Annotated in this window: 47 protein-coding genes (2 of these 47 cut by a window edge); 33 read left to right on the top strand and 14 right to left on the bottom strand. The window is 63.2% G+C overall.

Annotated features, from left to right (window positions below):
- The 6 genes from ACTJLC_RS14195 to ACTJLC_RS14170 all read left to right on the top strand — a co-directional run.
- Positions 1-932 carry the 3' portion of an ABC transporter permease gene (locus ACTJLC_RS14195; RefSeq protein ID WP_310124164.1) on the top strand. The gene continues 337 nt to the left of window position 1, outside the view, so 932 of the gene's 1,269 nt are visible here — the last part of the coding sequence; its start codon lies beyond the left edge, outside the window; it ends in the stop codon at positions 930-932.
- A gap of 16 nt (positions 933-948) precedes the next feature.
- Positions 949-1,788: an ABC transporter permease gene (locus ACTJLC_RS14190; protein WP_073431343.1), complete on the top strand. Its 840-nt coding sequence runs from the start codon at positions 949-951 to the stop codon at positions 1,786-1,788.
- Between the two features lie 151 nt (positions 1,789-1,939).
- Positions 1,940-3,016, top strand: a complete 1,077-nt coding sequence (locus ACTJLC_RS14185) for an OmpA family protein (protein ID WP_440844269.1) — start codon at positions 1,940-1,942, stop codon at positions 3,014-3,016.
- Between the two features lie 142 nt (positions 3,017-3,158).
- Positions 3,159-3,794: a response regulator transcription factor gene (locus tag ACTJLC_RS14180; protein ID WP_310130887.1), complete on the top strand. Its 636-nt coding sequence runs from the start codon at positions 3,159-3,161 to the stop codon at positions 3,792-3,794.
- Between the two features lie 11 nt (positions 3,795-3,805).
- Positions 3,806-5,524 (top strand): sensor histidine kinase, encoded by a 1,719-nt coding sequence (locus ACTJLC_RS14175; protein ID WP_235004931.1) that lies wholly within the window; start codon positions 3,806-3,808, stop codon positions 5,522-5,524.
- Positions 5,521-6,597, top strand: coding sequence for a hypothetical protein (locus tag ACTJLC_RS14170; RefSeq protein ID WP_310315650.1), 1,077 nt, complete (start codon positions 5,521-5,523; stop codon positions 6,595-6,597). Before ACTJLC_RS14175 ends, ACTJLC_RS14170 begins: the two co-directional genes overlap by 4 nt.
- Positions 6,598-6,747: 150 nt before the next feature.
- Here the strand turns inward: ACTJLC_RS14170 and acnA are convergent, their stop codons facing one another.
- The 6 genes from acnA to ACTJLC_RS14140 form a co-directional block, all read right to left on the bottom strand.
- The gene (acnA, locus tag ACTJLC_RS14165; RefSeq protein ID WP_083081779.1) at positions 6,748-9,465 is read right to left on the bottom strand and encodes an aconitate hydratase AcnA; all 2,718 of its coding nucleotides are present in this window, start codon (positions 9,463-9,465) and stop codon (positions 6,748-6,750) included.
- A 46-nt stretch (positions 9,466-9,511) separates the two neighbouring features.
- On the bottom strand, positions 9,512-10,963 hold the full coding sequence (locus ACTJLC_RS14160) for a bifunctional 2-methylcitrate dehydratase/aconitate hydratase (protein WP_083081777.1): 1,452 nt from the start codon (positions 10,961-10,963) through the stop codon (positions 9,512-9,514).
- A gap of 24 nt (positions 10,964-10,987) precedes the next feature.
- On the bottom strand, positions 10,988-11,497 hold the full coding sequence (locus ACTJLC_RS14155) for a hypothetical protein (RefSeq protein ID WP_073431349.1): 510 nt from the start codon (positions 11,495-11,497) through the stop codon (positions 10,988-10,990).
- A 103-nt stretch (positions 11,498-11,600) separates the two neighbouring features.
- Positions 11,601-12,788 carry a bifunctional 2-methylcitrate synthase/citrate synthase gene (gene prpC / locus ACTJLC_RS14150; protein WP_083081775.1) on the bottom strand — a complete coding sequence of 396 codons (1,188 nt, stop codon included), beginning with the start codon at positions 12,786-12,788 and terminating at the stop codon, positions 11,601-11,603.
- Positions 12,789-12,948: 160 nt separating this feature from the next.
- The gene (locus ACTJLC_RS14145) at positions 12,949-13,965 is read right to left on the bottom strand and encodes an HpcH/HpaI aldolase/citrate lyase family protein (protein WP_083081774.1); all 1,017 of its coding nucleotides are present in this window, start codon (positions 13,963-13,965) and stop codon (positions 12,949-12,951) included.
- A gap of 293 nt (positions 13,966-14,258) precedes the next feature.
- Positions 14,259-15,242: a malate dehydrogenase gene (locus ACTJLC_RS14140; RefSeq protein WP_073428566.1), complete on the bottom strand. Its 984-nt coding sequence runs from the start codon at positions 15,240-15,242 to the stop codon at positions 14,259-14,261.
- Positions 15,243-15,735: 493 nt separating this feature from the next.
- On the opposite strand from ACTJLC_RS14140, the gene ACTJLC_RS14135 reads away from it, so the two are divergent.
- The 7 genes from ACTJLC_RS14135 to gltA all read left to right on the top strand — a co-directional run bounded on the left by ACTJLC_RS14135 (position 15,736) and on the right by gltA (position 21,648).
- A complete protein-coding gene (locus ACTJLC_RS14135) occupies positions 15,736-16,539 on the top strand; it encodes a GntR family transcriptional regulator (protein WP_114164091.1) in 804 nt (267 codons plus the stop codon).
- A 156-nt stretch (positions 16,540-16,695) separates the two neighbouring features.
- Positions 16,696-17,109 carry a succinate dehydrogenase, cytochrome b556 subunit gene (gene sdhC, locus ACTJLC_RS14130; RefSeq protein ID WP_073428568.1) on the top strand — a complete coding sequence of 138 codons (414 nt, stop codon included), beginning with the start codon at positions 16,696-16,698 and terminating at the stop codon, positions 17,107-17,109.
- A 4-nt stretch (positions 17,110-17,113) separates the two neighbouring features.
- On the top strand, positions 17,114-17,482 hold the full coding sequence (gene sdhD / locus ACTJLC_RS14125) for a succinate dehydrogenase, hydrophobic membrane anchor protein (RefSeq protein ID WP_073428569.1): 369 nt from the start codon (positions 17,114-17,116) through the stop codon (positions 17,480-17,482).
- Positions 17,483-17,486: 4 nt separating this feature from the next.
- Positions 17,487-19,262: a succinate dehydrogenase flavoprotein subunit gene (gene sdhA, locus ACTJLC_RS14120; protein WP_073428570.1), complete on the top strand. Its 1,776-nt coding sequence runs from the start codon at positions 17,487-17,489 to the stop codon at positions 19,260-19,262.
- Between the two features lie 24 nt (positions 19,263-19,286).
- Positions 19,287-19,991 carry a succinate dehydrogenase iron-sulfur subunit gene (locus tag ACTJLC_RS14115; RefSeq protein ID WP_073428571.1) on the top strand — a complete coding sequence of 235 codons (705 nt, stop codon included), beginning with the start codon at positions 19,287-19,289 and terminating at the stop codon, positions 19,989-19,991.
- 1 nt (position 19,992) lies between these two features.
- The gene (locus ACTJLC_RS14110; protein WP_083081771.1) at positions 19,993-20,265 is read left to right on the top strand and encodes an FAD assembly factor SdhE; all 273 of its coding nucleotides are present in this window, start codon (positions 19,993-19,995) and stop codon (positions 20,263-20,265) included.
- 81 nt (positions 20,266-20,346) lie between these two features.
- The gene (gltA, locus tag ACTJLC_RS14105; RefSeq protein WP_073428573.1) at positions 20,347-21,648 is read left to right on the top strand and encodes a citrate synthase; all 1,302 of its coding nucleotides are present in this window, start codon (positions 20,347-20,349) and stop codon (positions 21,646-21,648) included.
- Positions 21,649-21,803: 155 nt separating this feature from the next.
- On the opposite strand, the gene ACTJLC_RS14100 is transcribed toward gltA, so the two are convergent.
- A complete protein-coding gene (locus ACTJLC_RS14100) occupies positions 21,804-22,853 on the bottom strand; it encodes an AraC family transcriptional regulator (protein WP_310130908.1) in 1,050 nt (349 codons plus the stop codon).
- 144 nt (positions 22,854-22,997) lie between these two features.
- Here ACTJLC_RS14100 and ACTJLC_RS14095 point away from each other — a divergent pair, with 144 nt between their 5' ends.
- The 18 genes from ACTJLC_RS14095 to ACTJLC_RS14010 all read left to right on the top strand — a co-directional run bounded on the left by ACTJLC_RS14095 (position 22,998) and on the right by ACTJLC_RS14010 (position 43,800).
- Positions 22,998-24,248: a DUF1479 domain-containing protein gene (locus ACTJLC_RS14095; RefSeq protein ID WP_310130911.1), complete on the top strand. Its 1,251-nt coding sequence runs from the start codon at positions 22,998-23,000 to the stop codon at positions 24,246-24,248.
- A 194-nt stretch (positions 24,249-24,442) separates the two neighbouring features.
- On the top strand, positions 24,443-25,852 hold the full coding sequence (gene leuC / locus ACTJLC_RS14090) for a 3-isopropylmalate dehydratase large subunit (protein ID WP_310130913.1): 1,410 nt from the start codon (positions 24,443-24,445) through the stop codon (positions 25,850-25,852).
- Positions 25,853-25,857: 5 nt separating this feature from the next.
- The gene (locus tag ACTJLC_RS14085) at positions 25,858-26,016 is read left to right on the top strand and encodes an entericidin A/B family lipoprotein (protein ID WP_073428576.1); all 159 of its coding nucleotides are present in this window, start codon (positions 25,858-25,860) and stop codon (positions 26,014-26,016) included.
- An 86-nt stretch (positions 26,017-26,102) separates the two neighbouring features.
- Entirely contained in the window at positions 26,103-26,756 is a 654-nt protein-coding gene (leuD, locus tag ACTJLC_RS14080; protein WP_114164095.1) for a 3-isopropylmalate dehydratase small subunit, read from the top strand.
- Positions 26,757-26,812: 56 nt separating this feature from the next.
- Complete coding sequence (gene leuB / locus ACTJLC_RS14075) at positions 26,813-27,880, top strand: 3-isopropylmalate dehydrogenase (protein ID WP_073428578.1); 1,068 nt, start codon at positions 26,813-26,815, stop codon at positions 27,878-27,880.
- A 371-nt stretch (positions 27,881-28,251) separates the two neighbouring features.
- Positions 28,252-29,373: an aspartate-semialdehyde dehydrogenase gene (gene asd / locus ACTJLC_RS14070; RefSeq protein WP_310130917.1), complete on the top strand. Its 1,122-nt coding sequence runs from the start codon at positions 28,252-28,254 to the stop codon at positions 29,371-29,373.
- A 138-nt stretch (positions 29,374-29,511) separates the two neighbouring features.
- Positions 29,512-32,064, top strand: coding sequence for a FimV/HubP family polar landmark protein (locus ACTJLC_RS14065; RefSeq protein WP_440844261.1), 2,553 nt, complete (start codon positions 29,512-29,514; stop codon positions 32,062-32,064).
- Positions 32,061-32,873, top strand: a complete 813-nt coding sequence (truA, locus tag ACTJLC_RS14060; RefSeq protein ID WP_310130923.1) for a tRNA pseudouridine(38-40) synthase TruA — start codon at positions 32,061-32,063, stop codon at positions 32,871-32,873. Before ACTJLC_RS14065 ends, truA begins: the two co-directional genes overlap by 4 nt.
- Entirely contained in the window at positions 32,870-33,568 is a 699-nt protein-coding gene (locus tag ACTJLC_RS14055; protein ID WP_310130925.1) for a phosphoribosylanthranilate isomerase, read from the top strand. The genes truA and ACTJLC_RS14055 overlap by 4 nt, the downstream gene beginning before the upstream one ends.
- A gap of 56 nt (positions 33,569-33,624) precedes the next feature.
- Positions 33,625-34,818 (top strand): tryptophan synthase subunit beta, encoded by a 1,194-nt coding sequence (gene trpB, locus ACTJLC_RS14050; protein ID WP_310130929.1) that lies wholly within the window; start codon positions 33,625-33,627, stop codon positions 34,816-34,818.
- Between the two features lie 11 nt (positions 34,819-34,829).
- A complete protein-coding gene (locus ACTJLC_RS14045) occupies positions 34,830-35,735 on the top strand; it encodes a DNA-methyltransferase (protein ID WP_310130931.1) in 906 nt (301 codons plus the stop codon).
- A 44-nt stretch (positions 35,736-35,779) separates the two neighbouring features.
- Positions 35,780-36,592 (top strand): tryptophan synthase subunit alpha, encoded by an 813-nt coding sequence (gene trpA / locus ACTJLC_RS14040; RefSeq protein WP_310130932.1) that lies wholly within the window; start codon positions 35,780-35,782, stop codon positions 36,590-36,592.
- 81 nt (positions 36,593-36,673) lie between these two features.
- The gene (gene accD, locus ACTJLC_RS14035; RefSeq protein WP_073428587.1) at positions 36,674-37,546 is read left to right on the top strand and encodes an acetyl-CoA carboxylase, carboxyltransferase subunit beta; all 873 of its coding nucleotides are present in this window, start codon (positions 36,674-36,676) and stop codon (positions 37,544-37,546) included.
- A 304-nt stretch (positions 37,547-37,850) separates the two neighbouring features.
- Positions 37,851-39,161: a bifunctional tetrahydrofolate synthase/dihydrofolate synthase gene (gene folC, locus ACTJLC_RS14030; RefSeq protein ID WP_310130933.1), complete on the top strand. Its 1,311-nt coding sequence runs from the start codon at positions 37,851-37,853 to the stop codon at positions 39,159-39,161.
- Positions 39,162-39,190: 29 nt separating this feature from the next.
- Entirely contained in the window at positions 39,191-40,111 is a 921-nt protein-coding gene (locus ACTJLC_RS14025; protein ID WP_310130934.1) for an SPOR domain-containing protein, read from the top strand.
- 7 nt (positions 40,112-40,118) lie between these two features.
- The gene (locus ACTJLC_RS14020) at positions 40,119-40,613 is read left to right on the top strand and encodes a CvpA family protein (protein WP_073428590.1); all 495 of its coding nucleotides are present in this window, start codon (positions 40,119-40,121) and stop codon (positions 40,611-40,613) included.
- Positions 40,614-40,759: 146 nt separating this feature from the next.
- Positions 40,760-42,310 (top strand): amidophosphoribosyltransferase, encoded by a 1,551-nt coding sequence (purF, locus tag ACTJLC_RS14015; protein WP_073428591.1) that lies wholly within the window; start codon positions 40,760-40,762, stop codon positions 42,308-42,310.
- 299 nt (positions 42,311-42,609) lie between these two features.
- Entirely contained in the window at positions 42,610-43,800 is a 1,191-nt protein-coding gene (locus ACTJLC_RS14010; protein WP_154874642.1) for an O-succinylhomoserine sulfhydrylase, read from the top strand.
- Between the two features lie 58 nt (positions 43,801-43,858).
- Here the strand turns inward: ACTJLC_RS14010 and ACTJLC_RS14005 are convergent, their stop codons facing one another.
- The gene (locus tag ACTJLC_RS14005; RefSeq protein WP_310130938.1) at positions 43,859-44,644 is read right to left on the bottom strand and encodes an AraC family transcriptional regulator; all 786 of its coding nucleotides are present in this window, start codon (positions 44,642-44,644) and stop codon (positions 43,859-43,861) included.
- A 45-nt stretch (positions 44,645-44,689) separates the two neighbouring features.
- Positions 44,690-45,031: an FKBP-type peptidyl-prolyl cis-trans isomerase gene (locus tag ACTJLC_RS14000; RefSeq protein ID WP_027803023.1), complete on the bottom strand. Its 342-nt coding sequence runs from the start codon at positions 45,029-45,031 to the stop codon at positions 44,690-44,692.
- 185 nt (positions 45,032-45,216) lie between these two features.
- Here ACTJLC_RS14000 and ACTJLC_RS13995 point away from each other — a divergent pair, with 185 nt between their 5' ends.
- Together ACTJLC_RS13995 and ACTJLC_RS13990 are read left to right on the top strand one after the other, a co-directional pair.
- Positions 45,217-46,023: a sensor histidine kinase gene (locus ACTJLC_RS13995; RefSeq protein WP_310130940.1), complete on the top strand. Its 807-nt coding sequence runs from the start codon at positions 45,217-45,219 to the stop codon at positions 46,021-46,023.
- A 96-nt stretch (positions 46,024-46,119) separates the two neighbouring features.
- Positions 46,120-47,463 carry a hemolysin family protein gene (locus tag ACTJLC_RS13990; protein WP_083081751.1) on the top strand — a complete coding sequence of 448 codons (1,344 nt, stop codon included), beginning with the start codon at positions 46,120-46,122 and terminating at the stop codon, positions 47,461-47,463.
- Positions 47,464-47,487: 24 nt separating this feature from the next.
- Here ACTJLC_RS13990 and treY read toward each other — a convergent pair whose 3' ends face one another.
- The 5 genes from treY to glgB all read right to left on the bottom strand — a co-directional run.
- Positions 47,488-50,346, bottom strand: a complete 2,859-nt coding sequence (gene treY, locus ACTJLC_RS13985) for a malto-oligosyltrehalose synthase (RefSeq protein WP_310130942.1) — start codon at positions 50,344-50,346, stop codon at positions 47,488-47,490.
- Positions 50,343-52,559 (bottom strand): 4-alpha-glucanotransferase, encoded by a 2,217-nt coding sequence (malQ, locus tag ACTJLC_RS13980; protein WP_310130945.1) that lies wholly within the window; start codon positions 52,557-52,559, stop codon positions 50,343-50,345. Before malQ ends, treY begins: the two co-directional genes overlap by 4 nt.
- Positions 52,556-54,475, bottom strand: coding sequence for a malto-oligosyltrehalose trehalohydrolase (gene treZ, locus ACTJLC_RS13975; RefSeq protein ID WP_310130947.1), 1,920 nt, complete (start codon positions 54,473-54,475; stop codon positions 52,556-52,558). The genes malQ and treZ overlap by 4 nt, the downstream gene beginning before the upstream one ends.
- 135 nt (positions 54,476-54,610) lie before the next feature.
- A complete protein-coding gene (glgX, locus tag ACTJLC_RS13970) occupies positions 54,611-56,830 on the bottom strand; it encodes a glycogen debranching protein GlgX (protein WP_073428598.1) in 2,220 nt (739 codons plus the stop codon).
- Positions 56,831-56,928: 98 nt separating this feature from the next.
- Positions 56,929-57,671, bottom strand: the end of a protein-coding gene (gene glgB, locus ACTJLC_RS13965) for a 1,4-alpha-glucan branching protein GlgB (protein WP_310130949.1). Its footprint extends 1,468 nt past the window's final position; only the last 743 of its 2,211 coding nucleotides appear in the window; its start codon lies beyond the right edge, outside the window; it ends in the stop codon at positions 56,929-56,931.

The raw sequence follows: 57,671 nt of genomic DNA, 5'->3' as shown, positions 1-57,671 counted from the left end.
AGATTCCCGGCTATCGCTCGCTGGTTGCAAAATCCGCGCGCGCCATGCCGTTCGTCGACGATAACAGCCAGCCGTTGAAACTGACGCCCGGCCAGATTCATGCGAAATTCGTCGAACTGGACGAGCGCTGGAACGATATCGCGTACTGGCAGGCCATCGCAAAGAATGCCAGTGTGTATTCGCCGTTCTATTTACTCGCTTCGCTGGACCATAAGCAGGACGCGTTCGGTCACATCATCCCGACCGATCCCGATCAGCAGATTTATCTCGCCGTGTTCAGCCGCACCTTTGTGATCGGCGCGGCCGTGACTTTTTTTGCGCTGCTGCTGGGCTATCCGCTCGCGTACTGGATCTCGACGCTCTCCGAGCGCCGCGCGAACCTGGTGATGATTCTCGTGCTGATTCCGTTCTGGACGTCGATCCTCGTGCGCGTCGCGGCATGGATCGTGATCCTGCAAAGCGAAGGGCTGGTGAATAAAGCGCTGATCGGCAGCGGGCTGCTGCACGATCCGCTTTCGCTGCTGTTCAACCGCACCGGCGTGTACATCTCGATGACGCACATTCTGCTGCCGTTCATGATCCTGCCGCTGTACAGCGTGATGAAATCGATCCCGCCGACCTATCAGCGCGCTGCGATCTCGCTCGGCAGCCATCCGTTCGCCGCGTTCTGGCGCGTGTACGTGCCGCAGACTTATCCGGGCATCGGCGCGGGCGCGCTGCTGGTGTTCATCCTGGCGATCGGCTACTACATCACGCCGGCCTTGCTCGGCGGACCGAACGATCAGATGGTCAGCTATTACGTCGCGTACTTCACCAACGTGACGATCAACTGGGGCATGGCGTGCGCGCTAGGCGGCTTGCTGCTCGCCGCGACACTCGTGCTGTACGTGATTTACGGGCGCTTCACGCGTTCTTCACTGAGCCTCGGCTGAACCGGAGCCTACTGCGATGAAACTTGCCAAGCCCCTGTTCGCGCCGCATACGTCGTGGGTCGAGCGCGTGTGGTATTTCGCACTGCGCGCGCTTGCCGTGCTGACGCTGCTGTATCTCATTCTGCCCGTGTTGGCGATCGTGCCGCTGTCGTTCTCGTCGAGCACGTTTCTGGTGTATCCGATTCCGGGTTGGTCGCTGCGCTGGTATCAAAACCTGGTGGCGTCCGATGAATGGCGCATGGCCGCCAAGAACAGTTTTATCGTGGCGCCGTCCGCGACGGTGGTCGCGACCGTGCTCGGCACGCTGGCCGCGATCGGGCTGACCAAGGCGAACTTTCGTGGTAAGGCGCTGCTAATGGCCGTCCTGATCTCGCCGATGATCGTGCCCGTGGTGGTGGTCGGTGTCGGCATGTATCTGTTCTTTGCGCCGCTCGGGTTGGCGAACACGTATGTTGGCCTGATTCTGGCGCATGCCTCGCTCGGCGTGCCTTTTGTCGTAACCACGGTGGCGGCGACCTTGCAGGGATTCAATTACAACCTCGTGCGCGCCAGTTTGTCGCTGGGTGCCAATCCGCTCACGACGTTTTTCCGCATCACGTTGCCCGTGATCGCGCCGGGCGTGATTTCGGGCGCGCTGTTCGCTTTCGCGACGTCATTCGATGAAGTGGTCGTGACGCTGTTCCTCGCGGGCGCTGACCAGACGACATTGCCGCGGCAAATGTTCACCGGTATCCGCGAGAACATCAGCCCGACCATCGCTGCGCTTGCGACGATTCTGATCGTGTTTTCTACTTGCCTTTTGCTGGCGCTCGAGTGGCTGCGCGGAAGAAATGCGGCGCGGGCGGTGAAAGCGTGAACATCGGCTTGCATGGATGACCGTCAGTCGAGTAGCAAGCCTAACCGGCAAATTTCCGATGTCATTCTAAGAATGTTCCCATTCCTCCTGCGTCCGCGTCTGTTCATACTCTGGACCTTCTTCCAGAAGACGCGCTCGACGCAGAAAGTCAATGAAACTCCAGCTATCGATGCTTGTATGCGCGCTGGCCCTGGCGGGCTGTGCGGATCACGCCGCGCGCGAACGACTAGGCATCACGGACGCCACGGTGCTCAAAACGGGAATCGGCGCCTCGCAGGATGAAGCCGCGGGCGCGGCCAACAGCCAGTGGGTCACTACCTACGCACCGATCGTCAGCAGCAGTGCCGCGCTAGCATCGTTGCAAAAGCGGCTCGATGAGGTGCCCGCCGACAAGAACAGTTATTTTCACGCCAAGGCACAGTGTTGGCTTAACGCCGGCCAGCAGACTCGGCAGAATCGCGATCATTGGGGTTTCGTCGAGGAAGCGATCGGCCAGGCGGCAATGATCACGATGAGCCTCGAGAACGACACGCCGTTATCCGCGGCTAATCCGACGCTGCGCACGGTGTCCACGGTGCGTCCCGATCTGTGGAAGATCGTCAACACCATCAAGGCAGATCCTGTTCTTGCTCAATGTCCGCGGGCGCAGCAGCCGCTCGCGTGCGCTGAAGTCGGCTTGATGCAAGCCGGGCATGACGCGTGGATACGCAGTTTTTCAAAGGCCGAGAAGCGCTTGCCGGAAGTTCAGGATAACTTGCGCAAATCCGCCGAGACCGCGTTGCAATGCAAACAGGCAATGCAGACGTCAGCGGCCGCACCGGCCCTGGGTGAGCAGTCTGCAAGCGCGCCACGGATCATCACGCTGCGCGCCGACTCTCTCTTCCGTTTCAATGGCGGCGACGATGCCGCCATCCTACCTGCGGGCAAGCGGCAGCTAGATGCGGTGGCGGACGGTCTGAAGAACGCTCCCGCCTTGCGTGAGCTGACGATCACCGGCTACACCGACCGTCTTGGCGCCAAGGCATACAACCAGAGCTTGTCCTTGAAACGTGCTCAGACCGTTCAGAAGTATCTGCGAGCCCGCGGCGTGACTTTGCCCATGACTGCCCGAGGTCAAGGCAGTACGAACCAACTGGCCGACTGCCGACAAACAAAGCGCGACGAATTACTGCGATGCCTTGCACCGAATCGCCGCGTCGAGATAGAAATCGTGGTCGGAGCTTCCTAACGTACGCTTGCGTCGCGTGACGATGCGAACCTTTTCAGGCGGGTCGATATCCTGGTTTGCTTGCGGCAAATACCGATGCGCCTTTAGCTTGTCAAAAGCACGAATCAGCCTGGCAAGCGATGTTTTAAGAGGAAACAAATAGATGTCAACTGTTCTCGTTATCGACGATCATCCTGCATTCCGAATGGTCATCAAGATGCAGCTCACGCAGCTGCTTGGCATTGAAAAGGTGATCGAGGCCGACAACGGACAGGCCGCAGTCGAACTGGCGCGGCAATTCACGCCGAAACTCGCCATACTCGATCTCGACATTCCGCGCATCAGCGGGCTCGACGTAATTCCACGCCTTAAACTCGTTCATCCGTCGATCCGCTTGCTGGTCCTGTCAGGACATGATCCGGCGACGTTCGCGCCGCGGGCGATGCGCTCCGGCGTCCACGGTTTCGTCTGCAAATCGCAGGAGATGAAGGAAATCATGCGCGGCGTCGAGGCGGTGCTGGCCGGCTATACGGTCTTTCCCGTCACAGCGAACGGTGCGGGTGTCTCGCCTTCGTGCCGCACGGAAGGCGAAGAGGAGAGGATTGCGCTACTGTCGGACAAGGAACTCGTGATTCTGCAGATGCTGTCGAAAGGCATGTCGAACAAGGCGATTGGCGATGCGTTGTTTATCAGCGACAAGACTGTGAGCACCTACAAAAGCCGCATCCAGGAAAAACTGGGGCTGTCGTCGTTAGCGGCGCTGATCGAGTTTGCCTCGTTGCACCGGCTGATCGACTAGGTTTGCGGGCCATGAACAAAATAAGCCTGCCGGGTTTTTCGGCGGGTGCGCCTTGTCGCACGTCGCGCTTCCTACACGGCCTTTCACGCTGCGACGGTGGCAATGCGTGGTCGATTTTGACCCGTTTCGCGACGATATTTGCATGGCTGTGCGCATCGGCATTGCTGCCGTGCATGTTTTCGACGCGCGTCAACGCCGCACTGTCCGTCGACGGTGCACCGCCCTCCATGCGCGTCCATGCGCCGCGTCCGGCGCAAGCGCTGGCCGCTCACGACGCTCAGCCGCACCCCGGGCGAGCGGCCCTTGCTCACCTTTCACATGAGGACGCCGCTGCCGGGACGCCTTTGGTACTCGCTTCGAGTAACAGTGATAGTGGGAATGCCTCGCCTAGCCAACTGGAGTGGACCGAACACGCAACCTCGGTCGGAAAGCGAACGTGGCAATTGACACTCGCGGCGCTGGCGTTCGCCGTACTGGCTGGCGCGTGTTTGTCGCGAGCCGCGCTAACGCGCATTGCCAAGAACAACAAACGGATTGTCAGCGAGTGGGCCCGCCGATGCGAAGCAATCGAGGCGCGGGAGCGGGCTACCCGCACCGCAGCTTCCCAGCAGGCGAGCGCTGACCTAATGCGGGAGCGGCACAGATTCCTGGGCGTGATGCGTTTCTATATCGAAGCGCCATTGAGCGCGGTTGCGGATTTATTCGAGCCGCTTCAAGTGATAACCAAGCCGTCCGCACAATCCGCACAGTTGCAGGCGATTCAATCCGCGATGCGCATCTGGCGCCAAACCCTTCGTGATCTGTTCGACAATTCACCTCTGGAATCGCGCGCTTTCGTTCTCGACGAAAGCGCGACGAACGTGCGCGAGTTCATCAAGAGCGTGATCACGCTCCTTACACCATCGACTACGCATCAAGGCGTGCACTTGAGCGCGAGCGTCGACCAAACGGTGGCGGCGGTGATTATCGTCGACGGCACCCGTCTCGGTCAGATCCTTTTCCATTTGCTGAACCGTGCGATCCAGTCGGGCATGCACAAAGAGATTGCGCTTGTGGTGCGGGCCGACTCATTGAATCTGGGTTCGCAGCGCATTTTTTTCAGCATAAGGGTCGGCGGCGGCAAGCTTGGCGGTACTGATGCTGATGAATCGCGCGCGAGCGAAGGTTTCGGTGACGCAGATGCTTCCCTGCCGCTTTGCCAGTTGCTCGCTCAGCGCATGCGAGGTGAACTTTCCGTCGCGAGCGGCGCGGAGGCTGGCGTTTTCGCGAGTTTCAATGCGCCGTTCGCCGTCGAGCAATGGGAATCGGAGCGAGAGGCAGATGGCAATATACCGTTGCCTGCGACGTGCAATGCCGTGCATGCCGATGCCGCTTCAACAGTTGCTTCCCATGAACCTTTCGAGCGTCGGTATCTGACCGCGCTGTCAGAAGAAGGTGTCGATCTGCCCTCGTTTCTGGATGGCTGGCGTCGTGCAATGAATGACGACCTCACACGCCTCGCCACATTGCGTCGCCCGGAAGACGATGAGCTCCTGCCTGCCTTGCTGCACCGATTGAGCGGCGCCGTCGGTCTGGTCGGCGCGCGTGGTTTGATGGAAGCGCTGCGGCGCGCTAGCGCCTCGCCGCGGGAACGCAACGCCGGCGCGATCGACGCGCTCGCGGAACGCACCCGAACCCTTGTCATGCAACTCGGCGCAGTGCATGACCCACAACGGAGCACCGTACGATGAACAGACCGCTGGCCTTGATCGAAGGCGATCTGGCGCTTCCCAGCGCGCGGTCACTCGCGGGCTTGCCGCCGCCTTACGGCTCGGGCCGTCGGCCGGTACAGGCGCGGCGAGAGCCGCAGCCTGCGGCGCTCACCGCGGCGCAACGGGCGATCCAGGACGCCGTGCAACGTGCGGAGCCATTGGCATCCCGTGGCCGGCTTCCGTCAGACGCGAAGTATATTTTTCTCTATAAGGCGCCACAGCGACGCGACTATTCCTATAGTTTCGACGCGCAGTTGGCCGAAGCCAGGCGTTATCTCGATGCGGGTAAGCAGCGCTCGTCTTCGTCTCGTGCAGATCATATGGCCGGCGCGGCGATCTTCGTGAGTTGCAGCATTGCGCTGGCGTGGCTGTTGATCACAAGTGCGACGCCCGACGCCGATAGCGCGACCACGCTGGCCGCGACGCTGGATCCCGTCACGAGGGCCGACGTGCGGCATTCCGAAGGTGCTGTCAAGCTGACGCAACCGGTGGTTGAAACAGCGTCGACAAGTGCGGAGCGCGCGCCCGCAGCGGCCAGCTCGGTGCCGACGACAGCGTTGGCAAGCTCCACTGCGGCCGCCATGGCGCCTGCAACTCGCGCGAAGAACGATTCCGTTGCCGCGAAGGCAGTACCGCCAGCCAAGCCAGCACAATTGGTGCGGGCTGACGCGCCGCGTGTGAAGCAGCCACTCGTCGCACGCGCGACGACACATGGCACGACGACGAATCGTCTTGCAAAGGTCGATCGCAAAGCCGCAATCGCGCGCTTGAGCGAGACGCAAGTCGACAAGCGCCTTGCATTGACCCGATCCGCTCGTCCGGCCAGCCAGCCTTCGATCTCGCAGCAACCCGAGTGGATTGCGCGAGCGTCGGCTAACCACGATTCCGCCGAACAGGCGGCCCTGCTCGAGTGGGCGAAGCAGCAGCGCGCGAAGGTTACAACGCGGGCGTCGACGCCAGTGCCGGGCAACACGGACTGGAACGCCCGCATGACTCAGCGCAGGATCACCGACAACCCCGACGCTTTTCGGTCAGACTTCGGTCCAAAGTAGTCGCCGCATTCAACGGCCGGTTGTCCGCGGTTGCTATTTCGAGCAACGAAAAAAAAGCCCGGCCATTTGGCCGGGCTTCTAAAGTCGGCTGCATCCTCCACAGAATGCAGCCCCTGCAAAACAGCAAAGCCGTTTGCGCTACCGCCGAAGTTAGGCAGCCAGCAGCGAGCGCAGTACGAACGGCAGAATTCCACCGTGCTTGTAGTAATCGACTTCGATCGGCGTGTCGATACGCAGCAGCACCGGAACGCGCTTTTCCTTGCCGTCCTTGCCGCGAATCACCAGCGTCACTTCCTGTTGCGGCTTGAAGTCCGCGCCCAGGCCTTCGATGTCGTACGTTTCCTCGCCGGTGATGCCGAGCGATTGCACGCTATCCGAGCCCTTGAACTGCAGCGGCAGAACGCCCATGCCGACCAGGTTCGAACGGTGGATCCGCTCGAAGCTGCGTGCGACCACGGCCTTCACGCCTAGCAGTTGCGTACCCTTCGCAGCCCAGTCACGTGACGAACCCGTGCCGTACTCTTCGCCTGCGAATACGATGGTCGGCGTGCCGGCGTCGATGTACTTCATCGCTGCGTCGTAAATCGACAGCTGTTCGCCACTCGGCTGGTGAATCGTCAGGCCGCCTTCCACACGCGAGCCGTCTGCCTTCGCCGGGATCATCAGGTTCTTGATCCGGACGTTTGCGAACGTGCCGCGCATCATCACGTCGTGGTTGCCGCGGCGGGAGCCGTAGCTGTTGAAGTCGGCCTTCTGCACGCCGTTTTCCTTCAGCCACTTGCCTGCCGGCGAGTCTTCCTTGATCGAGCCAGCCGGGCTGATGTGGTCGGTCGTGACCGAGTCACCGAAAATGCCCAATGCGCGCGCGTTCTTCACGGCTGCGATGCTGTCGGCCGGCGTCATCGAGAAATCGTTGCCAAAGAACGGCGGCTCGGCGATGTAGGTCGACTTCGGCCAATCGTAGACCTGGCCTTCTTCGCCTTCGATCTTGCTCCACAGGTCGCCCTTCTTGGTCAGCGACGAGTAGTTCTTGCGGAACGCGTCCGCATCCAGCGCGAACTTGAGCAGTGCGTTGACTTCTTCGCTGGTCGGCCAGATGTCGCCCAGGTAGATGTCCTTGCCGTTCTTGCCCTTGCCGACCGGTTCGGTCATCAGGTCGCGCGTGATGTTGCCGGCGATCGCATAAGCGACAACCAGCGGCGGCGAGGCCAGGAAGTTCGCGCGGATGTTCGGGTGAATACGCGCTTCGAAGTTACGGTTGCCCGACAGAACCGCTGCCGCGACGATGTCGTTCTTCGTGATCGCTTCGTTCAGTTCCGGCGTCAGGTCGCCTGCATTACCGATACAGGTCGTGCAGCCGTAAGCGGCAAGCGTGAAACCGAGCTTGTCGAGGTACGGCAGCAAGCCGGTCTTCGTCAGATATTCGGTGACGATGCGCGATCCCGGCGCAAGCGAGGTCTTGATGTGCGGCGCGACCGTCAGGCCCGCTTCCACCGCTTTCTTCGCCAGCAGGCCGGCGGCCAGCAGCACGCTCGGGTTCGACGTGTTCGTGCACGACGTGATCGCGGCGATCAGCACGTCGCCGTTCTTCACGTTCACGCCGTTGCTCGTCGTGTATTGCGCGTCCAGATCGGCTTCCTTCTTCGCAAAGCCGTTTTCCGCCACTGGCTTCGAGAACAGGTCGCTGAAGGTCGACTTCACGTGACCGATTTCGATGCGGTCTTGCGGGCGCTTCGGGCCTGCCAGCGACGGAGCCACCGTGCCGAGATCCAGCGTAACGACCTTGGTGTAGTCGATATCGCCGTCCTTTGGAATACCGAACAGGTTTTGCGCCTTGAAGTAGTTCTCGAAGGCCGAGATTTCCGCGTCTGTGCGGCCCGTGCCCTTGAAGTAGTCGATGGTTTTTTCGTCGACCGGGAAGAAGCCCATGGTTGCGCCGTATTCCGGCGCCATGTTGCCGATCGTGGCGCGGTCCGGCAGCGACAGCGAGCGCGTGCCTTCGCCGAAGAACTCGACGAACTTGCCGACCACCTTTTCCTTGCGCAGCAGTTCGGTGATGGTAAGCACCAGGTCGGTCGCCGTCACGCCTTCGCGCAGCTTGCCCTTCAGGTTCACGCCGACCACGTCCGGCGTCAGGAAGTACACCGGTTGACCGAGCATGCCGGCTTCAGCTTCGATACCGCCCACGCCCCAGCCCACCACGCCGATGCCGTTGATCATCGTGGTATGGCTGTCGGTGCCGACCAGCGAATCCGGGTAGTACACGGTATCCGCGCCTTCGGCCTTCTTGTGCACGCCGCGTGCGAGATATTCCAGGTTCACCTGGTGAACGATGCCGACGCCCGGCGGCACGACCTTGAACGTGTCGAAGGCCTGCATGCCCCACTTCATGAACTGGTAGCGCTCGTTGTTGCGCTGGAATTCCAGCTTCATGTTCAGGTCGAGCGCGTTCTTTTCGCGGAAGTGATCGATCTGCACCGAGTGGTCCACCACGAGATCGACCGGGACCAGCGGCTCGATCGACTTGGGGTTCTTGCCGACGCGTTGCGCGACACCGCGCATTGCAGCGATGTCGGCGAGCAGCGGCACGCCGGTAAAGTCCTGCAGCACGACGCGCGACACCACGAACGGGATTTCGTCGACGCGCGCGGCGCTCGGCTTCCAGTTCGCGAGTTGCGTGATGTGTTCTTCGGCGATCTTCTTGCCGTCGTAGTTACGCAGCACCGATTCCAGCACGATACGGATCGAGACCGGCAGACGCTCGATCTTGATGTTCAATGCCTTGCCGAGTTGCGGCAGGGAGTAGAACTTGCCTTTGCCGGAACCGCTGTCGAATTCCTTGAGCGTTTTGTGGAGGTTGTGGGCCATGGTGTTTTCCTTGGTTTGATCGCGGAACTACAGTACTTAACTTTGACTAGATGATGTACAGATCGACGTACTCATGAACCGGCATGGCTTCGAGCCTTGCCTGATCCAGCGATACGTCGAGAATCGCCAGTTGTTGCTTGACCGGAAAGCGGCGCGCGAGGTTGGTCCTGAACTTCTCGACCAGCAACGGAATTCCGTCTTCGCGACGACGCTTGTGACCGATCGGGTATTCGACCACGACTTCGTCGAACTTCGATCCGTCGTTGAATTCGACCGTCAGTGCATTGGCAATCGAACGCTTCTCGGGATCGTGGTAATCCTGCGTGAACCGCGCGTCTTCGACGCATTCCATCCTGGCGCGCAGCACATCGATACGCGCGTCCTGCGCGATCGAATCTTCGTAATCCGCAGCCGTCAAACGGCCGTGGATCAGCGGCACGGCGATCATGTACTGGATGCAATGATCGCGGTCGGCCGGATTGTTCAATGGACCCTTCTTGTCGATGATGCGGATCGCGGCCTCGTGAGTGCGGATCGTGATCTTCCTGATATCTTCCACGCGCCTGCCTTGGGCGGCGAGTTGCGCATGCAGCGTCATCGCGGCTTCCACCGCGGTTTGCGCGTGGAACTCAGCGGGGAACGAGATCTTGAACAGCACGTTTTCCATGACGTAAGAGCCATACGGGCGCTGGAATCTGAACGCATTGCCCTTGAAGAGCACGTCGTAAAAGCCCCACGTTTTGGCCGTCAGCACCGACGGATAGCCCATCTCGCCGGTCTTCGACATCAGCGCGAGACGCACGGCGCGCGACGTCGCATCGCCCGCGGCCCACGATTTGCGCGAACCGGTGTTCGGCGCGTGACGGTAGGTGCGCAGCGGGTGTCCATCGACAAATGCCTGCGATACCGCGTTGATCAACTCGTCGCGGCTTAGGCCGATCATCTGGCCGACCACGGCGGTCGAGGCCAGCTTCACCAGCAGCACATGGTCGAGCCCGACCTTGTTGAAGGAGTTTTCGAGCGCGATACAGCCTTGAATTTCGTGCGCCTTGATCATGGCGACCAAAACGTCTTTCATCGTCAGCGGCGCTTTGCCTGCTGCGACGGCACTGCGCGAGAGCCAGTCGGCCGTGGCCAGGATTCCGCCGAGGTTATCGGATGGATGGCCCCATTCGGCCGCAAGCCACGTGTCGTTGAAGTCCAGCCAGCGGATCATCGCGCCGATGTTGAAGGCGGCCTGAACCGGGTCCAGCTGGAACGACGTGCCCGGCACCTTCGCGCCGTTGGGGACGATCGTGCCCGGCACGATCGGTCCCATCAGCTTGGTGCAAGCCGGGTAGGTGAGCGCCTCGAGTCCGCAGCCAAGCGTATCGATCAGGCAGTGACGCGCGGTTTCCAGCGCGAGCGTGCCGCCGATCTGTTCATTCCGCACGTAATCGACGATATCGACCAGGACTCTGTCCGGGGCGGGTCGCACGTTGGAAATGGGAGCGGACATCGAGGCCTTTCCTGGTGAGGAAAATTAGTTGCTGGTCTTGTCGATCGCGTTCGATTGCGTCGGAGCCGGCGCGCCTTCCAGCATCGCCGCCGTCTTGCATTCGTCGGCGAGGCGCGAGCTGTCCTTATCCGAGAACAACATGGCTTTGGTCGGGATCACGATCAGATCCATACCCGACGCAGCATCGTGGAAACGGTCCGCGCCCGTGGTGGTCGTTGCGCGCGGCAAGTTGTAGTTCTTGTTCGCCCAGTGAACCGTGACGATCTGGTCACGCTTCATGTCGCCCTTGAGCTGGAAGGCCAGACCTTCGTTGCACGACCACTTTTCCGCGCCTTCCGGAATCGGGTCGATCTTCGCTTCCTTCGCGGGATTCGGCTTGCGCTTGATCAGGCGCTTGGGTTGCGGCTTTTTCGGCGTGGCTTTCGTGGCAGCGGGCTTCGTGGTCGTCGCCGTTTGCGCAGCGGCGTCAGTCGCGACGGTCAACACCGTCGTGGACAGGGCGCCAATCACGGCGGCGATCATCAGCTTTTTCATGGAGAAAACCTTTCTATCTAATTTCAGTTGAACGGTGCGGGCTACCGGTCCAGGCCGACCGCAAGGGTTGAACTGCACGCGCTTTGGAAGCGCACAGCGACCGCTATTTTCTCCTATTTAGCGGCACGAACTTCAAATTCTCAGGTCCCGTGTAATTCGCGCTCGGACGGATGATCTTGTTGTCGATGCGCTGCTCGATGATGTGCGCGCTCCAGCCTGCCGTGCGCGAGATCACGAAGAGCGGCGTGAACATCGCCGTCGGCACGCCCATCATGTGGTACGAAACCGCGCTGAACCAGTCGAGATTTGGAAACATCTTTTTCACTTCAGCCATCACTGTTTCAAGTCGCTCCGCGATGCTGAACAGCTTGGTGTTGCCCGCTTCCTTCGAGAGCTTCCGCGCGACTTCCTTGATCACCTTGTTGCGCGGATCGGAGATCGTGTACACCGGGTGGCCGAAACCGATCACCACTTCCTTGTTTTCCGCGCGACGGCGGATGTCCGCCTCGGCGTCGTCCGGCGTCGGGTAGCGCGACTGGATCTCGAACGCGGCTTCGTTCGCGCCGCCGTGCTTCGGGCCGCGCAGCGCGCCGATCGCGCCGGTGATCGCCGAATAGATGTCCGAGCCCGTGCCCGCGATCACGCGGCCGGTGAAGGTCGACGCGTTGAATTCATGCTCGGCGTACAGGTTCAGCGATACATGCATCGCGTCGACCCACGACTTCGACGGCGCGACGCCGTGCAGCAGATGCAGGAAGTGGCCGCCGATCGAATCGTCGTCGGTTTCGACCTCGATGCGCCTGCCGTTGTGCGAGTAGTGATACCAGTAGAGCAGCATCGAGCCGAGCGAGGCCATCAGTTTGTCGGCGATGTCGCGCGCGCCCGGCAGGTTGTGATCGTCCTTTTCCGGGAGCACGGTGCCGAGCACTGAGACGCCCGTGCGCATCACGTCCATCGGATGCGCGGCGGCGGGAATCCATTCGAGCGCGGCCTTCACGTTCGCGGGCAGGCCGCGCAGCGCCTTGAGCTTCGTCTTGTAGGCGCCCAGTTCGGCCTGGGTCGGCAGTTTTTCGTGGACCAGCAGATACGCGATCTCCTCGAATTCGCACGCGCCGGCGAGGTCGAGAATGTCGTAGCCCCGATAGTGCAGGTCGTTGCCGGTCTTGCCGACCGTGCACAGCGCCGTATTCCCCGCGGTCACGCCGGACAGCGCCACGGACTTTTTCGGTTTGAAGCCGCCTTGGGCTTCGTTCCCGCCTTGTGCGCCGGCGGTTTGCGTCGTATCGCTCATCTCCCGCTGTCTCCTTGGTGCCTCTGTGCCGCTTGCGGTCGTCGTGCAGCGTGGGTGCCTGCTTTGCGCCGCGGCAGGTCATGCCATGATCCGGCCGAATCGCAGTGCATATGGGCGCCGTTGAACGCTGCGGCGCCGGCTGTCGCATTGGTCATCGCCTTCATGAAGCGGTTTGCACGTTAGCGCCCACTTTCGCAAAGAGCGGCGCGGCGTCTTGCGGAACGGCGCGACCAGTGGATTGCGCTCGGCGAAGCACGGACCAGTAGTAGCGGTAGCTGGCGCGGTCGTGCAGCGTGTCGTGATGGCGCGTCGGTCCCCAATGCGCGGACTGCGCGGCCAGCAGGATTTCGGTTGCGGTGGCGATTTCTTCGTCGCGCGGTGCGAACGCGGCTACGATCGCCTCGATCTGCGCCGGGTGGATGCTCCACATGCGCGTGTAACCGAACTCGCTGCGGGCGCGTGCGGCGTCGTTGGCGACCACGCCCATGTCACGCACTTCGGTGCTGACGTTGTGCGATGGCACCTTGCCGTACGCATGGCAGGCTGCCGAGATTTCCAGCTTCGCGCGTCGCACCAGCGGATGATCGAACTGGCCGGGCGAGCGCATCGCGGTATCGGGAATTGCGCCGTCGTGCGCGGAGACGAAGTCCATCAGGCCGAAGCTCAGTGCTTCCACGCCTGGTAGCGCGGCCAGATCGAACACACGCATGAGCGCGCCGTGGGTCTCGACCAGTAATTGCACTGGCACCGGCTGGGCGATGCCGAGTTCGCGTCGCGTCGCCTCGATGAACGCGACCATCTCGGCGGCGTCGGGCAGGTTGCGGATCTTCGGCAGGGTGATGTAAGCAGGTGCTCGTCTCGCTGCACGCAGAATGAGGCGGACGTCGTCGCGCCAGTGCGCGTGATCGAAGTCGTGAATGCGCACGCCGACCCGGCCGAAGCGGTCATGCTCGCTGCCCAGCAGGGAAGCGACCAGCTCAGCGTGTTCCGCCTCCCGGCCGACCTGCGCGCCGTCCTCGCAATCGAGCGTGATGTCGAACACCGGGCCCAGTTGTTGCTGCAACGCGAGCGATTTCAGCATCAGCTTTTCGCTGCCGGCGTAGTGATCGCAGGCAGGCAGCACAGCGGGCGGCACTTCGCCGTCAAACAGCACTTCGGCGGGTGTGAGGGCGCGCATCTTCGGCGTCAGGGTTTGGGGTGGTCGTGTTTAGGGAATCTGATTCGGGCGCGCTCTGCTGACGCTCATTGCGCAGCCGCGCAAAACGCGCTCGGATCAGATGCGAATAGCTGCATTCGCACGTAAAAAACCGGAACTCACGCGCTGAGGCGACGCCCGGGAGCGCCCCCGGACATGGCGTTTCGCGGTGCGCCGCCGAGGGGATCTCCATGCTCAAGAGGATCCCAGCAGAGCGAAAAACTTCGGGCGGCCCAGCGTTTTCTCACGAGTTCCGGTTTGCCTGCATCAGGCGCTTAGCCGAGCAGATGCTGAACGCCTTCGCGCTCTTCCAGCAGTTCCTGCAGCGTGCCGTCCATCTTTTCGCGCGAGAACGCGTCGATTGCCAGGCCTTCGACGCGCTTGTACTCGCCGTTTTCGCACGTGACCGGCACACCGTAGATGATGTCTTCGGGAATGCCGTACGAGCCGTCCGACGGGATGCCCATCGTGACCCACTTGCCGTTTGTGCCGAGCACCCAGTCGCGGACGTGGTCGATTGCAGCGTTAGCCGCCGACGCCGCCGATGACAGGCCGCGCGCTTCGATGATTGCCGCGCCGCGCTTGCCGACAGTCGGGATGAACGTGTTGCGGTTCCATTCGTCGTCGTTGATCAGCTTGGTCAGGTCTTGGCCTTCCGCGGTGGCGAAACGGAAGTCCGGGTACATGGTCGGCGAGTGGTTGCCCCACACAGCCAGCTTTTCGATCGAAGCGACCGGCTTGCCCGACTTGGCCGCCAGTTGCGACAGCGCGCGGTTGTGGTCCAGACGCAGCATGGCGGTGAAATTCTTCTTCGGCAGATCCGGCGCCGACTTCATGGCGATGTAGGCGTTCGTGTTGGCCGGGTTGCCGACCACCAGCACTTTCACGTCGCGGCTGGCGACTTCGTTCAGCGCCTTGCCTTGGACGGTAAAAATCTCGGCGTTGGCCGAGAGCAGGTCCTTGCGTTCCATGCCTTTCGAACGCGGACGCGCGCCGACCAGCAGGGCTACGTCGGCGTCCTTGAATGCAACCTTCGGATCGTCGGTGATCACGACGCCCGACAGCAGCGGGAATGCGCAATCATCCAGTTCCATCACGACGCCTTTCACGGCGCCTTGCGCTTGCGGCAGATCGAGCAGTTGCAGGACAACCGGCTGGTCCTTGCCGAGCAGGTCGCCATTGGCGATGCGGAACAGCAGGGAGTAAGCGATTTGACCTGCGGCGCCGGTGACGGCAACGCGCTTTGCGGGCTTAGCCATTGAGAAATCTCCAGGACGATGCGTTAGACGCTAGGGAAAACGCCATTCTATATGGGCGTTCAGCGAAGCGTTGTGAAACACGGCGGAATTCACTACTCGCGGACAGCCCCGAAATGCCGAGGCCGTGCGGCGCGCTGCGGCAAGACCGCCATGCCGGAAACCTTACTCACGAGCAGGGGGTGGATAGGGGTAGCGCCGGATAGCCGCTGCACGGTGCGGGCTCCTGCAAACAGCGCGTTTCGGCAAACGTCTGGCCAACGAATGGCGGCGAATCGAAACCGGGACTGCGTGGGAACAGCATGGTGCAGAGTGACTGCCGGTGCGCTACGGCGCGGCCTGAAAAGAGGCGCCGAAAAACCCGCAAACCCTTGCTCGGAAGGGAGTGTAGGAGTCGTCAGACACAAAGTCAACATTATCTTATGTCTTATATAAGACATATCTATTGCGGGGAAAACCCTAGACGTGGCCCAGCCCTTTATGATGAAATGCGCGCATGAATTCGAACCCGGCGAACACCACGAATCCGAATGGCTCCAGCGCCACGGGAGAGGGTGTATCCGCTGCCGTGCCCGCCGCTGCGTCGCCCACCTTCAGCCCGTTGTATCAGCAGATCAAGGGCTTGATTACGCAGAGCCTCGAAAGTGGCGAATGGAAACCCGGCGAGATCATTCCTAGTGAAGTCGAATTGGCGGCCAGATACAAGGTCAGCCAGGGAACGGTGCGCAAAGCGATCGACGAACTCGCTGCCGACAACCTGCTGGTGCGCCGCCAAGGCAAGGGGACGTTTGTCGCAACGCACAACGAAGACCGCGCCCAGTTTCGCTTCCTTAGATTGCTGGCCGATGACGGCGCGGAACATCCGCACGTCAGCCGCCTGCTGGAATGCCGGCGTTTGCGAGCATCGGCGGATATCGCCCGGCAGCTCGATCTGAAACCCGCCGATCCCGTGGTGCTGATCAAGCGTTTGCTGCAGTTCGATGGCGAAGTCACCGTACTCGACGAAATCTGGCTGCCCGGCGCGGTATTTCGCGGACTCACACTTGAGCGGCTGTCGGAGTACAAGGGCCCGCTCTACGCGATGTTCGAAACGGAATTCGGCACGCGCATGATCCGCGCAACGGAAAAAATCCGCGCGGTGGCGGCCGAGCCAACGGTTGCGGATCTCCTGCGCGTGCCTGCCGGCTTCCCGCTGCTGTCGGTCGAACGAGTGTCGTACACGTATGGGGATCGGCCGGTGGAAGTGCGGCGAGGTTGGTATGTCACAACCGGGTATTACTATCAGAACGACCTGAGCTGAGTCGGGCTGAACGAGGCGCGGCGTCCCACACGCACGCCTGTTTGAAGGCACCTTTATCGCGCACGCTGTAACGGACCTGTCGTGGTTTTCGCTGCAGCGCGATATAAAAAGGCGCTAAAATCGCGGATTAGTGTGACTACATAGTAGGGGTCTAGCATGGCTGAAGCCGTAAAAAAACCGAGGCCGGAGTTCCGGAACATCGGTATCGGACAGATATTGACGGCATACCGTCTCCCGCTAGCGGGGCGAGTTTCAATCTTGCATCGCTTAAGCGGTGGTCTGCTTTTTGTTTTTCTTCCGTTCCTGCTGTACCTCTTCGATCAAAGCCTGACTTCCGAACTGAGTTTCGAGGTCTTCAAAGGTTTCCTCTCCAACGTCATCGTCAAGCTCATCACGCTCGTTCTTGCGTGGGCCTTCCTGTTTCACTTCTGCGCGGGCGTCCGTCACCTCGTGATGGACACGCACCGCGCGGTCACGAAGGAAGGCGGCAAGCAAACCTCCATCGTCGTTCTCGTCGTGTCGTCGCTTCTTACGATTGCATTCGCGGCAAAACTGTTCGGAGTTTTTTAAAAAAATGGCAGCTAATAACCGAATCGGTCCAAAGCGTCTCGTCGTCGGCGCACATTACGGTCTGCGCGACTGGCTCGCCCAGCGCATTACCGCCTGCGTGATGGCGATCTACACGGTGATCCTGCTCGCATGGTTCTTCGGCGCGCGCGATTTCTCGTACGAAGGCTGGGCCTCGATCTTCGCCACGCAATGGATGAAGCTCGCCACGTTTGTCACGCTGCTCTCGCTGTTCTATCACGCGTGGGTCGGTATCCGCGACATCTGGATGGACTATGTGAAGCCCGTGGGCACGCGCCTGTTCCTTCAGGCGCTGACGATCGTCTGGCTGCTCGCATGTGCGGGCTACGCTGCGCAGATTCTCTGGAGAGTGTAAAAGAATGGCTGCAATCAAAAATTCTCTGCCGCGTCGCAAGTTTGACGTGGTTATCGTCGGCGCGGGCGGCTCGGGAATGCGTGCTTCGCTGCAACTGGCGCGCGCCGGTCTGTCGGTCTGCGTGCTGTCCAAGGTGTTCCCCACGCGCTCACACACGGTTGCTGCTCAAGGCGGCATCGGCGCCTCGCTCGGCAACATGAGCGAAGACAACTGGCACTATCACTTCTACGACACGATCAAGGGCTCCGACTGGCTCGGCGACCAGGACGCGATCGAGTTCATGTGCCGCGAGGCACCGAACGCAGTCTACGAACTCGAACACTTCGGCATGCCGTTCGACCGTAACGCCGACGGCACGATTTACCAACGCCCGTTCGGCGGCCACACCGCGAACTACGGCGAAAAGCCGGTGCAACGCGCTTGCGCGGCTGCTGACCGTACCGGTCACGCGCTGCTGCACACGCTGTATCAGCAGAACGTGGCGGCCAAGACGCAGTTCTTCGTCGAATGGATGGCGCTGGACCTGATCCGCGACGCCGAGGGCGACGTGCTCGGCGTGACCGCGCTGGAAATGGAAACCGGCGACGTCTACATTCTCGAAGGCAAGACCACGCTGTTCGCCACGGGCGGCGCGGGCCGGATCTTCGCGGCATCCACGAATGCGTTCATCAACACCGGTGACGGCCTGGGCATGGCCGCGCGTTCGGGCATCGCGCTGCAAGACATGGAATTCTGGCAATTCCACCCCACCGGCGTGGCCGGCGCGGGCGTGCTGATTACCGAAGGCGTGCGCGGCGAAGGCGGCATTCTGCGCAACTCGAACGGCGAGCGTTTCATGGAGCGCTACGCGCCCACGCTGAAGGATCTGGCGCCGCGCGATTTCGTCTCGCGTTCGATGGACCAGGAAATCAAGGAAGGCCGTGGCGTCGGTCCGAACAAGGACCACGTGCTGCTCGACCTGTCGCACATCGGCGCGGAGACGATCATGAAGCGTCTGCCGTCGATCCGCGAAATCGCGCTGAAGTTCGCGAACGTCGACTGCATCAAAGAGCCGATTCCGGTCGTGCCGACCATTCACTATCAGATGGGCGGCATTCCGACGAATATTCACGGCCAGGTCGTGGGCACGTCGAAGGGGCACGAAGAGCCGGTGAACGGTTTCTACGCAGTGGGCGAATGCTCGTGCGTGTCGGTGCACGGCGCGAACCGTCTCGGCACGAACTCGCTGCTCGACCTCGTGGTGTTCGGCCGCGCCGCCGGTAACCACATCGTCAAGCACGTGAAGGAAATCAAGGAGCACAAGCCGCTGCCGGCCGACGCCGCCGATTTCGCGCTGTCGCGCCTCGACAAGCTCGAGAAGTCGTCGTCGGGCGAGTACACGCAAAACGTCGCGAACGACATTCGCGCGACCATGCAGAAGCACGCCGGCGTGTTCCGTACTTCGGCATTGCTGTCCGAAGGCGTTGAACGCATCCGCGAAGTGGCTGAGCGGGTCGACAGCATCCACCTGAAAGACAAGTCGAAGGTGTTCAACACGGCACGTGTGGAAGCGCTGGAAGTGGCGAACCTGATCGAAGTGGCGCGCGCCACGATGGTCTCCGCCGAAGCGCGCAAGGAAAGCCGCGGCGCCCACGCGCAAAACGACTTCGAACATCGCGACGACGAAAACTGGCTGCGCCATACGCTGTGGTTCAGTGAAGGCGATCGCCTCGACTACAAGCCGGTTCACATGCAACCGCTGACGGTCGAATCGGTTCCGCCGAAAGCGCGGACCTTCTAAGGCACAAGTCAAAGGAATTCAGAAATGGCTAAGCGTACATTTGAAATCTACCGCTACGATCCGGACAAGGATGCAGCGCCGCGCATGCAGTCGTACGACATCGAAATCGACTCGCACGAACGCATGCTGCTCGACGCGCTCGTCAAGCTGAAGGCTATGGACGAAACGCTGTCGTTTCGCCGTTCGTGCCGTGAAGGCGTGTGCGGTTCGGACGCAATGAACATCAACGGCAAGAACGGCCTGGCGTGCCTCACGAACCTGAACGACCTGCCGCAAAAAATCGTGCTGCGTCCGCTGCCGGGCTTGCCGGTCGTGCGCGACCTGATCTGCGACTTCACGCAGTTCTTCAACCAGTATCACTCGATCAAGCCGTACCTGATCAACGATACGCCGCCGCCAGAAAAGGAACGTCTGCAGTCGCCCGAAGAGCGCGACGAACTCGACGGCCTGTACGAATGTATCCTGTGCGCTAGCTGCTCGACCTCGTGCCCGAGCTTCTGGTGGAACCCGGATAAGTTCGTCGGTCCGGCCGGCCTGTTGCAAGCCTATCGTTTCATCGCGGACAGCCGCGACGAAGCGACGGGTGAACGCCTCGACAACCTGGAAGATCCGTACCGTCTGTTCCGTTGCCATACCATCATGAATTGCGTCGACGTTTGCCCGAAGGGCCTTAACCCGACCAAGGCGATTGGCAAGATCAAGGAATTGATGGTTCGCCGCGCTGTCTGAGATGGACGAATCATCACATCAGTCCGACCCTCTTCGCCGTGCGCGCCTTCGCTGGCGCGCACGGCGGGGCTTGCTGGAAAACGATCTGATCTTTGAGCGTTTCTTCAGCCGATATGAGCATGACCTCAGCGACGCCGACGTAGGCGCACTCACCCGCCTGCTAGAGCTGAGCGATAACGACCTGATGGACTTGCTGCTCGCGCGCAAGGAACCTGAGGGCGACCTTGCCGACCCGGATGTGATCCGGGTGCTGGAGCTGCTGCGCAACGCCTAACCGGCTTGAGCGCCGCTTGTCCGTTGTTCCAGGCGTGCAATTATCGAAACCCTGTTTCCATACTTCGATTGAGGATGTGCTATGACCCCGTCAGATGTTAAAGCCACGCTATCGTTCAGCGACAATTCGCCGAGCGTTGAAATGCCGATCTACAAGGGCACTCTCGGCCCGGACGTGATCGACATCCGGAAACTGTACGGCCAGACCGGCAAATTTACGTACGACCCGGGCTTCATGTCGACGGCGGCCTGCAACTCGGCGATCACGTACATCGACGGCGACAAGGGCGAACTGCTGTACCGCGGCTACCCGATCGACAACCTCGCGGAAAACGCCGACTTCCTCGAAACCTGCTACCTGCTGCTGAAGGGCGAACTGCCGAACGAACAGCAAAAAGCGGAGTTCGTGAAGACCGTTACGAATCACACGATGGTGCATGAGCAAATGCACTTCTTCTTCCGCGGTTTCCGGCGCGACGCACACCCGATGGCGATTCTCGTCGCGGCCGTCGGCGCGCTGTCGGCGTTCTACCACGACTCGCTCGACATCAACAATCCGCGTCACCGTGACGTGTCGGCCATTCGCATGATCGCGAAGCTGCCCACGCTGGTCGCGATGGCGTACAAGTACAGCATCGGCCAGCCGTTTGCGTACCCGAGGAACAACCTCTCGTACAGCGCGAACTTCATGCACATGATGTTCTCGAACCCGTGCGAAGACTACAAGGTCAACGACGTGCTGGTGCGCGCGCTCGACCGTATCCTGATCCTTCACGCAGACCACGAGCAGAACGCATCCACCTCGACCGTGCGTCTCGCCGGTTCGTCGGGCGCCAATCCGTTCGCGTGTATCGCGGCCGGTATCGCTTGTCTGTGGGGCCCGGCGCACGGCGGCGCGAACGAAGCCGCGCTGAACATGCTGGAAGAAATCGGCTCGGTCGACAACATTCCTGAGTTCATCAAGCAGGTGAAGGACAAGAACTCGGGCGTGAAGCTGATGGGCTTCGGTCACCGCGTCTACAAGAACTACGATCCGCGCGCGAAGCTGATGCGCGAAACGTGCCACGAAGTGCTGAACGAACTCGGCCTGCACGACGACCCGCTGTTCAAGCTGGCCATGGCGCTGGAAAAAATCGCGCTGGAAGACGAATACTTCGTGTCGCGCAAGCTGTACCCGAACGTCGATTTCTACTCGGGCATCGTGCAGCGCGCACTGGGTATTCCGACGTCGATGTTCACGTGTATCTTCGCGATGGCGCGTACCGTCGGCTGGATTGCACAGTGGAATGAAATGATCGCCGATCCGGAACAGAAGATTGGCCGTCCGCGTCAGCTGTTCATTGGCGATACGCAGCGTGAGGCGAAGCCGATTGCGCAGCGTTAAGCGGTCGCGTCACCGCGCGGCACGCACGCTGTGAAGCCTGCGAGCCGCGCGGCTGCAAGTGGTAAGAAAAACGCCTCAACGGAGCTTCCTTTGAGGCGTTTTGCTTCTGTCCTGAGCGGTGGCCGACGTGGATCAACCTTGCAGAGAACGGCGCATCAAGCGGCCGAACGTGCTTTACGTCGCGAACCGTTAGCTTTCGTACGCTCCAGTGACGGCGAGCGCACCCCAAGCGCTTGCGGTTCCGCTGAGATTTGCGGCGCATGCCCATAGGTTTCGAAGAAGCGCCGGTACGCACTCGGCGTCGTGCCTCGCGCCGAAAGAAACTGTCGATTGAAATTCGCCAGGTTCGGAAACCCGGCCTTGGTGGCGATTAGCGCGATGGGCCAGCTTGTGTCGGTCAATTGCCGCGTTGCGTAACCGATGCGCAGCCGGTTCAGATAACGTCCCACGCTTTCGCCGACGTGCCGCACGAAGTAACGGTGCAGCGAGCGCTCCGAGAGATTGGCTGCCTCGCATAATTCGGCGATACGCAACCGTTCGTGGAAGCGTCGATCGAGCAGATCCAGTACGCGATTCAGCCGTTCCGCTTCTGACGAGCTGCCGCCGGCAGAGGCCGTGGGCACCAGATCAGCCTGTTGAGCGGTTTGCTCCGGTTGCGCGCCGCTGCCCCGTTGTTGTCGTCCGTTCCGCCCATGCGCAGCCGGTGACGCCAACGGCTCCGACTTTGCGTCGGCGAGACAGGCGAGCACGTCCAACGCGGCACCCAGCCGCACACGCGGCGACTCATTCAGCAACGCACCCAACTGCGCGCGCATGAGCGCCGCGGCTTCGGGCGCAAACCGCAATCCTGGCGCGCCGCGTCTCAGCAGCGTACGCAATGACGCAAACTCCGGACAACAATCCGCCACCCGTCGCGCCCAGTCGCCGCTGAACCATATGACAACCGCCACTTGCGTCTCGCGCGCATCGATAGGCTCCGTCGACGCCCACGTGTGCGGCATATCCGGCGGCACGAGCACGAGATCGTCGCCGCTGTAATCAGCGCTGTGATCGCCGACGAAACGACGGCCGCGGCTATTCATCGTCAGCGTGAGTTCGTACTCGGGATGGTGATGCCATTCGAACGGGATCTGCGCGAGCTGCCGGTGGTAGACGCGAATCGAACAGCCGTCCGGGATGGTGACGCGTTCGTACTGAGGTTTCACGGGACGCAACCTGGCCGCGCGTGGGGTAAGCGGCGAATGTCCAAATTGTATCGATAATTGGCCGGATGAGATGCATGCTGGGCGCCAAAGATGCCTAATCTGGACGCACCCCATCCCGACAAAACCGATGCAAGGAGACAGGCCATGCCGCTCGTGATCGACAATCTTCCCGACGCGATCCGCGCTACGAAGCGCGCGCTGCAAACGGCGTTACCGAACCACAGGCAGGTGTTCGACGAAGTCGATAGCGCGATCAGGCAGCAAGTCGACGCCATCCGTCGCGAGCACGACCAAGGGCGTGACGCGATTCCCGTTTTCGACTATTCGGCGATCGTTTCCGGCGACGTCGACCAGGCCGCCATCGCCCGCATCAAGACGCGGGGCGCATGCGTCGTGCGACGCGTGTTCGATCCGCGGCAGGCAAGCGACTGGAACGACGAAATCGCCGACTACGTGCAGCGCAACAAGCTCGACGACAAGCTCGCGCACCGCGCCGAAGACAAATACTTCGGCAACCTGTCGTCGAGCAAGCCGCAGATCTATGGCGTCTACTGGTCGAGGCCGCAGACGCTGGCGCGTCAATCGCAGCAACTCACCAACACGCGCGTGTTCCTGAACCGCCTCTGGACGTCGGAGAGCGAAGGAAGGCAGCACTTCGATCCCGAGCGCATACCGGTCTACGCCGACCGGATTCGTCGCCGGCCGCCCGGATCGGAATCGCTGGGTTTGTCGCCGCACGTGGATGGCGGCTCCGTCGAGCGCTGGCTCGATCCGAATTTCCGCAAGGTGTATCGGCACGTGCTGTCGGGCAACTGGCGCGCGTACGATCCGTTCGACGCCGCATTCCGTCCCGACGTGCAGGAGATTCCCTCGCCGGCGGTCTGCTCGATGTTCCGCACGTTCCAGGGCTGGACCGCGCTGACGCCGCAAGGGCCCGGCGACGGCACGCTGCAATTGATCCCGATCGCCAACGCGATGGCCTACGTGATCCTGCGCGCGCTGCAAGACGACGTGCCCGACGACGGGCTCTGCGGCGCCCAACCGGCCCGCGCGCTGTCGATCCAACCGGCGTGGCACAGCCTGCTGCTTGAAGCGGTCACGCCGATTCCGCACATGCAGGCCGGAGACGCCGTGTTCTGGCATAGCGACGTCGTGCATTCCGTGGAAGACGCGCACCGCGGCAACGGCTACAGCAACGTGATGTACATCTCGTCCGCGCCCTGGTGCGCGAAAAACGAGGCATATCTCAAGCGCCAGTTGCCGAGCTTCCTGCGCGGCGAGAGCCCGCCGGATTTTCCGGCCGATCACTTCGAAACCGACTTCATTGGACGCGCGGAAGAAAGCGACCTGACTCCGCTGGGACGTGCGCAACTCGGTTTCGATCTCGTGCGCTAAGCGTTCGCACGCACGGGGTGGCGCGTGGGGCGCCCCCCGCACCCTTGCCGGGTAACACCAATACAGGTATCGACACTACCACCCAACTCACTGTTTTTTATCGGTTTTTTCGATGACGTGGGGCGCAATGCGAGCCGCTGCATGGCATAATCGACCGACACGGTCAGTCCGCAGTCACTACTACCCCGCATACCATGGCACAGACTCTCTACGACAAATTGTGGAACACACACGTGGTCCACACGGAAGAAGACGGTACGACGATTCTTTATATCGACCGTCACCTGCTGCACGAAGTGACCAGCCCACAGGCGTTCGAGGGCCTGAAGCTGGCTGAGCGTCCGGTGTGGCGCATCAGCGCGAATCTGGCGGTGTCGGACCACAACGTCCCCACCACGGATCGCAGCCACGGCATCGCCGATCCGGTTTCCAGGCTGCAAGTCGACACGCTCGATTCGAACTGCGACGCCTACGGCATCACGCAGTTCAAGATGAACGACCTGCGCCAAGGCATCGTGCACATCATCGGGCCGGAGCAGGGCGCTACCTTGCCGGGTATGACGATCGTCTGCGGCGACTCGCACACGTCCACGCACGGCGCGTTCGGCGCGCTCGCGCATGGCATCGGCACCTCGGAAGTCGAGCATGTGCTCGCCACGCAAACGCTCTTGCAGAAGAAGAGCAAGAACATGCTGGTCAAGGTGGAAGGCACGTTGCCGCGCGGCTGTACCGCGAAAGACATCGTGCTCGCGATCATCGGCAAGATCGGCACGGCGGGCGGCACCGGCTACGCGATCGAATTCGGCGGTTCGACGATTCGCGCGTTGTCCATGGAAGGCCGCATGACGGTCTGCAACATGGCGATCGAGGCGGGCGCGCGCGCTGGCATGGTCGCAGTGGACGACACCACCATCGAATATTTGAAAGGCCGCCCGTTCTCGCCGGAAGGCGTCGAGTGGGATCACGCGGTCGAATACTGGAAGCAGTTCAAGTCGGACGAAGGCGCGCAGTTCGATCGCGTGGTCGAGCTGAACGCTGCCGAAATCGTGCCGCAAGTCACGTGGGGCACGTCGCCGGAAATGGTCACGGCAGTAGACGGCCGCGTGCCGGACCCGGAACGCGAGAAGGACCCGGTCAAGCGCGACGCCATGGAGCGCGCGCTGAAATACATGGCGCTCGAACCGAATGCGCCGATCGAGTCGATCAAGCCGGATAAAATCTTCATTGGGTCGTGCACCAACGCGCGCATTGAAGACATTCGCGCCGCCGCTTACGTCGTCAAGAAGCTCGGTCGCCGCGTTGCGCCGAACATCCGCCTCGCCATGGTCGTGCCGGGTTCGGGTCTGGTGAAGGCGCAAGCGGAGCGGGAAGGGCTGGACAAGGTCTTTACCGACGCCGGTTTCGAATGGCGCGAGCCGGGTTGCTCGATGTGTCTCGCGATGAACGCCGACCGGTTGGATCCGGGCGAGCGTTGCGCGTCCACGTCGAATCGTAATTTCGAAGGTCGTCAGGGCGCCGGTGGCCGTACCCACCTCGTGAGCCCTTCAATGGCCGCAGCCGCGGCCATTGAAGGGCATTTCGTCGATATTCGCAAGCTTGGATAAAACGCATCATGAAGAACATGAATCGCATCACTCTACTGCGCCGCTTCGCGCTCGGTACGCTGGCTGGGTTGCTGCTCGGTCTGACGGGCTGCAACACGGTGCACGGATTCGGCGAGGACATGTCGCACCTCGGCAATTCGATCAGCAACCACGCTGACAAATAAGCGGTTTTTGATTTTTGCCGGCGATGCGCCGAGCGGTTCGACAGCCGCCACGCGCATCGCCCGGTCTTGAAACAGGCGCAAGCGTCATGGATAAATTCATCGTACACACCGGCGTCGTGGCGCCGCTCGATCGTGAGAACGTCGACACGGACGCGATCATTCCGAAGCAATTCCTGAAGTCGATCAAGCGCACCGGTTTCGGGCCGAACGCGTTCGACGAATGGCGTTACCTCGACCACGGCGAGCCGGGTCAGGACAATTCGAAGCGCCCGCTGAATCCGGATTTCGTGCTGAATCAGCCGCGTTATCAAGGCGCGTCGGTGTTGCTGGCGCGCAAGAATTTCGGCTGCGGCAGCTCGCGTGAACACGCGCCGTGGGCGCTGCAGCAATACGGTTTCCGCGCGATCATCGCGCCGAGCTTCGCCGATATCTTCTACAACAACTGCTTCAAGAACGGTCTGTTGCCGATCGTGTTGACCGAACAGCAAGTCGATCACCTGTTCAACGAAACGTACGCGTTCAACGGCTTCAAGCTGACCATCGATCTGGAAGCGCAAGTGGTGCGCACCTCGGACGGCGGCGCGGAGTATCCGTTCGAAGTCGCGGGCTTTCGCAAGTACTGCCTGCTGAACGGTTTCGACGATATCGGCCTGACGCTGCGTCACGCGGACAAGATTCGCCAGTTCGAAGCGGAGCGTATTGCGAAGCAGCCTTGGCTGGCTCATCGCATTGTCGGTTAAAGCGCCGCTCGCTGATTCGCGCTTGAACGTCCCAAGAAAATCATCAAGGAATTCGCATGAAGATCGCAGTGTTGCCGGGTGACGGCATCGGCCCCGAAATCGTCAAGGAGGCCGTCAAGGTCCTGAACGTACTCGGCGAAAAGTTCGAACTCGAAGAAGCGCCGGTCGGCGGCGCGGGCTACGAAGCGAAGGGCCACCCGCTGCCCGATTCAACGCTGGCGCTGGCGAAGGAAGCCGACGCGATTCTGTTCGGCGCCGTCGGCGACTGGAAGTACGACAAGCTCGAACGCGCGCTGCGCCCCGAACAGGCGATTCTCGGTCTGCGCAAGCATCTGCAACTGTTCGCGAACTTCCGCCCGGCGATCTGCTATCCGCAACTCACCGGCGCTTCGTCGTTGAAGGAAGAGATCGTTTCGGGTCTGGATATCCTGATCGTGCGTGAACTGAACGGCGACATCTACTTCGGCGCGCCGCGCGGCGTGCGTGAAGCGCCGGATGGTCTCTTTGCCGGCTCGAAGGAAGGCTTCGACACGATGCGCTATTCGGAGCCCGAAGTGCGCCGCATCGCGCACGTCGCGTTTCAGGCGGCGCAAAAGCGCGGCAGGAAGCTGACCTCGGTGGACAAGGCCAACGTGCTCGAAACGTCGCAATTCTGGAAAGACGTGATGATCGACGTGTCGAAGGAATACGCCGACGTCGAGTTGTCGCATATGTATGTCGACAATGCCGCGATGCAGTTGGTGAAGGCGCCCAAGTCGTTCGACGTGATCGTCACCGGCAACATGTTCGGCGACATTCTTTCGGACGAAGCGGCGATGCTCACGGGCTCGATCGGCATGCTGCCGTCGGCGTCGCTGGACAAGAACAACAAGGGCTTGTACGAACCGTCGCACGGTTCGGCGCCCGACATCGCCGGCAAGGGCGTGGCCAATCCGCTGGCGACGATCCTCTCGGCCGCCATGATGCTGCGCTATTCGCTGAACAAGGCGGAGCAGGCGGACCGCATCGAAACCGCGGTGAAAAAGGTGCTCGAACAGGGCTATCGCACCGGCGATATTCTCACGCCGGGTTGCAAGCAGGTCGGCACAGTGGCAATGGGCGATGCGGTGGTTGCCGCGCTGTAAACAATGTCGCCGGTCTGAAGCAATAGTCGGATTGTCAAACGGGCTGTCAAGCAACCTTTAAAGCGTGAATCCGCCTCGAAATGGGTGGAATCGCGCGCAATTCGGACGATAGCGGCGACTGGCGTCGCCAAATTTCGGTTTTCGTGTATATTGTAGCGATGGCGCGGATCTCTCAAATCTCCTCGATTTCGACCATTCACGGTCAAACCCACGGCAAAACGGCCCGTGTGGTTGAGCTCGCCATTACTACCAAAACGATTACCCCGAAAACGATCACGAAACGCTGATCGTCCGTCGTGCCCGCTCATCTTCCCCGCGCGGTCACTGCGGGCAAAGATGCGGGGAAGTCTCCACTCGAAGGGTATGAAGTCATGAACGTAGGTCTCGTAGGTTGGCGCGGCATGGTCGGCAGCGTCCTGATGCAGCGTATGCAGCAGGAAGGCGATTTCGACTTGGTCGAACCGGTGTTTTTCAGCACCAGCAATGCGGGCGGCAACGCGCCGTCGTTCGCCAAAAACGAGACCAAGCTCAAAGATGCGACAAGCATCGAAGACCTGAAGAAGTGTGAAGCGATCATCTCCTGTCAGGGCGGCGATTACACGAACGAAGTGTTCCCCAAGCTGCGTGCGGCGGGCTGGAATGGCTACTGGATCGACGCGGCTTCGTCGCTGCGCATGAAGGATGACGCGGTCATCATTCTCGATCCAGTCAATCTCGACGTAATCAAAAATGCACTGGTCAAGGGCCAGAAGAATTTCATCGGCGGCAACTGCACGGTCAGCCTGATGCTGATGGCGCTGGGCGGCCTGTTCCGCGAAAACCTCGTCGACTGGATGACGGCCATGACGTATCAGGCCGCTTCGGGCGCGGGCGCGCAGAACATGCGCGAACTGCTGCAGCAAATGGGCACGCTCTACGGTGCGGCCAAGGAAGATCTGGCGGATCCGTCGTCGGCGATTCTCGACATCGACCGTCGCGTGCTGAGCGCGATGAACAGCGACCGCATGCCGACCGACAACTTCGGCGTGCCGCTCGCCGGTTCGCTGATTCCGTGGATCGACAAGGATCTCGGCAACGGCATGTCGAAGGAAGAGTGGAAGGGCGGCGCGGAAACCAACAAGATTCTCGGCAAGCCGGCCATGGGCACGCCGGGCTCGATGCCCGTAGACGGCCTGTGCGTGCGGATTGGCGCGATGCGCTGCCACTCGCAGGCGCTCACCATCAAGCTGAACAAGGATGTGCCGCTGGACGAAGTGAACAGCATCCTCGCCTCGGGCAACGACTGGGTCAAGGTCGTGCCGAACGAACGTGAAGCATCCATGCGCGATCTGTCGCCCGCAGTGGTGACGGGCACGCTGACCGTGCCGGTCGGCCGCGTGCGCAAACTGGCGATGGGCGGCGAATACCTGTCGGCCTTCACGGTCGGTGACCAGTTGCTGTGGGGCGCAGCCGAACCATTGCGTCGTATGCTTCGCATTGTGCTCGACAAGTAAAGTAAACTACGCGCTCACGACGCGTAGAAAACTCAAGAAGCGTCGCGCTTGCGCGGCGCTTTTTCATTGTGTGCTCCGATTATCTTGTCTCCTTCCAACCGCAAAAAAGGGCTGCGCGCTGACGCGCCAGGAGTCCCGATGAATCTTCGACTCTCTTCCCTTCGGGCTATGTTCATTCATCGAGTTACAGGCCGATTGACGGGTCGATTGGCGGCTGCCGTCGTTTTGGCGCTTGCGCTGACTGGTGGTGGCGTCAGCGGCGCAATCGCGGCGCCCGTCGAGGCGGCGAGCGCGCCGGACGCCGCTTCAGTTTCCTATGCGGCCGGCGGCCAATATACGGTGAAGCCCGGACAGTCGTTGAACGACGTCGCGATCGCCGTCACCCAGTCTCGCGACCGGGCGACGCTCGCACGCGCGACGCGCGCGTTGTTCGACGCGAATCCGGGCGCTTTCATGGGTCATGACCCGAGCCGGATGCGCGTGGGTGCGGTGTTGACCGTGCCGGCACTGGATGCGTCGGGTGCGCTGGCGGCTTCTGCGGCGGCTGCGGGCTCTGGCGCGTCGGCGACCACGGCGGCGTCGGCCGCTTCGGCTCCCGCGGCCGCGGCTGCTTCGGCGCCGAATGCAGCGGTGGCGGTCGGGGCGGCGAGCGGCGCTTCGCAGGTCAATGCGGCTGCGGCGCCGGCCGCGCCCGCGGTTTCGGGAGCGGGCAGTGCGGCGAGCGAGGCAAGCCCGACGACGCCGGGCGGCGCGGCGGTGAGCGGAGCCGCGTCGTCGGCGCCGCTCGCAGGTTCGCAGACGGCGGCGTCGGCCGCCGGCGGCGCGCATGTCTGGTCCGGATCGATCCAGCCCTCGGCCAGCGAGGCTGCCGAAGGCGCATCGGCAGCCATCGCAGGGGCCGCCCCGGTGGCGTCAGCCGTGCAATCCGCATCGCAGCCTCGCGCGCAGGTGTCCAGCCTGCAGCAATTGCTGGCGTTGAAAAACCGCGTGTTGATGGAGTTGCAAAAGCATGGCATCGGTGGCGCGCCGGCGGCCACGGGCACTGCGTCGACGAGCGGCGCGCAGCCGGCGGCTGGCGCTTCAGCCGCCGCGGTTGTGTCGGGCCACGGCGGCGCGGCGATCCCGGCATCGAACGAAGCCGGCATGTCACAAACGAGTTTGAGCGTGGCGGCAGCGATTGGCGCTGCGCTGGTCGTGCTGCTGGGAGCCTTGCGTCTGCGGCGGGCTAAGCGCGAGCGGCTTGCCGCGGCGGAAGCTGCGTCGGCGGATGCCGAAGCCGCGGCGCCGGCATCGGCGAAAAGCGCGGATTTGCATCAGGTCGAGTCGGCCCATGAGCCGACTCCGGTACGTGAGGCGTCGGATGTAAGCGACGACGACGCGGTGCGGCAGGCGGCGGCGCTTGCCGCCGCTGAACGCGAAGCCGCCGAGGGCGAGGCGGCGGCGCGCGAGATGGCGGAGCGGATCGCAGCGGAGCGCGAGGCGGAAATTCTCCGGGCGGCCTCGAGGGAGGCGGCGGCACGCGAAGCTGCTGAGCGGGCGGAGGCAGAGCGCCTTGCGGCGGAGGCGGCGTCGGTGGAACAAGCAGCGGCGGCGGAACGTGCGTTGGCGGAGCAGGCGGCGGCAGAGCGTGTTGCGGCGGAGAAGGCAGCGGCGGAACAAGCGGCGGGAGAGCAGGCGGCCGCGGAGCGTGCTGAGGCGGAACGTGCTGAGGCGGAGCGTGCTGAGGCGGAGCGTGCTGAGGCGGAGCGTGCTGAGGCGGAGCGTGCTGAGGCGGAACGTGCTGAGGCGGAACGTGCTGAGGCGGAACGTGCTGAGGCAGAGCGTGCGGCAGCAGAACACGTAGCAGCAGAACACGCAGCAGCAGAACACGTCGCAACTGACGAACCCACACCGGGCGCGCCAGCTACAACGCAGGATGCAGATGCACGGTTGACGAGCGAACCGCACGAGCCTCTGAACGTACAGTCACAGGCGACCGGCTTCGCGAAGCAACACGTCGAGCCGCATACGACTTCGCCGTCCGGCGAGCCATACAGCGAGACCTCAGCGCCTCCTCTGCCTGAGAGCGCCCCGCCAGCGCATCAGGAAACAGCGCACATCGAACCCCCCTATCAACCGTCCGACGAGCAGCCACCGTCGACGCAAACAGCGACGCCAGGCGGCACGCCGGCGTTCGAGCCCGCGCCCGTGTCGCAAGCTCAGCCCGCGCCCGCCATGCCGACCGAATTCCCGCGCGACGCTGTCGACGCATTCGGCAGTCTCGACATGCCGTTGCCGCCTCGCGCCGAACCGGGTGCGGAAAGCGTGCGTGCCGCGACTTCGCCGGAAGCGGCCCCACAGCATCCGGCCGTACCGCACGACGAGGAAGACGCCCCACATATCGCCGACGAAATTGCCGCCGGCACCGGGCGTCACGCCGCCATCGCGGGTCTCGGCGCGGCCGGCTTCGGGGCCTTGAAGCTCGATTTCGACCTCGAATTGCCGCCGAGTCCGGCTCAGCCGTTGCCGGCGTTTACCCAGGCCGATCTCGTCCGCATCGCCCGCAACAAGCTCGACCTTGCCGCCGAATACATCGAACTCGGCGATCTATCCGGCGCCCGCGCGCTCATCAACGAAGTCATCGAGGCAAACGACCCGGCCACGCGCACCGAGGCCCGCGCGTTGCTCTCGACGCTCGCACCGTTGTCGTGAAGCGTATTGCACTAGGCGTCCAGTACGACGGTTCGGCATTCTTCGGCTGGCAGTCGCAGCCGCACGGCCAGACCGTGCAGGACGAACTCGAACGGGCGCTGCGCGAGTTCGCGCAGACGCGGGTGCAAACCGTCGTCGCGGGTCGCACGGACACGGGCGTGCATGGTCTCGGCCAGATCGTGCATTTCGATACCGAACTCGATCGCGCGGACGTTTCCTGGGTTCGCGGCACCAATTCGTTCCTGCCGAAGACGATTGCGGTGCAGTGGGCCAAGCCGATGCCCGACGAATTCCACGCGCGTTTCTCGGCGTTCGAGCGGACTTATTACTACGTTCTGTATGTTCATCCGGTGCGCTCGCCCATGCTGGCGACGCGGGCCGGCTGGGTGCACACGCCGCTCGACGTGGACGCGATGCGCGCTGCCGCCGCGCATGTGATCGGCGAGCACGATTTTTCGGCGTTCCGTTCGTCGCAATGCCAGTCGAAGACGCCGTTCAAGCATCTGTATCAGATCGACGTCGTGCGGCAGGGCGACTTCATCCATTTCCGCTTCCGGGCGAACGCGTTCCTGCATCATATGGTGCGCAACCTGATGGGCTGTCTGGTCTACATCGGCCGCGGCCGTCGCCCGGCCGAATGGATGGCCGAGGTTCTGGCGAGCCGCGACCGCGAATACGCCGCACCGACCTTCATGCCGGACGGCTTGTATCTCGCACAGGTGGGCTATCCTGAGCATTTCGCCGTGCCCGCGCCGCAAACGGGCAGCGTGCCGTGGAGCACCGTATGGACCGAGCAACCGAAGACATGAACTCAACCGACGAACTACCGGACGAAACCGGTGCCGCCGTGCCGCATCGCACGCGCATCAAACTGTGCGGGTTGTCCAGGCCGGAGGATGTGACCCACGCGATCGAACTCGGCGCCGACGCAATCGGCCTCGTCTTTTATCCGCCGAGCCCGCGCTCGGTGAGCGTCGCGCAGGCCGTCGAACTGGTGCGCGACGTGCCGCCGTTCGTGTCGGTGGTGGGTTTGTTCGTCAACGCCACGCCCGACTGGATTCGCGAAGTCGCGAGCAATGTCGGGCTGACATTGTTGCAGTTTCACGGCGACGAGACGGCGGAACAGTGCGAATCGCTCGCCGGCGTTGCGGGTTTGCCTTGGTTGCGTGCGCTGCGCGTTGCGGCGGATACTCAGCCGGCCGATTTGGTAAAATCGGCGCTTAACTATTCAGCAGCCAGCAGCTTTCTCTTCGACGCCCATGTCGAGGGCTATGGCGGTGGCGGGAAGGTTTTCGATTGGTCACTTATTCCAGCAGAGCTCGCGCGTCGGGCCGTTTTGAGTGGTGGGTTGAACGCGCAAAACGTCAGTGATGCGATCCATCACGTGCGCCCGTACGCGGTCGATGTCTCGAGCGGCATCGAAGTGCCGGGCGCCAAGGGCGTGAAGGATCACGCCCGGATGGCGGCGTTCGTACGCGCGGTGCGCGCAGCGGACGCCGAATGACTCCGGCGGCGCGGTTTTCGCATAGCAAGGCCGCGCGCCACACTGAGAGTGATCACATGTACAACTTGCCTGATGAAAGAGGCCATTTCGGCCAATTTGGCGGCATTTTCGTCGCCGAAACGCTGGTTCACGCACTCGACGAGCTGCGCACCGCCTACGCGAAATACCAGAAAGACCCAGAATTCGTCGCCGAGTATGAGCGCGAATTGAAGTATTTCGTCGGCCGTCCGTCGCCGATTTATCACGCGCAGCGCTGGAGCGAAATGCTGGGTGGCGCGCAAGTTTTCCTCAAGCGGGAAGACTTGAATCACACCGGCGCCCACAAAATCAACAACGTGATTGGCCAGGCGCTACTCGCCAAGCGGATGGGTAAACCGCGCGTGATAGCGGAAACCGGCGCGGGCCAGCATGGCGTCGCCACGGCGACCATCGCAGCGCGCTTCGGCATGGAGTGTGTGGTCTACATGGGCTCGGAAGACGTTCGCCGCCAGGCTGCGAACGTGTACCGCATGAAGCTGCTCGGCGCGACCGTCGTGCCGGTCGAGTCGGGCTCGCGTACGTTGAAGGACGCGCTCAACGAAGCGATGCGCGACTGGGTGACGAACGTCGAAAGCACGTTCTACATCATCGGCACAGTGGCGGGACCGCATCCGTATCCGATGATGGTGCGCGACTTCCAGCGGGTGATCGGTGACGAATGCAAGGTGCAAATGCCCGAACTCGTCGGCCGCCAGCCGGACGCCGTCATCGCGTGCGTTGGCGGAGGTTCGAATGCGATGGGTATCTTTTACCCGTACATCGACGACGCTTCGGTGAAGCTGATCGGCGTGGAAGCGGCCGGCGACGGCCTCGAAACCGGTCGTCACGCAGCCTCCCTGATCGGCGGCAGTCCCGGCGTGCTGCACGGCAACCGCACCTATCTGCTACAAGACGAGAACGGTCAGATCATCGAGACGCATTCGGTATCGGCGGGTCTCGACTATCCGGGCGTCGGCCCGGAGCATGCGTGGCTAAAAGAGAGCAATCGCGCGCAATACGTCGGCATCACCGACGAGGAAGCGCTCAAGGCGTTTCACGATTGCTGCCGCATCGAGGGCATCATTCCGGCGCTGGAATCCAGCCATGCGCTGGCCTACGCCGCGAAACTCGCGCCGACGTTGCCCAAGGACAAAGTGCTGCTAGTCAATTTGTCGGGCCGTGGCGACAAGGACATGCATACGGTCGCCGAGCGATCGGGCATTCAGTTCTGAGCGCCGCGACGATGCGCGACGAGTTCGACGAGCCGCAGCCGGCGCTTGAATCCACGCCGGCCGCCGTAACACCGGCGGCCGAGGCACCTGCATCCCTGCTGCCGCAGGTGCCGGCCGGCATCCAGCTGTTGAACCGCGATTTCCTGACCGATGTGGCGAACATTCCCGACGGGTCGATCGACCTGATCCTTTGCGACCCGCCTTACGGGCTCGGAAAGGATTATGGCAACGACTCCGACATGCGAAGCGGCGACGATTTTCTCGCCTGGACGCGTGGCTGGCTCGAGCTGGCTATCCCGAAGCTAAAGCCGTCGGGTTCGCTCTATATCTTCTGCACATGGCAGTACGCCCCGGAAATCTTCAGCTATCTGAAGACCAAACTCACGATGATCAACGAAATCATCTGGGACCGGCGCGTGCCGAGCATGGGCGGGACGGTGCGCCGATTTACCTCGGTGCATGACAACATCGGCTTTTTCGCGGTGTCGAAGGATTACTACTTCGACCTCGATCCCGTCCGCATCCCGTACGATGCCGTCACGAAGAAGGCGCGTTCGCGTAAATTGTTCGAAGGCAGCAAGTGGCTGGAGCTCGGCTATAACCCGAAGGACGTCTGGTCGGTATCGCGGCTGCATCGGCAACATGCCGAGCGCGTCGATCATCCCACCCAGAAGCCTCTGGAAATTGTCGAGCGCATGGTGCTGGCAAGCTGCCCAAAGGGCGGGCGCGTTCTCGACCCGTTCATGGGCAGCGGCACGACCGCAGTCGCTTGCGCCCGTCAGCGGCGCGAATTCGTCGGCTATGAGATCAATGAAAGTTACTGTGCGATAGCGCGTGAACGCGTCAGTGCCGCGGCAGCCCCTGCCGCGCCCCGCTCGGTCAAAACCAAAACTCAACGGCAGACCGAAGTGCAATGAGCAACGTGCAACAAGCGCAGTAGCCCAAAACCGAGAATATTTCCATGTCCCGTATCAAGAATACGTTTGCCGCACTGTCCGCCCAAGGCAAGAAAGGCCTGATTCCGTTCATGACGGCCGGCGATCCCGATCCGGCCCGTACGGTCGAATTCATGCACGCGCTTGCCGCTGGCGGTGCGGACGTCATCGAGCTCGGCGTGCCCTTTTCCGACCCGATGGCCGACGGCCCGGTCATCCAGCAATCGTCCGAGCGCGCGTTGGCGCAGGGCGTCTCGCTGCACCATGTAATCGCCGACGTCAAGCGTTTCCGTGAGACCAACGACAAGACGCCCGTCGTCTTGATGGGCTACGCCAATCCAATCGAGCGCATGGGCACCGAGGCCTTTGCCAGGGCGGCAAAGGAAGCCGGTGTCGACGGTGTGCTGGTGGTCGACTACCCGCCTGAAGAGTGCGTCAAGTTCGCCGAACAGATGCGCTCCTCAGGCATCGATCCGATCTTTTTGCTTGCGCCCACCTCGACGGATGAGCGCATCGCGGAAGTCGGCAAGATCGCCAGCGGCTACGTCTACTATGTCTCGCTGAAAGGCGTGACCGGAGCGGCAAATCTGGACGTTTCCAGCATCGCGAGTAAAATCCCGGCCATCAAGTCGCGCGTGCCCCTGCCGGTGGGCGTCGGTTTCGGGATCCGCGACGCGCAAACGGCGCGTCTGGTGGCGGAGGTGTCCGATGCCGTCGTGATCGGTAGCCGTATCGTGCAATTGCTCGAACAAGCGGCCCCGGAAGCCGCCGCCGAGACGCTCACGCGTTTCGTCGCCGAAGTGCGCGAGGCGCTCGATAGCGTCGCGACTGCCCGATAACAGTCATTTTTTGTCGTCTGAAGTGTGAGCGGTGGGTTCGTCCCGCCGTTTGCGCAACCGCTGACCCCAGAAGGATTCAATATGAGCTGGCTCGACAAGCTGCTGCCGCCGAAAATCAAACAAACCGACCCGAAGAACCGCAAGGGGATTCCGGAAGGCCTGTGGATCAAGTGCCCGTCGTGTGAAGCCGTGCTGTATCGCAACGACGTCGAGGCCAATCTGCACGTTTGCCCGAAGTGCGAGCATCACATGCGCATCGGCGCGCGTGAGCGGCTCGACGGCCTGCTCGACGCCGAAGGCCGCTATGAAATCGGTCAGGAAGTCGTCCCGGTGGACGCGCTCAAGTTCAAGGACAGCCGCAAGTACCCGGATCGCCTGAAAGAGGCGATGGACGACACCGACGAAACCGACGCAATGGTCGTGATGGGCGGCGCTATCCACACGTTGCCGGTGGTGGTCGCATGCTTCGAGTTCTCGTTCATGGGCGGCTCGATGGGTTCGGTGGTCGGCGAACGGTTCGTGCGCGGCGCGCAGAACGCGCTCGAACAGAAAGTGCCGTTCATCTGCTTCACCGCTTCGGGCGGCGCGCGCATGCAGGAAAGCCTGTTGTCGCTGATGCAAATGGCGAAAACCACGGCCATGCTCACCAAGCTCGCCGAAGCCAAGCTGCCGTTCATCTCCGTGCTGACCGATCCGACCATGGGCGGCGTGTCGGCAAGCTTCGCGTTCCTCGGCGACGTCGTGATCGCAGAGCCGAAGGCGCTGATCGGCTTTGCCGGCCCGCGCGTGATCGAACAAACCGTGCGTGAAAAGTTGCCGGAAGGTTTCCAGCGCGCCGAGTTCCTGCTAACGAAGGGCGCGATCGACATGATCGTCGACCGTCGCAAGCTGCGCGAGGAACTGGCGCAACTGATGGCACTGTTGAGCCATCAACCGGCGGACGCGGTCGCCTAAGCCGCGATCGCCATTGGCCGCCGCGCCGTGCGAGCGCGGTCATCGTCAGGAAGCAGTCAAAAAATAGCGCGCCGCATGAGCAATCAAGCGGCGCGCTGTCATTTCCGCGATAATCACGGTCTCGCAATCGAGCGCCGAGCGCCGGTTGCTCGCGCGGCCAGATGCGGTTTTGTGCGCATAAAGTCTGCAAGACAGGCGCTGCCGAGCGATTGTTCGAGCGCCGCCATGGCGCGCCGCGCCGGGCAATCGGCCGACCCGCGCACCTCCGTCACACTGCCTAACCGATTCACTCGCGATTCACCTGATGACCACATTCCCCACCCTCGACGCGTGGCTCACGCACCTCGAATCCGCGCATCCGGTCGGCATCGACATGGGATTGGCGCGCATCAGCCAGGTTCGCGACGCGATGCAGTTGTCGTTCGCGTGCCCGGTCATCACGGTGGGCGGCACGAACGGCAAGGGTTCCACCTGCGCGATTCTCGAATCGATTCTGCTGCGCGCGGGTTTCACGGTGGGCTGCCACACGTCGCCCCATTTGCTGTCGTTCAACGAGCGGGCGCGCGTGAACGGTGAAATGGCGAGCGACGCCGATCTGCTCGCGCACTTCGAAGCTGTCGAAGCCGCGCGCACGAGCCTCGCCGAACCGGTCTCACTGACTTACTTCGAATTCACGACGCTGGCGATCATGAGCCTGTTCGCCTCGCGCGGACTGGACGCGGTGATTTTCGAGGTCGGTCTGGGCGGCCGGCTGGACGCCGTCAATATCATCGATACGGACTGCGCGATCATCACCAGCATCGATATCGATCACGCGGACTATCTCGGCGATACGCGCGAGAAAATCGCTTTCGAAAAAGCCGGCATTTTCCGCCCCGGCAAGCCGGCGATCTGCGCGGACCCGGTGCCGCCGCAAACGTTGATCGATCAAGCCGAAAAGATCGGCGCCGAACTGTGGCTGTTCGGCCGCGATTTTCGCTACGAAGGGCAGGCCGGCAGCGAGCGGCAGCAATGGAGCTACGTCGGCCCGACCATGCGCCGCTCGGCGCTTGCTTATCCGGCATTGCGCGGCGCGAATCAGCTGATCAACACGTCGGCCGCGCTGGCCGGTCTGGAGGCGCTGCGCGACCGTTTGCCGGTCTCGGCGCAGGACATCCGGCTCGGCCTTGCCAATGTCGAATTGCCGGGGCGCTTCCAGGTCTTGCCCGGCAAGCCGGCCATCGTGCTGGACGTCGGCCATAACCCGCACGCGGCCGCCGTGTTGACGCAGAATCTCGGCAACATGGGCTTCTTTCCCTATACCTACGCGGTATTCGGCGCCATGCGCGACAAGGACATCGCCGGCATCCTGACGCATCTGAAAGGCGAGATCGACCATTGGTGCGTGACCGATCTGCCGACTCCGCGCGCGGCGTCGGCCGAACAACTGGAAGCGGCCTTGCGTGACCTCGGCGTCAGCGACGACGCGGACAGCAGCGTGACGCGCTACTCGACACCGGCCGAGGCTTTCCAAGACGCGCTAAAACGAGCGTCAGAGAATGATAGAATCGTGGTTTTCGGCAGTTTCTATACGGTAGCTGGCGTCATGTCCTACCGTAAATCGCAGCAACACTGAACGAGCGCCAGGCTCGAACCAAGCGATTCATGGGAATTTTCTCGTTCGGCAAGAAAGACGACGCGCCTAGCCGGCGTGGCGCAAACACCAGTTCCACTCGTGCGGCCCGGGGCGAGCGCGTGGAGCGGCGAACCCGCCGCACGGAGCGCACCGTCGATGCCGATGCGATGCTGCTTGACCCCACATTGCCGGAAAAACAGCGTGCGCGGCGCCGGCTCGTCGGCGCGATCGCGATGGTGGTGGCGGCGGTGGTCATCCTGCCGATGGTGCTGGACTCGCATCCCAAACCCGTCACCGACGACATTTCGATCGACATCCCCAGCCGTCCGGCGCCGAAGGCCACGAGGACCAACGAGGACACGCAGGCCGGCGTAGCACCCGACAATCCGACGCCCGACGCGGCGGTTGCCGCTTCCAGCCTCGCACCGGCGCCGGCAACGGCCGCCACGCAACGTGAGCAATCCGGCGCGGCGCGACAGCAAACCGGGCAGAGCGCCGAAACAAACGCGGCGTCCGCAGCCAAACCGTCAGCGAAACCGCAAACACCGGCCGTCGCCGCCAACATCGCGCCTGCGGCCCCCGCCAAGCCGGCGGCCAAACCGCCGGCCACGCGCGGCGCGGCGACCGCTGCCGCCGCTAACACAGACGACTCGAACACCACCGCCGCCAGCGCCGACGCCAATTCCGGCACGCCGGCATCGCCACCGGGCAGCCGCTTTGCCGTCCAGTTGGGCGCATTTGCGAACGACGCCAGCGCGCGTAATTGGGCAACCAAGTTGAAAGCGGCGGGTGTGCCCGCATATATCGAACATCGAAAGCAGGCCGACGGTACGACGCTTACGCTATTGCGCGCCGGTCCGTTCGCCGACCGTGCGGCCGCCAGCGCTGCGATTGCAAAAGTTCGCGAGGCCGGCTTGACGTCGGGCGCGAACAGCGGCGCCGCACAGTAAGCGAGCGATGTTCACTGCATTCGACTACGCTGTAATGGCGGTGATTGGTTTGTCGGCCTTGCGCGGCACGTGGCGCGGGTTTCTGTCCGAGATATTCGGGCTGATCGGCTGGATCGCGGCATTTTTCATTGCTTGCCGCTTCGTCGGTTATGTCGTGCCGTACATTCCGTCCACCTGGCCGGGCGGTGCGTTGACTCAATGGCTGCTGGCCTTCGCGCTGGTCGCGATCGGTGTGGTGCTGGTGGCGAGCGTGCTGAATGCGTTGCTGAGCCGTATCGTGCAGGCAACCGGCTTGAGCGGCGTGGACCGCTCGCTCGGTTTGATGTTCGGCCTCGCGCGCGGGGTCGTTCTGGTGGTGATTCTGGTCGCCCTTGCAGGCTTGACCGAACTGCCGCAACAGGAATTCTGGCGCAACGCCTTGCTTCGGCCCTATGCGGTCGAGGGCGTGCACGTAATGAAACCGCTGCTTCCGGAAACGCTTGCTGCCTACGTCCGTGTTTGACGATCAGCCGAGCAGGCGAGGGAACGCAGCAGGACTCCGGCGCAAACCGGTTGCCCTAAGTACTGGCGCATAGCAACGCGCACCATTGCGTAACACCGTGGGCACCCGGCGGCCATGACGAATTTCGTACCTTTGAAGGACATGCCATGTGCGGCATCGTAGGCGTAGTTTCCCATTCTCCGGTCAATCAGCTGATCTATGACAGCCTGCTGCTTTTGCAGCACCGCGGTCAGGACGCCGCCGGCATCGCCACCGCGAACGGTAGCAATTTCCACATGCACAAGGCTAACGGCATGGTGCGCGACGTGTTCCGCACGCGCAACATGCGCAGCCTGCCCGGCACGACCGGTATCGGCCAGGTCCGCTACCCGACCGCCGGTTCCGCGTCGAGCGAAGAAGAAGCCCAGCCGTTCTATGTGAACGCGCCGTTCGGCATCATCCTCGCGCACAACGGCAACCTGACCAACTGGCAGCAACTGAAAGATGAGATGTTCCGCATCGATCGCCGCCACATCAACACCAATTCCGACACCGAAGTGATGCTCAACGTGCTCGCGCACGAATTGCAGCTCTCCAGTTCGGGCCTGCAACTCGATCCGGCCGCGCTGTTCAAGGCGGTCTCGGGCGTGCATCGCCGGGTGCGGGGTTCGTATGCAATCGTCTCGCTGATCGCCGGCTACGGCCTGCTCGGTTTCCGCGACCCGTTCGGCATCCGCCCGCTGTGCCTCGGCAAGCAGGAAACGCCGGAAGGCGTCGAGTGGATTCTGGCTTCGGAATCGGTGGCGATCGAAGGTATCGGCTTCGAGTTCGTCCGCGACATCGCGCCGGGCGAAGCGATCTTTATCGACCTCGACGGCAATCTGCACTCGCAGCAATGCGCGACGAACCCGAGCCTGAACCCGTGCATTTTCGAACTCGTGTACCTCGCGCGTCCGGATTCGGTGCTGGACGGCGTGCCGGTCTACAACGTGCGTCTGCGCATGGGCGACTATCTCGCCGAAAAGATCAAGCGCGAGCTGCCCGACGTCGCGATCGACGTCGTGATGCCGATTCCCGATTCGTCGCGTCCGGCCGCGATGCAGGTCGCGAAGAAGCTGGGCGTCGAATACCGCGAGGGCTTCTTCAAGAACCGCTACGTGGGCCGCACCTTCATCATGCCGGGCCAGGCGGTGCGCAAGAAGTCGGTGCGCCAGAAGCTGAACGCAATGGGCATCGAGTTCAAGGGCAAGAACGTGCTGATCGTCGACGACTCGATCGTGCGCGGCACCACCTCGCATGAAATCGTGCAGATGGCGCGCGATGCCGGCGCGAACAAGGTGATCTTCGCTTCGGCGGCGCCCCCGGTGAAATTCCCGAACGTCTACGGTATCGACATGCCGACCCGTGGCGAACTCGTCGCCCACGGCCGCTCGGACGATGAAGTCGCGCGCATGATCGGCGCCGACCATCTCGTCTATCAGGACGTCGATGCGCTCAAGCAGGCGGTGCGCGACATCAACCCGGCGTTGAAGGAATTCGAAGCGTCCTGCTTCGACGGCAACTACGTGACCGGCGACGTCACCACCGAGTATCTCGATCGCATCGAAACCGCGCGTCTCGCACCGTCCTCGCAATCGGACCGCGACGCCGCGAGCGAAGCGATCGACGGCGGCGGCCCGGCACGTTCGCAACTGCATCTGCAACTGTCGGTGGGTTGAACGGTTGCGCTCGCGGCATGGCATGGCAGTGGCGCACTGCACGCCGCGCCGCGAGCGTGTTAGCATGACGGCTTGCGTCGATTTGATCTCAGCTTGCGGACGCGGGGCAACCCGAAACAGCTAAAGCGAATGGTGGAAAAGCCGCAGTCATCCGCCTCCGCTCCAGCTTTCCCCGCACATGAAGCCCGCTTATGCCGACGCAAAAGCGGGCTTTTTTGTTGCTGCCGTTCGCGCACGGCTCATTCACCTGAGCCACGCGCGCCGAACGCAGCCACGGAACATTGGAAACCAGAACCAACATGGACGACTCCCTGAACTTCGACACGCTGGCAGTCCGCTCGGGCACTGTGCGCAGCGGCTTCAACGAACATTCGGAAGCGATTTTCCTGACCTCGAGCTTTATGTTCACGAGTGCCGCGGACGCCGCCGAACGCTTCAAGAATTCCGAAGAGAACTACACGTATTCGCGCTTCACGAACCCGACCGTCACGATGTTCCAGGACCGGCTGGCCGCGCTCGAAGGTGGCGAGGCGTGCATGGCCACGGCTTCGGGCATGGCCGCGATCATGTCGGTGGTGATGTCGACGTTGCAGGCGGGCGACCATCTGGTGAGCTCGCAGGCGCTATTTGGCTCGACGCTCGGCATGTTCTCGCAGATCTTCAGCAGGTTTGGCATCACGACCACGTTCGTCGATCCGACCAATCTGGATGCGTGGAAAAATGCCGTGCGTCCCGAAACGAAGATGTTCTTCCTCGAAACGCCGTCGAACCCGTTGACCGAAGTCGCCGACATCGAAGCAATCAGCAAGATTGCGAAAGCGGCGAACGCGCTGTTCGTGGTCGACAACTGTTTCTGCAGCCCGGCCTTGCAGCAGCCGCTGAAGCTCGGCGCGGACGTCGTGATGCATTCGGCCACCAAGTTCCTCGATGGCCAGGGCCGCGTGCTCGGCGGCGCGCTGGTCGGCTCGAAGAAATTCATCATGGAAAAGGTGTTCCCGTTCGTGCGCAGCACCGGGCCGACGCTGTCCGCGTTCAACGCCTGGGTATTGTTGAAGGGCATGGAAACGCTGTCGCTGCGTGTCGAAAAACAGTCGGCGAATGCGCTCGAAATCGCGCGCTGGCTCGAAACGCATCCCGCCGTGAACCGCGTGTTCCACCCTGGGCTCGAATCGCATCCGCAGCATGCGCTGGCGATGCGTCAGCAGAAGGCGGGCGGCGCGATTCTCTCGTTCGAACTGAAGGGCGACACGCCCGAGCAGATGCGCGCGAACGCCTGGCGCGTGATCGACAACACGAAGATCTGCTCGATCACCGGCAATCTCGGCGACACGCGCACGACCATCACGCATCCGGCTACCACCACGCACGCTCGCGTGACGCCGGAAGCGCGCGCGGCCGCGGGCATCAGCGAAGGCTTGATCCGTTTGGCAGTGGGTCTGGAAAACGCCGGCGACATTCGCGGCGATCTGGCGCGCGGCCTGGCAGGTTGATCGAGTGGTTTGAACGCGGGGAGCGGGTCGCCTCAGCCGGCGGCTCGCGCAGTGAAACTCAGTGGCGCAACGCGCGCCATTGACCGGGCGCCAGCCCGAAACGCCGCGTGAATGCGTGCGTATAAGCGCTTTGATCGCCAAAGCCGATTTCCAATGCGATATCGGTCAACGAGAGGCGTGGATCGGAAAGCAGCGTGATCGACGTATCGAGCCGCAGGCGCTGCAAATAGCGATGCGGCGTTTCGCCGAACGCTTCAATAAAAAGCTGATGAAAGCGCCGCATGCCGAAGCCGCAATGCGCGGCGAGATCGGCGATACGCAGCGGTTCCGATAGATGCGCGCGCAGCCAGCGGTCGATTCGCGCGAAGTCCAGACCGGCGCCAGGTGCAGGGACACCCGCGGTTGTCGTGCCCGCGTCGGCCACCAACGCGGCACCGAGTCGCGCGGCCGCGTCCCAATGAAAGCGCCTGGTATGCAGGTGATCGTCACCTGCCGCACCGCCGGTGGCGTGCGCCGCGATCCGATGCACGAGTTGCGTGAGCGACGGGTCCACCGCTACGGCCCGCGCGCGGTCGAACAAACGCTCCGGCACGGCCAGCGAGGCGGCCGGCAAATCCAGCACCAATTGCCGGTTCTCGCCGACGCCCGCATAGTCGTGCCGCGCACCCGCCGGGATCAGCCAGGCGGAGCCGGCGTCGATCTGTTGCGCGACGCCGTCCACCGCCATCACCATCGCGCCGTCGAGCCCTAGCACGACCTGATGAAACTCGTGCACGTCCGACGCTTCGACCGCGCCGTAACGGCGCAGCGAAACGCTGGGTGCGGTGACGGCGGCGTGACCCATCGGCGTGACTCGTTGGCGATGCGCAATTACAAAACAGCGAAAAACTTAAACGCCGAGCAATTCGACTTCGAACACGAGCGTCGCATTCGGCGGAATCACACCGCCCGCGCCGCGCACGCCGTAGCCGAGTTGCGGCGGAATCGTCAGCTTGCGCGTGCCGCCGACCTTCATGCCTTGCACGCCTTCATCCCAGCCCTTGATGACCATGCCGCCGCCGAGCACGAAAGCGAACGGGTCGTTGCGGTCCTTGCTCGAATCGAACTTCTGACCGTCGGTCAGCCAGCCGGTGTAGTGCACGCTGACGGTCTTGCCGGCCACGGCTTCGGCGCCGGTGCCTTCGACGATGTCTTCGTACTTCAGGCCGGATTCGGTTGTTACTGTCGACATAGTCGCTCCTCAGGTCAAAAACGTAAAAACCGACATTGTAGGCGCGTTGGCGCCGCATGCCGAGGATTGCCGCGTGGCATGCCGATTGCGACCAGACTGGCCATCCGGCCAGGCTGGCTGCGCCAGGCCGCATGCCTATAATGGGGCTTCTTCAAACCATTCATGCAACGCCTGAGGGCTCGATCGTGACCACGTCTTACGCCGGCTCCGCCGGCGAACAGCCGGCTCCTTCCGGCTTCGCCGTCTCCGAACGTACTGCCCGCCTTCGTGCGGAAACCGCGCTGTTCATGCGCGATCATGTGCTCTCGCTGGTTTCGCACGATCTGCGCGGTCCGTTGAACGCCATTCATAGCTGGGCCTACGTGCTCGAGCGCAAGCTCGACGCGAACGACGCCAATGCGCAACGCGCCGTCACCGGCATTCGTAACGGCGTGGACCAGCAGGTGAAGCTGCTCGAGACGATCGTCGACGCCACGCGCGCCGAGACGAAATCGCTGGCGCTCGCATATGCGCCATTTCCGCTTCATCCGCTGATCGACGAAACCGTGGAAGAAGTCCGCTCGGGATTGGCTCGCGCGCGCGGCGTGGAGGTCAAGGTCGATTCGCAGCTCGCCACCGAGCAGCTCAACGGCGACCGCGAGCGACTCGCCGGCGCCTTGTGGGTGATGCTGACCTTCGCGGTCGAAGCAAGCGCGCAGGGCGCCATGGCCGCATTGGCCACACGCACGGACGCGACGAATTGGCACGCCACCGTCACGTACGACACGAACGCTACCGCGCTGAACGATCCGTCGTTGCCTCATGTGCTCGAAGCCTTTGCGCGCAAGCAGGCGCGCGAGCCGCGCGAAGCCAAGCGGATCGCATGGGTGCTGGCGCTCTGCAAACGCGTGGCGGAAGCGCATGGCGGCAGCTTCGAGCAAAGCGACGCAACCGAGAGCGCCGCAGCCACGCTCGCGCTGAAGGTGCCGCTAAGCGCGGCCGCAGCGAGGTGAGCGCCCGCCGACTGCGGCGCTTTCCCACGCGCCATTGAGGTTTCAACGAGCTTTCACCCTCTATACTGACAACTTTTGTTGCCGGAGCCCCCAGCTTTGATCCAGGTCGTCGCCCTTATCGGTGCGTTGTTGCTCGTTGCCCTCAATGGTTTTTTTGTCGCCGCGGAATTCGGCCTGGTCAAGTTGCGGCAGACGCGGGTGCAAAGCCTCGCCACCCGGCACGGCCTGCGCGGACGGCTGCTGGCAAAAGTTCACGGGCGTCTCGACGCGTATCTCTCCGCCTGCCAGCTCGGCATTACGCTCGCTTCGCTCGGGCTCGGCTGGATCGGCGAGCCGGCGTTCGCCGAACTGCTCATGCCGGTCTTCAGCCTGATCGGCGTGGAGTCGGAAAAGCTGATTCACGGCATCTCGCTGTTCTTCGCGTTCTCGTGCATTTCCTTTCTGCATATCGTGGTGGGCGAACTTGCGCCCAAGTCGCTGGCGATTCGCGAGGCGGAGAAAGTTTCGCTGTGGACCGCCATGCCGCTGTACGGTTTCTACTGGGCGATGTACCCGGCGATCTGGGTGCTCAATAGCAGCGCCAACGCGGTGCTGAAATTCGCGGGACTCGCCGAGGACCACGGTCACGACTCGCACTATTCAACCGACGAACTCAAGCTGATTTTGCGCGGCCGCCGCACCAACGTCGCGAGCGAGCTGGGTTCGCCGGAGGGCGCATACAGTCAGGACGAGTGGAACACCATCGCGCATTCGCTCGATTTCTCGCGCATGACTGTGTCCGACCTGATGCGTCCGGCCTATGAAATGATCGGCTTGCGGCTCGATCTGCCCACGCGCGAAAACATGCACGTCGTGGCGCAGCATCGCTTCAGCCGCTATCCCCTGTTCGAAGACGCATCCGGCGAGCGCGTGGCCGGCATGATCCATCTGAAAGACCTGCTGCTGGCGCGGCACGCGGGCAGCACGCTCGACGATCTCTCCAAGTACGCCCGCCCCGTGCAGTATGTGAAGCCGGAGATGCCGGCGCTCGAACTGTTTCGCCGCTTCCGCAAGGGTGCGCCGCATTTCGCGCTGGTCGGTCACAAGAACTCGAAGCCGATCGGCTTTCTCACGCTCGACAATCTGCTCGGCGCGCTGGTCGGCCAGATTCACGACGAATTCCGTCAGGGCGACGCCGACTGGTCGCGCATGGACGACGGCACGTTGATGGGCAAGGGCAGCTTGCCGGTGGTGTCGCTGGAGCGCGCGCTGGGCATCGATATCGACGAGGGCAAGGCCGAATCGGTCGGCGGCCTCGTGATTCAGGCGCTGAACGATCTGCCGTCTGAAGGTCAGAGAGTGGAGTTCGACCGCTTCGACGTGGTGGTCAAGAAAATGAAGGGACCGCGCATCGTGCTCGTGCGCGTGTACCCGAAAATCTTCGACGACGAAGGCGGCTGAGTCATGAGGCGGTGAACCGCCGCCCTAACTGCGCGGCACGCCATCCTCCACCAGCAGCGCAATCGGCATCGCCGCGAGCGCGTCGCGCAGATACAGCAAGCCGTTCTCTCCCGCCTTCGGCGCGGCCGGACTCAGCCAGTCGAACAACGCCCTCGCCGAAAGGTCGGAGGGCACCTCCACCGCCGTATCCTCCCATTTCGCCGGATCGACCAGCGGCAAATCGCCATCCTCGCCGAGCAGGCCGGCGGCGAGCCGGCTGGCCACCACCACGGCCCACGCGTTGCCATGCCGTCGCGCAAACGCGATCACATGCGACGCATGCGCGCCGCGCACCGCGAGCGGCAGATACGCACTCTGACTCAGCAACTCCGGCAGATGCGCGCGCAGTGCCAGCACGCGCTGCACCACGGCGAGCTTCACGCGTCCATCGCGCCAACCCGGCAGAAATTCGGACGGCGGCGTCTGCGCGAGCCACCCCTCGCGTTTCGCGAAATCGACGGGACGGCGGTTGTCGGGATCGACCAGACTGAAGTCCCACAACTCGGTGCCTTGGTAAAGATCGGGGATGCCAGGCGACGCCAGCCGCAAGACCGTCTGCTGCAAGCTGTTGAGCGCGCCGGCTCGGCCGATCCGCGCGACGAACCCGGACAACTCCGCGAGGAACCCGTCGCGCCGCTGCGGCGCCAGGATGTCGAACAGGAAATCGCGGCAGCCGGCTTCGTATCCTTCGTCGGGCGCGAGCCAGCCGGTTTGCAGCTTCGCCTCGCGCAGCGCCTTCAACTGCCATTGCGCGACGCGCTCGGCCAATGCCTTGATGCCGGCCTCGTCGTCCGGCTGCAGATCGGGCGGCCAGCAACCCACCAGCGTCTGGTACAGCATCGCCTCGGCGGCGGGGCCGGGCGCCCAGTCATAGCTCATATCCTGGCCGACGCTGCTGACCGGTGTGCCGTCGAGCGCGCGGCGGTGCGGCGCGTTCAACGTGGACCACGCGCGCAAGGTCGAGCTCCAGTCGTGCGCGATCTCGCTCAAGACCGCGAGTCGCGCGCGCACGTCCTCGCCGCGTTTGTGATCGTGCGTGGCGGTGGCGAGCATCGCATGAGGAAAGCGCTGCGAGCGCTCCAGGTTGGCCGCGTGAAATTCCTCGACCGACAGCGCGAACTCGCCGGGGTCCGCGCCAACTTCATTGCGCGACAACAGACGGCCATAGCGGTAACACGCCGTGTCCTCGACCGCCTTCGCGGCGACCGGCGCAGTCAATTGCGAAAACAGGATCTGCGCGGTGCGCCGCGCGGAACCCGAGTGACCCGGCGGCGCGCCGTTCTGGCCCTGCTGCGGTTGCGCGCCGGGCCGCGCGGCGGGCGCTTCCTCGGCGCTGCCGCCCAGCCATGCGTTCACGCGATCGAGCGCGACATGGTCCGCGCGCGGCAGCGTCTGTTTCGCGCCGGCGAGCGCCTGCTCGAAATACACGTTGTCGGCGGCGCTGCGCAAACCGTTCTGCGGATAGATCCGATACACCGGAAAATGCACGACCAGTTCGGTCAGTACGCGGCGCAGCGTGGTGAAGGTGAAATCGCGTGTGCTCAGCGAATCGCGGGCGATGCGATGGAGCGCCCGTGCCGCGCGGTCCAGTTCCGCCGACAGGTTTTCCACCAGAATCTTGCGCCGTGCCGCCAGCGCTTCGTCGGCAAAGCGCGGGCTGCGGCCGGTGAGTTCGGCCCACGTTTGCGCGAGCGGTTCCGCGCCGGCCGGATCGTGCAGAAGCGCGCCCACGTCGTTCATGAAGTCATAGCCGGTCGTGCCGTCCACCGGCCAGTCGTCGCGCAAGCGTTCGCCGCGCCCGAGGATCTTTTCGACCACCACATACGGCGCGGTGTCGCGCAGTTCCGTGAGACGTTGCCGCACGCGCTGACAGTACTCGCGCGGCTCGGCCAGGCCGTCGACGTGATCGATCCGCAAGCCGTCCACCACGCCTTCCTGATACAGCCGGAAAACCAGCGCGTGCACCGCGTCGAACACTTCGGGCCGTTCCGCGCGCACGCCGGCCAGCGTCGAGATGTCGAAGAAGCGCCGCCAGTTCACTTCATCGGAAGCCGTGCGCCACCATGCGAGGCGAAAGTGCTGCCGTTCGATCAGCCGATGCAGGCGGTCGCGCGTGACGGGTTCCTCGGGCGCGTAGGTCTGCAACACGAACTCGAGCGCCGACGTGCCGTTTCGCGCGACGAACTCGCGCAGCATCTCGCGCGCCTCGGCGGCGCGCGGCTGATCGGCGGGCTGGGTGGTCAATCCCTGGAAGCGCTCGGCAAGCGCGCTGAGATCGGCGCGGTCCGCGCTTTGCAGGATCGACGCGTAATCGGTCGGGCACACCGGAAACACATGCGGCCCGTAGCCGATATGAAAGCGCCCGCTGTCAGCGGAAAAACGCAGCGCGATGCGGCCCGCCGCGAGTTCGTCGCCATACGGCGCGCCGAGCGTCGGCACCAGCACCTTGCCGCGCAAGGCCGGATCGGGCGAATGCCAGTCGACATCGAAATGGCGCGCATACGCGCTGTGGCGGCCCCATTCGAGAATGTCGAGCCACCATGCGTTGCTCGACCCGCCCACGCCCATATGGTTCGGCACGATATCGACGATCAGTCCCATGCCGTGCGCGCGCAGCTTGTCGGCGAGACGCCTGAGGCCCGCTTCGCCGCCGCATTCGGCGTTGACCTGCGTGTAGTCGACGGTGTCGTAGCCGTGCATCGACCCCGGCTCGGCGGTCGTGACGGGCGACGCGTACACGTGGCTGATGCCGAGCGCGGCGAAATAGTCGACGTGCCTCGCGGCATCGTCGAAGGTGAAGCCTCGATGGAACTGGAGGCGCAGCGTGGAGCGTGGGACGGTCATGGCGTATCAGGCTCCGGGGAAGCGCTGGAGGCGTTGGAGGCGCTGGAGGAGGGAACGGTTGCGGCGCCACGCGCGCGGTCCACCGCGAGCAGACGATCGCAGAAGGTGTCGTCCGTGAACAGCGCGTCGACGGGCAAGCTCATGCGGCGGCGCCAGTTCGGATGCTCGTCGATCGAGCCCGGCAGATTCGGCTGCTCGACCTGCGCGAGCAAATCCTCGAGCGGAAACGTGACGAGCGGTCCCGGCGTGGCGGCGACGAACGCGAGCGCTTCGTCCACGGGCGCTTCATCCGGCGGCGGCGCGGCCACGTCCGGCGCGGCCACGCCGGCCTGCTGGAACGCGCGCCACAGCGCGGCGCGGTCGTTCGCGCGGTCTTCATGCGCGGCTTGCTCGGGATCGCGGCCGTCGGCGCGCGCCATCGTCTGGCCGATCCGGTTGCGCCACGTGATGTCGCTGCCGCGCCACCAGCCGGCCACGGTCGGCAGATCATGCGTGGTGGTGGTGCCGACCGCGTTGCGGTCCCATTCGCGCGGCGGCTTGAAACCCTTGCCGTCGTGCCCGCCCTCGAACCACAGCACGCGAATCCCGGCGATGCCGTGCTCGTCGAGCCGTTCGCGAAAGCCGGGCGGCACGGTGCCCAGATCCTCGCCGATCACGATCGCGCGATGCCGCCACGATTCGAGCGCGATGAGGCGCAGCAGATCTTCGAGCGGATAGCGCAAATAGGCGCCGTTGCGCGCGCTTTCGCCCTCGGGCACGAGCCATAGGCGGCGCAAACCGAGAATGTGGTCGATGCGGATGCCGCCCGCGTGCGCGAACGCGGCGCGCAGCATATCGATGAAGGCCGAAAAACCTTGCGTGCGCATCGCGCGCGGCGAGAACGTGGTGAGGCCCCACGCCTGCCCCGCCTGATTGAACAGATCGGGCGGCGCGCCCACCGACACCCCTTGCAGCATGTCGTCGCAATACGACCACGCATGACTGCCGGCGCTATCGCAACCCACGGCGAGATCGGCGATCAGGCCGACGGCCATGCCCGCATCGCGCGCCGCATGCTGGGCGTGCGACAAACCCTTCGCGGCGAGCCATTGCAGAAACAGATGAAAGTCGACTTCATGACGATTCGCTTCGGCGAAAGCCTCGACTTCCGGGCTACGCGGATCGCGCAACGCCGCGGGCCAGTTGCGCCAATGACCGTTGCCGCCTTCCTGCGCAAGTTGCCACGCTTGCAGCGCTTCGAAACGCGCGTGGTCTTCGAGCGCGCGCCCGGCCCGCTCGCAGAAGCCGTGAAATTCCAGCGCGCGCGGCGCATTCCGCGCGCGTTCGTGCGCGCAGAAATTTTCGTAGAGCGTGCGCAAGACCTTCAGCTTCAGCGTGACGGCGTTCGGCCAGTCGATCAGCGGCAAGGCTTCGAGATTCGACCACGCGTCGCTGGCTCCAGCGGCTTCGAGCGCGGCGCGCGCCGCGTCTGCGCCGAACACGGCGGCGGGATCGATATGCGTGACGTTCAGCCACAAACGCGACGACGGCGAATACGGACTGAAGCGGTCCGGCTCCGCGCTGAACATCGCGTGCGTCGGGCTGACGGCGAGCGCATGCGCGCCGCGCTTCGCGCTGCCGATCGCCAGTTGCGCGAGCGCCGAATAGTCGCCGATGCCGCCATCGCCCGCGCGTCGCAAGCCGTATAGCTGCGCGGCGATGCTCCACAGCGGCGGTGTGCGCGCGGCGCTGTCGCCATGCAGCGTGCGCCACGCGTCGGCGATGGTATAGCTGCGCCGCGGCGCGACTGCCAGCGTCACGCGTTGCTCGTTGATCACCAGCGTGTGGTAGCCGGGCTCGTCGATCGGCGCGAGCAAGGCTTCCTCGCCTTTGGGCGCCGTGAAGCGGCCGTCGATGATCGAGCCGCTTTCGAGCTCGATCCGATAGTGGCTGCCGGATTTGATCGGCGCGGCGGGAAACGCGATGCCGCGGCCGACCTGCGCGGTCATCAGCGGCGGCAGTTTGCGGCCCGATAACTCGCCTTCCAACGCGGCGGCGCTCTGGCGGATTTGCGTCGCGTTGGCGCACGGCAGACCCATCCGTTCGAGCAGCACCGTGAGCGTGTTCTCGGGCACGTGTTGCGTCTTACGATGCGCATCCTGCCACTCCACCTCGAAGCCGGCGCGCGTGGCGAGCGTCACGATCGTGTCGCTGGGGCGTCGGGTGCTGTTCACGCGTGATGCTCCTGTTGGCCGACAACGCGGGCATCGTGGCCGATCGCGTAGTCGCTCACGTCGCCGGTCAGCCATGCAACGAACGCATTCGGCGGCAGCACCTTGACGTCGACCTGTTCGCGCACGCGCGGCGGCGTTTCGAAAATCACCTTGCCGGCGGGCACGTCGTTGAACGGCACGCTCTCCTTCGAAAGATTCAACGCCACCGACAAGGTCTCGCCGTCGCCGAGTTGCCAGCGCGCGACCAGCGCATGGGCGTCGGCGCCGCCTTCGGTGCTCAGCACGGCCGCGCCGAGCGCCTTGCCGTGCCTCAGACGTGGCGTGATCAATTTCGCCCGCACGGTGAGCGCCGATTTGTAGAAGTGCATCCAGTCGAGCCGATCCTTCGCCTCGTCGGTTTGCGCGGGCGGCTGAACGGGCTCCGGCGGCGACGACGCGATGAACGTCTGTTCATCGTTCGGATCGGGAATCTGCTCGCGCCGCCGGGCGTCGCTGAACGCGGAGAAGCGTGCGAATTCGCGGCGCCGTCCTTCGCGCACGGCGTTGGCGAGCTCGCCGGTGTAGTCGGTGAAAAACAGGAACGGCTGCGTGGAGCCGTATTCCTCGTCCATGAACAGGAGGGGAATGTGCGGCGACAGCAGCAGCAAACCGGTGGCGGCGCGCAACGCGTCGTCCGACGTCAGCTTGCGCAGACGCTCGCCGAATGCGCGGTTGCCGATCTGATCGTGGTTCTGCAGGAACATCACGAACGACGTGGGCGGCAGATGCCTGCTCGATTCGCCGCGCGGCGCGCCGTCGTGCAGCGGCGACGGATCGCCCTGATACGCGAAGCCTTCCGACAGCACACGCGCCAGCCGGCGGATCGGCTGATCTTCATACGCGTGGTAATAGCCTTCGGTTTCGCCGGTCAGCAAAACGTGCAGCGTGTTATGCGCATCGTCGTTCCACTGTGCGCTGAAATGGGTTTCCAGCAGGCTCGCGCTGTTGTGTTCGTTTTCCAGCACCAGATGCACATGCCGGCCATGCTGCACCCGCGCGCGAATGTGGTCGGAGAGTTCGCGCAGCCACGCATGATTGTCGATCGCGTGCACCGCATCGAAACGCAGACCGTCGATGCGGTATTCGTTGATCCAGTAGACCGCGTTGTCCGTGAAGAAGTCGCTCACTTCACAGCGCTCGAAATCGATCGCTGGACCCCAGGGCGTATGCGTGCCGTCGCGGAAGAACGAGCGGGCATATTCGTGCAGATAGTTGCCGTCCGGCCCGAAGTGGTTGTAGACCACGTCGAGAAACACCATCAGGCCGAGACCGTGTGCGGCGTCGATCAGCGCTTTCAGTTCCTCGGGGCGGCCATAGGCGGAATCCGGCGCATAGGGCAGCACGCCGTCATAGCCCCAATTGCGCTTGCCGGGAAAATCGTTCAACGGCATCAACTCGATGGCGCTCACGCCGAGTGCGACGAGCGCCGGCAAGCGCTTCTTCACGCCCGCATAGCCGCCCATCGCGCCGACATGCAATTCGTACAGCACCGTTTCTTCCCACGGCCGGCCGTGCCAGTCGGCGTGTTCCCAGCGATACGCGCGCGGGTCGATGACCTCGCTCGGCCCATGCACGTCGTGCGGCTGAAAGCGCGACGCCGGATCGGGCACCGCATGCTCGCCATCCAGCCGGAAGCGGTACAGCGTGCCCGCGCCGCCGTTGACCGTGGCTTCGAACCAGCCGTTGCCGGTGGGCGCCATGTCGTGCGCGCCGGCCGCCGGTCCGCTCTCGATTTCCACCTGGACGCTCTTGCACGACGGCGCCCAGAAACGGAAGCGGGTGCAGGGATTGGTCCCCGCGGCGCCCACCAACTGAGCGCCGAAGGGCAGACAATGCGCGTGATGATGCGCGTGAGGATCAATCGGGCTTTCTGACATGAGTCGTCACCATTCGGTTTTGCCTGCGTGCCGCGTGTTACCTGTCCGTCGTGTCTCTCCGGGCTCCGGGGGCGGCTCGACGCTGCCGCCTTTTTCACGCCGTGCATGCCGTGCCTGTCGCGACGCGCTTGCCGCCTAGGCGGTCGGCGACGTATCGCTGCTGGGCGCATGCGCACCCGGATCGGGCGGCAGCGCGGTCAACAGCCGCGGCCCATGTTGCGCGCCGGCCTTCCAGCCCGCCTGCCAATCGGCTTCGCCCACCGGCTGCGCGGCCAGCATCACGAGGCTATGCGCGGCCACCTCCACTTCGGGAACCGCCAGTCGATGCGGCGCGCTGTCCGGCTCGGCAGTGTCTAGCAGCACATGCCATTCCAGGTGTGGTGGCGGCGGCGCGAAGCGCAGCGTTTCGTCGCCCGCGTTGAGCATCATCAACAATACTTCGGTTTCGCCGTTCAGGCCCGGGCCCGCGCGCCGCAGCGTGAACGCGCGGCCTTCGGGGTCTTCCCAGGCTTCGATGGTGAGCGGGTCGCCGTTTTCGTCGAACCAGCCGACATCGAACAGGCCCGGCAACACTTCACGATCGCCGAACAGAAAGCGTGTCTCGCGCAGCAGCGGATGATGCTTGCGCAACGCGATCACGCGCGCGACGAACTCGGTCATCTGACGGCCGTCCGGCGCTTGCGCGCGTTCCCAGTCGATCCATGATAAGTCGTTGTCCTGGCAGTACGCGTTGTTGTTGCCGTTCTGCGTGCGCAAGGATTCGTCGCCGGCCAGCATCATCGGCGTGCCGAGCGCGATCAGCAGCGTGGCGATCAGCGAGCGCGCCACGCGCTTGCGCGTTTCCAGCATCTCGGGATCGTCGGTCGGGCCCTCGACGCCCCAGTTGCGGCTGCAGTTTTCATTGTGACCGTCGTTGTTGTCTTCCTGATTGGCTTCGTTGTGCTTCTGCTCGTAGGCGGTGATGTCGGCCAACGTGAAACCGTCATGCGACGCCACGAAATTGATCGACGCCCACGGTTTTCTGAAGCGCCGGTTGAACAGATCGGCCGAGCCCGTGAGACGCGCGGCGAGATCGGGCCGCAAGCCCGCGTCGCCGCGCCAGAAACGGCGCACGGTGTCGCGAAAACGGTCGTTCCATTCCGCGAAGCCCGGCGGATGATTGCCGAGCTGATAGCCGCCGGGGCCGATGTCCCACGGTTCGGAAATCAGCTTGCGTTGCGACAGGATCGGGTCCTGGCGCAAGGCGTCGAAGAAACCCGAGCCGGGATCGAAGCCGTGTTGCTCGCGGCCGAGCGTCACGCCGAGATCGAAACGGAAGCCGTCGATATTGAACGCCGTCGACCAGTAGCGCAGCGAATCCATCACCATTTGCAGCACGCGCGGATGCGGCAGATTGAGCGTGTTGCCGCAGCCGGTGTCGTTGATATGGTGGCGCTCGTCGCCGGGAATCAGGCGGTAGTAGCTCGCGTTGTCGAGGCCGCGCCATGAGACGGTGGGCCCCATCGCGTTGCCTTCGCAGGTGTGGTTGTAGACCACGTCGAGAATCACCTCGATGCCGGCCGCGTGCAACTGCCGCACGGCGATGCGCATTTCATCGAGCCGGTGCGTGCTCAGATACGAGGGCTCCGGCGCGAAAAACGCGGCGGTGTTGTAACCCCAGTAGTTGCGCAGCCCGCGCTCCACCAGAAAGCGGTCGTTGAGAAACGCATGCACCGGCAGCAATTCGACGGCGGTCACGCCCAGCTTCAGCAAATGCTCGATGAACTCGGGCGAAGCCAGCGCGGCGAAGGTGCCGCGCTCGTGCTGCCGCAAGTCGGCGCGCAACATCGAGGCGCCCCGCACATGCGTTTCGTAGATCACGGTCTCGCCCCACGGCACGTTCGGGCGCTTGTCGTGCGACCAGTCGAACGCTTCGTCGATCACGACGCACTTGGGCATGGCCGGCGCCGAATCGCGCCGGTCGATGGAAAGGTCGGCGCGATTCGAATGCACGCGATAACCGAACAGCGCATCCGACCAGCGAAACTGCCCGACGAGCTTGCGCGCGTACGGATCGAGCAACAGCTTGTGCGGATTGAAGCGATGCCCGTGCTGCGGTTGATACGGCCCATGCGCGCGAAAACCGTAGGCGGTGCCCGGATGCGCATTCGGCAGATAGCCGTGCCAGATTTCGTCGGTGCATTCGGGCAGCGGGAAGCGGCGGAGTTCCTTGCGGCCGGTCGGCTCGAACAGGCAAAGCTCGATTTTCTGCGCGTTCGCCGAGAACACCGCGAAGTTGACGCCGAGTCCATCCCAATGGGCGCCGAGCGGATAAGGCGAGCCCGGCAACAGCCGGTCGGGCATTGCATGCGACATGTTCCCCTTCCTTGTTCTGATTGATGAGCGCCTATCGTGGTCCTGATGCGACGAGCGCGCGGCCGTTGGCCGCGCGCTCGTCCCTGCAGCACCCGCAATCAATCCGCGCGCAATACGATCGTCGCGAGCGGCGGCAGCGTGAGCGATGCCGAATGCGGCCAGCCGTGGCTCGGCATGGCCTCGGTATGGATCACGCCGCCGTTGCCCATGTTCGAGCCGCCGTACACGCTGGCATCCGTGTTCAGCACCTCCGACCAGCGGCCGCTCTGCGGCATGCCCATCCGGTAACCCAGCCGCGGCACCGGCGTCATGTTGCAGACGACCACGATTTCGCGGCCCGCGCGATCCGTGCGGCGCCACGCGAACACGCTGTTGCCGCTGTCGTCGCCGATCAGCCATTCGAAGCCGCCCGGCTCGCTGTCGAGCAGGTACAGCGCGGGCTCTTCCCGATAGAGCCGGTTGAGGTCGCGCACCAGCATCTGCACGCCGTGATGGTTCGGATCGTCGAGCAGATTCCAATGCGGCGACGCGTCGTGATCGAACTCCGCGAACTGGCCGAATTCGCCGCCCATGAACAGCAGCTTCTTGCCCGGATGCGTCCACATGAAGCCGAAGTACGCGCGCAGATTGGCGAAGCGCTGCCACGTATCGCCCGGCATCTTGCCGAGCAGCGAGCCTTTGCCGTGCACCACTTCGTCGTGCGAGAGCGGCAACACGAAGCGCTCGGAATACGCGTACACCATCCCGAAGGTCATGTTGTGGTGATGGTACTGTCGATAGACCGGGTCTTCGGCCATGTAGTGCAGCGTGTCGTGCATCCAGCCCATGTTCCACTTGAACT

The organism is Paraburkholderia sp. 22099, from assembly GCF_052045835.1.
Lineage (GTDB): Bacteria > Pseudomonadota > Gammaproteobacteria > Burkholderiales > Burkholderiaceae > Paraburkholderia > Paraburkholderia terricola.
Note: the sequence above shows the minus strand (reverse complement) of the source record. Positions and strands in the feature narration are given on the sequence as shown.

Excerpts from the sequence above, each read along its gene's own strand:
- ACTJLC_RS14190 (WP_073431343.1), top strand. The coding sequence starts at position 949 with ATGAAACTTGCCAAGCCCCTGTTCGCGCCGCATACGTCGTGGGTCGAG.
- ACTJLC_RS14185 (WP_440844269.1), top strand. The coding sequence starts at position 1,940 with ATGAAACTCCAGCTATCGATGCTTGTATGCGCGCTGGCCCTGGCGGGC.
- ACTJLC_RS14180 (WP_310130887.1), top strand. The coding sequence starts at position 3,159 with ATGTCAACTGTTCTCGTTATCGACGATCATCCTGCATTCCGAATGGTC.
- ACTJLC_RS14175 (WP_235004931.1), top strand. The coding sequence starts at position 3,806 with ATGAACAAAATAAGCCTGCCGGGTTTTTCGGCGGGTGCGCCTTGTCGC.
- ACTJLC_RS14170 (WP_310315650.1), top strand. The coding sequence starts at position 5,521 with ATGAACAGACCGCTGGCCTTGATCGAAGGCGATCTGGCGCTTCCCAGC.
- acnA (WP_083081779.1), bottom strand. The coding sequence starts at position 9,465 with ATGGCCCACAACCTCCACAAAACGCTCAAGGAATTCGACAGCGGTTCC.
- ACTJLC_RS14160 (WP_083081777.1), bottom strand. The coding sequence starts at position 10,963 with ATGTCCGCTCCCATTTCCAACGTGCGACCCGCCCCGGACAGAGTCCTG.
- ACTJLC_RS14155 (WP_073431349.1), bottom strand. The coding sequence starts at position 11,497 with ATGAAAAAGCTGATGATCGCCGCCGTGATTGGCGCCCTGTCCACGACG.
- prpC (WP_083081775.1), bottom strand. The coding sequence starts at position 12,788 with ATGAGCGATACGACGCAAACCGCCGGCGCACAAGGCGGGAACGAAGCC.
- ACTJLC_RS14145 (WP_083081774.1), bottom strand. The coding sequence starts at position 13,965 with ATGCGCGCCCTCACACCCGCCGAAGTGCTGTTTGACGGCGAAGTGCCG.
- ACTJLC_RS14140 (WP_073428566.1), bottom strand. The coding sequence starts at position 15,242 with ATGGCTAAGCCCGCAAAGCGCGTTGCCGTCACCGGCGCCGCAGGTCAA.
- ACTJLC_RS14135 (WP_114164091.1), top strand. The coding sequence starts at position 15,736 with ATGAATTCGAACCCGGCGAACACCACGAATCCGAATGGCTCCAGCGCC.
- sdhC (WP_073428568.1), top strand. The coding sequence starts at position 16,696 with ATGGCTGAAGCCGTAAAAAAACCGAGGCCGGAGTTCCGGAACATCGGT.
- sdhD (WP_073428569.1), top strand. The coding sequence starts at position 17,114 with ATGGCAGCTAATAACCGAATCGGTCCAAAGCGTCTCGTCGTCGGCGCA.
- sdhA (WP_073428570.1), top strand. The coding sequence starts at position 17,487 with ATGGCTGCAATCAAAAATTCTCTGCCGCGTCGCAAGTTTGACGTGGTT.
- ACTJLC_RS14115 (WP_073428571.1), top strand. The coding sequence starts at position 19,287 with ATGGCTAAGCGTACATTTGAAATCTACCGCTACGATCCGGACAAGGAT.
- ACTJLC_RS14110 (WP_083081771.1), top strand. The coding sequence starts at position 19,993 with ATGGACGAATCATCACATCAGTCCGACCCTCTTCGCCGTGCGCGCCTT.
- gltA (WP_073428573.1), top strand. The coding sequence starts at position 20,347 with ATGACCCCGTCAGATGTTAAAGCCACGCTATCGTTCAGCGACAATTCG.
- ACTJLC_RS14095 (WP_310130911.1), top strand. The coding sequence starts at position 22,998 with ATGCCGCTCGTGATCGACAATCTTCCCGACGCGATCCGCGCTACGAAG.
- leuC (WP_310130913.1), top strand. The coding sequence starts at position 24,443 with ATGGCACAGACTCTCTACGACAAATTGTGGAACACACACGTGGTCCAC.
- leuD (WP_114164095.1), top strand. The coding sequence starts at position 26,103 with ATGGATAAATTCATCGTACACACCGGCGTCGTGGCGCCGCTCGATCGT.
- leuB (WP_073428578.1), top strand. The coding sequence starts at position 26,813 with ATGAAGATCGCAGTGTTGCCGGGTGACGGCATCGGCCCCGAAATCGTC.
- asd (WP_310130917.1), top strand. The coding sequence starts at position 28,252 with ATGAACGTAGGTCTCGTAGGTTGGCGCGGCATGGTCGGCAGCGTCCTG.
- ACTJLC_RS14065 (WP_440844261.1), top strand. The coding sequence starts at position 29,512 with ATGAATCTTCGACTCTCTTCCCTTCGGGCTATGTTCATTCATCGAGTT.
- ACTJLC_RS14055 (WP_310130925.1), top strand. The coding sequence starts at position 32,870 with ATGAACTCAACCGACGAACTACCGGACGAAACCGGTGCCGCCGTGCCG.
- trpB (WP_310130929.1), top strand. The coding sequence starts at position 33,625 with ATGTACAACTTGCCTGATGAAAGAGGCCATTTCGGCCAATTTGGCGGC.
- ACTJLC_RS14045 (WP_310130931.1), top strand. The coding sequence starts at position 34,830 with ATGCGCGACGAGTTCGACGAGCCGCAGCCGGCGCTTGAATCCACGCCG.
- trpA (WP_310130932.1), top strand. The coding sequence starts at position 35,780 with ATGTCCCGTATCAAGAATACGTTTGCCGCACTGTCCGCCCAAGGCAAG.
- accD (WP_073428587.1), top strand. The coding sequence starts at position 36,674 with ATGAGCTGGCTCGACAAGCTGCTGCCGCCGAAAATCAAACAAACCGAC.
- folC (WP_310130933.1), top strand. The coding sequence starts at position 37,851 with ATGACCACATTCCCCACCCTCGACGCGTGGCTCACGCACCTCGAATCC.
- ACTJLC_RS14025 (WP_310130934.1), top strand. The coding sequence starts at position 39,191 with ATGGGAATTTTCTCGTTCGGCAAGAAAGACGACGCGCCTAGCCGGCGT.
- ACTJLC_RS14020 (WP_073428590.1), top strand. The coding sequence starts at position 40,119 with ATGTTCACTGCATTCGACTACGCTGTAATGGCGGTGATTGGTTTGTCG.
- purF (WP_073428591.1), top strand. The coding sequence starts at position 40,760 with ATGTGCGGCATCGTAGGCGTAGTTTCCCATTCTCCGGTCAATCAGCTG.
- ACTJLC_RS14010 (WP_154874642.1), top strand. The coding sequence starts at position 42,610 with ATGGACGACTCCCTGAACTTCGACACGCTGGCAGTCCGCTCGGGCACT.
- ACTJLC_RS14005 (WP_310130938.1), bottom strand. The coding sequence starts at position 44,644 with ATGGGTCACGCCGCCGTCACCGCACCCAGCGTTTCGCTGCGCCGTTAC.
- ACTJLC_RS14000 (WP_027803023.1), bottom strand. The coding sequence starts at position 45,031 with ATGTCGACAGTAACAACCGAATCCGGCCTGAAGTACGAAGACATCGTC.
- treY (WP_310130942.1), bottom strand. The coding sequence starts at position 50,346 with ATGACCGTCCCACGCTCCACGCTGCGCCTCCAGTTCCATCGAGGCTTC.
- treZ (WP_310130947.1), bottom strand. The coding sequence starts at position 54,475 with ATGTCAGAAAGCCCGATTGATCCTCACGCGCATCATCACGCGCATTGT.
- glgX (WP_073428598.1), bottom strand. The coding sequence starts at position 56,830 with ATGTCGCATGCAATGCCCGACCGGCTGTTGCCGGGCTCGCCTTATCCG.